Source organism: Selenomonas sp. oral taxon 892 str. F0426 (genome assembly GCF_000468035.1).
Classification (GTDB): domain Bacteria; phylum Bacillota; class Negativicutes; order Selenomonadales; family Selenomonadaceae; genus Centipeda.
Genome location: NZ_KI260540.1, coordinates 95494 through 137857 on the forward strand (window position 1 = coordinate 95494; position 42364 = coordinate 137857).

44 protein-coding genes and 1 riboswitch are annotated in these 42364 nt (G+C 57.8%); of the genes, 25 read left to right on the forward strand and 19 right to left on the reverse strand.

All coding sequences use genetic code 11. The features are described 5' to 3' along the window. Positions 1–26: 26 nt before the first annotated feature. The 9 genes from HMPREF1992_RS07360 to HMPREF1992_RS07400 form a co-directional block, all read right to left on the reverse strand. Positions 27–182, reverse strand: a complete 156-nt coding sequence (locus tag HMPREF1992_RS07360; RefSeq protein WP_021685252.1) for a hypothetical protein — start codon at positions 180–182, stop codon at positions 27–29. Between the two features lie 29 nt (positions 183–211). Then, positions 212–616, reverse strand: a complete 405-nt coding sequence (locus tag HMPREF1992_RS07365; protein ID WP_021685253.1) for a type II toxin-antitoxin system HicB family antitoxin — start codon at positions 614–616, stop codon at positions 212–214. Between the two features lie 11 nt (positions 617–627). Next, positions 628–852: a type II toxin-antitoxin system HicA family toxin gene (locus HMPREF1992_RS07370; protein WP_021685254.1), complete on the reverse strand. Its 225-nt coding sequence runs from the start codon at positions 850–852 to the stop codon at positions 628–630. 15 nt (positions 853–867) lie between these two features. Continuing rightward, on the reverse strand, positions 868–1356 hold the full coding sequence (gene thiW / locus HMPREF1992_RS07375; protein ID WP_021685255.1) for an energy coupling factor transporter S component ThiW: 489 nt from the start codon (positions 1354–1356) through the stop codon (positions 868–870). Further along, a complete protein-coding gene (gene thiD / locus HMPREF1992_RS07380; protein WP_021685256.1) occupies positions 1350–2156 on the reverse strand; it encodes a bifunctional hydroxymethylpyrimidine kinase/phosphomethylpyrimidine kinase in 807 nt (268 codons plus the stop codon). Before thiD ends, thiW begins: the two co-directional genes overlap by 7 nt. Positions 2157–2166: 10 nt before the next feature. Beyond that, on the reverse strand, positions 2167–2988 hold the full coding sequence (thiM, locus tag HMPREF1992_RS07385) for a hydroxyethylthiazole kinase (protein ID WP_021685257.1): 822 nt from the start codon (positions 2986–2988) through the stop codon (positions 2167–2169). 158 nt (positions 2989–3146) lie between these two features. Beyond that, positions 3147–4316, reverse strand: coding sequence for a putative hydroxymethylpyrimidine transporter CytX (gene cytX, locus HMPREF1992_RS07390; RefSeq protein ID WP_037359009.1), 1170 nt, complete (start codon positions 4314–4316; stop codon positions 3147–3149). A 45-nt stretch (positions 4317–4361) separates the two neighbouring features. Beyond that, positions 4362–4470, reverse strand: a riboswitch (TPP riboswitch). Between the two features lie 72 nt (positions 4471–4542). Beyond that, positions 4543–5493: a PRC-barrel domain-containing protein gene (locus HMPREF1992_RS07395; protein ID WP_021685259.1), complete on the reverse strand. Its 951-nt coding sequence runs from the start codon at positions 5491–5493 to the stop codon at positions 4543–4545. Then, the gene (locus HMPREF1992_RS07400; RefSeq protein WP_037359011.1) at positions 5490–6260 is read right to left on the reverse strand and encodes a conjugal transfer protein TraD; all 771 of its coding nucleotides are present in this window, start codon (positions 6258–6260) and stop codon (positions 5490–5492) included. The genes HMPREF1992_RS07395 and HMPREF1992_RS07400 overlap by 4 nt, the downstream gene beginning before the upstream one ends. Positions 6261–6504: 244 nt before the next feature. Here HMPREF1992_RS07400 and HMPREF1992_RS07405 point away from each other — a divergent pair, with 244 nt between their 5' ends. The 13 genes from HMPREF1992_RS07405 (at position 6505) to HMPREF1992_RS07470 (ending at position 19187) form a co-directional block, all read left to right on the forward strand. Continuing rightward, the gene (locus tag HMPREF1992_RS07405; protein ID WP_037359014.1) at positions 6505–6771 is read left to right on the forward strand and encodes an HPr family phosphocarrier protein; all 267 of its coding nucleotides are present in this window, start codon (positions 6505–6507) and stop codon (positions 6769–6771) included. Positions 6772–6849: 78 nt separating this feature from the next. Beyond that, a complete protein-coding gene (gene ptsP / locus HMPREF1992_RS07410; RefSeq protein WP_021685263.1) occupies positions 6850–8583 on the forward strand; it encodes a phosphoenolpyruvate--protein phosphotransferase in 1734 nt (577 codons plus the stop codon). A 132-nt stretch (positions 8584–8715) separates the two neighbouring features. Continuing rightward, complete coding sequence (locus HMPREF1992_RS07415; RefSeq protein WP_021685264.1) at positions 8716–8922, forward strand: ferredoxin; 207 nt, start codon at positions 8716–8718, stop codon at positions 8920–8922. Positions 8923–8997: 75 nt separating this feature from the next. Continuing rightward, entirely contained in the window at positions 8998–10071 is a 1074-nt protein-coding gene (locus HMPREF1992_RS07420) for an aldose epimerase family protein (RefSeq protein ID WP_037359017.1), read from the forward strand. A 163-nt stretch (positions 10072–10234) separates the two neighbouring features. Continuing rightward, positions 10235–11431, forward strand: coding sequence for an ADP-forming succinate--CoA ligase subunit beta (gene sucC, locus HMPREF1992_RS07425; RefSeq protein ID WP_021685266.1), 1197 nt, complete (start codon positions 10235–10237; stop codon positions 11429–11431). Positions 11432–11451: 20 nt separating this feature from the next. Then, on the forward strand, positions 11452–12357 hold the full coding sequence (sucD, locus tag HMPREF1992_RS07430) for a succinate--CoA ligase subunit alpha (RefSeq protein WP_021685267.1): 906 nt from the start codon (positions 11452–11454) through the stop codon (positions 12355–12357). Positions 12358–12530: 173 nt separating this feature from the next. Further along, complete coding sequence (locus HMPREF1992_RS10970; protein ID WP_051290505.1) at positions 12531–13862, forward strand: YgcG family protein; 1332 nt, start codon at positions 12531–12533, stop codon at positions 13860–13862. A gap of 127 nt (positions 13863–13989) precedes the next feature. Further along, the gene (locus tag HMPREF1992_RS07445) at positions 13990–14559 is read left to right on the forward strand and encodes a LemA family protein (RefSeq protein WP_021685269.1); all 570 of its coding nucleotides are present in this window, start codon (positions 13990–13992) and stop codon (positions 14557–14559) included. Between the two features lie 31 nt (positions 14560–14590). Continuing rightward, a complete protein-coding gene (locus HMPREF1992_RS07450; RefSeq protein WP_021685270.1) occupies positions 14591–15475 on the forward strand; it encodes a hypothetical protein in 885 nt (294 codons plus the stop codon). Positions 15476–15523: 48 nt separating this feature from the next. Then, positions 15524–16414, forward strand: a complete 891-nt coding sequence (locus tag HMPREF1992_RS07455) for a hypothetical protein (RefSeq protein ID WP_021685271.1) — start codon at positions 15524–15526, stop codon at positions 16412–16414. 26 nt (positions 16415–16440) lie between these two features. After that, positions 16441–17316, forward strand: coding sequence for a hypothetical protein (locus HMPREF1992_RS07460; protein WP_021685272.1), 876 nt, complete (start codon positions 16441–16443; stop codon positions 17314–17316). A 58-nt stretch (positions 17317–17374) separates the two neighbouring features. Next, positions 17375–18247 (forward strand): hypothetical protein, encoded by an 873-nt coding sequence (locus tag HMPREF1992_RS07465; protein WP_071782455.1) that lies wholly within the window; start codon positions 17375–17377, stop codon positions 18245–18247. A gap of 73 nt (positions 18248–18320) precedes the next feature. Continuing rightward, positions 18321–19187 carry a hypothetical protein gene (locus HMPREF1992_RS07470; RefSeq protein ID WP_021685274.1) on the forward strand — a complete coding sequence of 289 codons (867 nt, stop codon included), beginning with the start codon at positions 18321–18323 and terminating at the stop codon, positions 19185–19187. A 95-nt stretch (positions 19188–19282) separates the two neighbouring features. On the opposite strand, the gene HMPREF1992_RS07475 is transcribed toward HMPREF1992_RS07470, so the two are convergent. Together HMPREF1992_RS07475 and HMPREF1992_RS07480 are read right to left on the reverse strand one after the other, a co-directional pair. Next, a complete protein-coding gene (locus tag HMPREF1992_RS07475) occupies positions 19283–20548 on the reverse strand; it encodes a sensor domain-containing diguanylate cyclase (RefSeq protein WP_021685275.1) in 1266 nt (421 codons plus the stop codon). Positions 20549–20687: 139 nt separating this feature from the next. Beyond that, on the reverse strand, positions 20688–21518 hold the full coding sequence (locus tag HMPREF1992_RS07480) for a DUF6630 family protein (protein WP_021685276.1): 831 nt from the start codon (positions 21516–21518) through the stop codon (positions 20688–20690). 213 nt (positions 21519–21731) lie between these two features. Between HMPREF1992_RS07480 and HMPREF1992_RS07485 the strand changes: the two genes are divergently transcribed. Then, a complete protein-coding gene (locus HMPREF1992_RS07485; protein ID WP_037359025.1) occupies positions 21732–22619 on the forward strand; it encodes a fructose bisphosphate aldolase in 888 nt (295 codons plus the stop codon). 210 nt (positions 22620–22829) lie between these two features. Here the strand turns inward: HMPREF1992_RS07485 and HMPREF1992_RS07490 are convergent, their stop codons facing one another. From HMPREF1992_RS07490 to HMPREF1992_RS07500, 3 genes are all read right to left on the reverse strand, one after another. After that, positions 22830–23675, reverse strand: coding sequence for a molecular chaperone DnaJ (locus HMPREF1992_RS07490; RefSeq protein WP_021685279.1), 846 nt, complete (start codon positions 23673–23675; stop codon positions 22830–22832). Between the two features lie 4 nt (positions 23676–23679). After that, positions 23680–24060 (reverse strand): HIRAN domain-containing protein, encoded by a 381-nt coding sequence (locus HMPREF1992_RS07495; RefSeq protein WP_021685280.1) that lies wholly within the window; start codon positions 24058–24060, stop codon positions 23680–23682. Positions 24061–24266: 206 nt separating this feature from the next. Then, a complete protein-coding gene (locus HMPREF1992_RS07500) occupies positions 24267–24806 on the reverse strand; it encodes an O-acetyl-ADP-ribose deacetylase (RefSeq protein WP_021685281.1) in 540 nt (179 codons plus the stop codon). Positions 24807–24859: 53 nt separating this feature from the next. On the opposite strand from HMPREF1992_RS07500, the gene HMPREF1992_RS11920 reads away from it, so the two are divergent. Then, a complete protein-coding gene (locus HMPREF1992_RS11920) occupies positions 24860–24991 on the forward strand; it encodes a hypothetical protein (RefSeq protein ID WP_255346848.1) in 132 nt (43 codons plus the stop codon). Here HMPREF1992_RS11920 and HMPREF1992_RS07505 read toward each other — a convergent pair. From HMPREF1992_RS07505 to HMPREF1992_RS07515, 3 genes are all read right to left on the reverse strand, one after another. Next, complete coding sequence (locus HMPREF1992_RS07505) at positions 24977–25408, reverse strand: hypothetical protein (protein WP_021685282.1); 432 nt, start codon at positions 25406–25408, stop codon at positions 24977–24979. The genes HMPREF1992_RS11920 and HMPREF1992_RS07505 overlap by 15 nt on opposite strands. 15 nt (positions 25409–25423) lie before the next feature. After that, positions 25424–26935 (reverse strand): ABC transporter substrate-binding protein, encoded by a 1512-nt coding sequence (locus HMPREF1992_RS07510; protein WP_231366972.1) that lies wholly within the window; start codon positions 26933–26935, stop codon positions 25424–25426. A gap of 80 nt (positions 26936–27015) precedes the next feature. Beyond that, entirely contained in the window at positions 27016–27768 is a 753-nt protein-coding gene (locus tag HMPREF1992_RS07515; protein ID WP_021685284.1) for a hypothetical protein, read from the reverse strand. A gap of 244 nt (positions 27769–28012) precedes the next feature. Between HMPREF1992_RS07515 and HMPREF1992_RS07520 the strand changes: the two genes are divergently transcribed. After that, positions 28013–28558, forward strand: a complete 546-nt coding sequence (locus tag HMPREF1992_RS07520) for a hypothetical protein (protein WP_037359031.1) — start codon at positions 28013–28015, stop codon at positions 28556–28558. Positions 28559–28666: 108 nt separating this feature from the next. On the opposite strand, the gene HMPREF1992_RS07525 is transcribed toward HMPREF1992_RS07520, so the two are convergent. Continuing rightward, the gene (locus tag HMPREF1992_RS07525; protein ID WP_021685286.1) at positions 28667–29032 is read right to left on the reverse strand and encodes a hypothetical protein; all 366 of its coding nucleotides are present in this window, start codon (positions 29030–29032) and stop codon (positions 28667–28669) included. A 215-nt stretch (positions 29033–29247) separates the two neighbouring features. On the opposite strand from HMPREF1992_RS07525, the gene HMPREF1992_RS07530 reads away from it, so the two are divergent. Continuing rightward, positions 29248–30105: an RsiV family protein gene (locus tag HMPREF1992_RS07530; protein ID WP_021685287.1), complete on the forward strand. Its 858-nt coding sequence runs from the start codon at positions 29248–29250 to the stop codon at positions 30103–30105. A 65-nt stretch (positions 30106–30170) separates the two neighbouring features. Here the strand turns inward: HMPREF1992_RS07530 and HMPREF1992_RS07535 are convergent, their stop codons facing one another. After that, complete coding sequence (locus HMPREF1992_RS07535) at positions 30171–31349, reverse strand: hypothetical protein (RefSeq protein WP_231366973.1); 1179 nt, start codon at positions 31347–31349, stop codon at positions 30171–30173. A 220-nt stretch (positions 31350–31569) separates the two neighbouring features. On the opposite strand from HMPREF1992_RS07535, the gene HMPREF1992_RS07540 reads away from it, so the two are divergent. The 8 genes from HMPREF1992_RS07540 to HMPREF1992_RS10975 all read left to right on the forward strand — a co-directional run bounded on the left by HMPREF1992_RS07540 (position 31570) and on the right by HMPREF1992_RS10975 (position 42334). After that, positions 31570–34002, forward strand: coding sequence for a hypothetical protein (locus HMPREF1992_RS07540; RefSeq protein ID WP_037359034.1), 2433 nt, complete (start codon positions 31570–31572; stop codon positions 34000–34002). Next, the gene (locus tag HMPREF1992_RS07545) at positions 33990–35378 is read left to right on the forward strand and encodes an ATP-binding protein (protein WP_021685291.1); all 1389 of its coding nucleotides are present in this window, start codon (positions 33990–33992) and stop codon (positions 35376–35378) included. Before HMPREF1992_RS07540 ends, HMPREF1992_RS07545 begins: the two co-directional genes overlap by 13 nt. Then, positions 35375–35995 carry a response regulator transcription factor gene (locus HMPREF1992_RS07550; protein ID WP_021685292.1) on the forward strand — a complete coding sequence of 207 codons (621 nt, stop codon included), beginning with the start codon at positions 35375–35377 and terminating at the stop codon, positions 35993–35995. Before HMPREF1992_RS07545 ends, HMPREF1992_RS07550 begins: the two co-directional genes overlap by 4 nt. 174 nt (positions 35996–36169) lie before the next feature. Then, positions 36170–37600: an SPFH domain-containing protein gene (locus tag HMPREF1992_RS07555; RefSeq protein WP_021685293.1), complete on the forward strand. Its 1431-nt coding sequence runs from the start codon at positions 36170–36172 to the stop codon at positions 37598–37600. A 192-nt stretch (positions 37601–37792) separates the two neighbouring features. Then, complete coding sequence (locus HMPREF1992_RS07560) at positions 37793–38911, forward strand: hypothetical protein (RefSeq protein ID WP_021685294.1); 1119 nt, start codon at positions 37793–37795, stop codon at positions 38909–38911. Between the two features lie 12 nt (positions 38912–38923). After that, positions 38924–39742, forward strand: coding sequence for a YgcG family protein (locus HMPREF1992_RS07565; RefSeq protein WP_021685295.1), 819 nt, complete (start codon positions 38924–38926; stop codon positions 39740–39742). Between the two features lie 147 nt (positions 39743–39889). Continuing rightward, a complete protein-coding gene (locus HMPREF1992_RS07570) occupies positions 39890–41011 on the forward strand; it encodes a hypothetical protein (protein ID WP_021685296.1) in 1122 nt (373 codons plus the stop codon). 12 nt (positions 41012–41023) lie between these two features. Next, positions 41024–42334 (forward strand): TPM domain-containing protein, encoded by a 1311-nt coding sequence (locus HMPREF1992_RS10975; protein WP_021685297.1) that lies wholly within the window; start codon positions 41024–41026, stop codon positions 42332–42334. The last annotated feature ends 30 nt before the right edge of the window (positions 42335–42364 follow it).

Consider the following 42364-nt stretch of genomic DNA (forward strand, 5'->3'; position numbering starts at 1 on the left):
TCCGTCCCCTTGCGGGGTGCTGGTACTTAAATTCCTCGCCGTGCAATCCCTTGCGGAGTCTCGCCGAAAAGAGCAGTTTCCGGCGCGGATGAATTTTGAGCCGCACAAGTGCAGTCCATTTGTGCTAAAAAACGCTGTGCCCCTTGTGCTTGTTGGGGCGGCGCGAATTTCTCCTCGTTCATATTGCACAACAGGGTTCGCTTTAAGTCCATTAAGCTTCCATCCCGCATTCACGACGAATCGCGTTCTGCAGAAGCTGAGAGAAGTTAATGTTGTGCTCGCGTGCGAGCGTGTCCATCCAGGCGGGGATGGTGAGGGTCTTCTTGACCGAACGGTTGTCCGTACGGCGCAGGTACGCTTCCTCGTCCCATTCGATGAGTGTGGTGAAGTCGCGCCCATGCGTCTCAATGTCAGCAGGATCCGTCGCGGGCGGAAAGGGCTTCTTGTCCGCTTTGAGCGTATAGAGATAAAGCCCGAGTGCATCACTCGCCATATAGAGCGCTTCGCGCATGGTGTCCCCCTGTGTATAACAGCCCGGCAAATCGGGAAAAAAAACAGAATACCCTCCCGCCTCCGGTTCAGGATGAAAAACTGCAGCATATTGTTCCTGTAGCATCTTATTGCCTCCTACTTCAGACCTGCATCGCGCAGAATAGAATGCAGTATTCCCGGCTTCATATCTGTATTGTGCAAAGGAAGCACAATCGTCTGCATGATTTTATCATGTTTAAGAATGTGATGCGATCCATGTACTCTCTCAATATACCAGCCGTTTTTCTTGAGAATTTTCAGCAATTCCTTCGAGGTCGTGATGATCGCCTCCTCACATCGTGTGTATTCACATTTTAACACATATCAACACGTATATCAATCCCGCCGAATCTTGGGCAGCAGGAAGCCTAGGAGGACGTAGGCGAGAAGGCTGCCCACACCCGTGGAGAGGAGGAAGGGGACAATATAGACGGTGTAGTTCGCGGGGTTCAGCCCCATGAGGAAAGCCGCAACAGGGTAGGCGGCGAGTGCACCGAGAAGCCCTGTACCAAACGCCTCGGCAACGCAGGTAACCCCGATCCGACGCGTATAGTAGTAGACCATTCCACAGCAGAGTGCGCCAATCATGCTGCCCGGAAATGCCATGAGACTGCCAACGCCTGCAATATTACGCAGCAGACTCACGGAGAAGGCAACACCGACAGCCCAGAGAGGTCCGAGGAATACGGCGGCGAGGATGTTGACGAGATGCTGCATCGGTGCACAGCGGCTCCCCATCACAGGGAAGCTGAATATGCCTCCGAGGACAGCCGCCGCGACAAGGATGCCGGCGAGGGTAAGTTTGCGGGTGCGTGTGTCTAGCATATAAATTCGCTCCTCAGATCAAATCCATGTGCCAGGGGGCCGCTGCCTGCGCCGAGCTCAAGCCCAGCGGCGAGTGCACCTGAGATATATGCCTTCGCACGCTCGACCGCACGATCAAGTGTCATCCCGCGTGCAAGATTCGAGGCGATTGCACTCGAAAGCGTACAGCCCGTGCCGTGGGTGTTCTCAGTCGCAATGCGCCGCCCCTCGAACCAACGCGTGCCGGCACCATCGACGAGGAGATCGTTCGCGTCGTCGATGCTGTGTCCGCCCTTCATGAGCACCGCTGTGTGTGCACGTTCATAGATACGTGCCGCTGCCGCAATCATGCCCTTTCGGTCGGTGATTTCCGTATCCGCGAGCACCTCCGCCTCGGGGATGTTCGGTGTGATGATCGCCGCACGCGGCAGGAGCAGTGAGACGAGCGCCTCAACTGCATCCTCGCTGATGAGACGTGCGCCGCTGGTTGCGACCATGACGGGATCGACGACGATGTTCCGCGCATGGTATTCGTCCAGTTTCTCGGCGATCACGCGGATGAGTGCAGCATCCGCGACCATGCCGATCTTCACTGCATCGGGCGGGATGTCGGTAAAGACAGCATCGAGCTGTGCCGCAAGGAATGCGGGCGTGACGGCGAGGATGTCCGTGACGCCTGTGGTGTTCTGTGCGGTGAGGGCGGTGAGTGCGCTCATGCCGTAGACGCCGTGCGCGATCATGGTCTTGAGATCCGCCTGAATGCCCGCGCCGCCGCTCGAATCGCTGCCCGCGATGGTAAGTGCCGTATACATCTTCATCATGTATCCCTCCTCAGAGTTTTGTGATCTTCATATACTCTTTAAGATCATCCCCTGTTATACGATCAATCGCATCAATGATGCGCGTGCGGTATGCCGCATTTCCGTCATACTCGTTCATGTGCGCCCACGCAAGTTCACCCGCAATTCCCATCAAAGCAACGGTCTCAGCGGCTGCCGCGAGCAGATTGGACGACGCAGAGGCATGAGCCGCCGTAAGGAGTGCAGAAAGCTGACAGCCTGTGCCCGTGACTCGGCCCATTTCGGGGCGCCCATTTCGTATCGCATATACGGCCACGCCGTCCGTCACAAGGTCGATTGCCCCAGTGACGGCAATGATCGCCTCCGTGCGTGCCGCAAAGCCACGCAGGAAGTCCGCCGTTTCCGCAAGGTTCTCCTCCGTGATGGCATCCGCCGCATCTGCATCGACCCCCTGTGTTGTGCCGCTCCCGACCGCCAGTGTACGAATCTCGGAGATGTTGCCGCGCACAACGGTCGGATGCACCTCATCGAGGATGCGCAGAGCAGTCTCGGTGCGTAGCCTGCTCGCACCCGCGCCGACGGGGTCGAGTACGACGGGATGTCCCAGCGCCCGCGCACGCTTTCCCGCCGCGAGCATACTCGGGATGGTGCGCGCGTTCAGCGTGCCGATGTTGAGGCAGAGTCCCGCACAGAGTGCCGTGATCTCCTCTGCCTCGTCCGGGTCATCCGCCATGATCGGGCGCGCCCCGATGGCGAGGAGGACATTAGCAACATCATTCACGGTGACGTAGTTTGTAATGCAGTGGATAAGGGGTGCGGCGCAGCGCACCTTTTCGAGGATGGAGGTGTTCATCGGGAGTTCCTTTCTTACGCAATTTTCCCTATATCGTCCAAAGCGCCCCTTCCACCGCTCACGCGGTTCCCCTCCCCCGCTTCGGCGGGGGAGGCTTTGCGCTGCGGCATTTTAGCTTCCTTGTCACGGCGGGAGAGGCTTTGCGTTACGGCTTATTGTTACGGCTTTTTCCCCCACACATGATTCGCAGCAAACGCAAGCACGAGTGTGATTGCCATAGTCGGCAAGGTGCTCCCGACGGGAGTATCGAGCGTCATGAGACAGCGATAGCAGAGGAATCCAATAAACCAGACGACGAGGTTGATGACATGAACAGAGCGAGCAGCTGCATCCTCACGCAGGAGAAAATAGCTCGCAATCTGAACGGCAATCATGGGGGCAAACACCGAACCGATGATATAGAGGAAGCCCGTGATGTCATCCATAGGATAGAGGGCTGCCGCTGCTGCGCCGAACACGGTCACGCCAATACCAACTGTACGCCCCGATACGCTGCGCACAATGCTCTCACTTGAGACGCCCGCCGAATATGCATCAAGGTAGGTCGTCGTCACCGTGGAGAGGATGACGACACCAAGCCCTGCCGCACCAAGCCCCGCATGGAGCATGATCTGCGCGATGTCCGACTCTCCTGTAAGGATCGCCGCGCCCATGCCGATGAAGTACATCCAGCAGCTGACCAGCCCATAGACAACTGCGCTGACAGCGGCGGCAGCAGTCGGCTTCTCCGCCTCACGCGTATAGTCCGAGATGAGCGGCAGCCATGAGAGCGGCATAGCAATCGACAGCTCGAGCGCCATTGCAAAGCTCATCGCCTCTCCTGCGCCAGAGGGTGCTGCGCTGCTGCCCTGCATAATGACAGAGCAAAGAAGCACCGTGAGGAGGAAGAGGCCCATCATTGCAGCAGCATTCACGCGTTCGATGCGCAGGATTCCAATGCGGATCCAGACAATGATGAGCACACCGATGACCGCGCACCAGAGCCAGTGTCCCGCATGCATCGCAGTATTTGCCGCAAGCGCACCGTCATAGATCATGATGCTCGTCCATCCGATGAGCTGCAGGACGTTCAGTGCGGCAAACAGCAGCCCGCCCCGTGCACCGAACGCCATCTTAACCGTCTCCATCGAACTTCGCCGCGTGCGTGCCCCGATAAGTCCCGCAAGGAAGAGCAGGATACAGCCGATGGTATGCCCGACGATAATCGCAATGCCGCCATCTCGAAAACCAAGCGGTGCAAAGAATGTCCCCGTGAGTATCTCCGCAAGCGAGACCCCCGCACCGAACCATATCAGGGCATTTGCGGGTATGTTTGTGTGTTTTTTCATGTAAATTCTCTCCATACAAAAACGCGGCCATGCCAATGACATAACCGCGCTGTGCGTTCATATATCCCTACGTTGGCATTATCCAAATCAGGTTATGGGTCGGGACGCATTGCCCCCTCTCAGCCGACTGCTGTCAGCTCCCCGTATGAAGTTGTATAGGACTCGCCGATAAAATAAAGTCCGTCAAGATGACGCGGCTGAATTTATCAGCGAGTTCTATGATCTCTTACTGTGCGCTCATCGAAAGCTCGATGAACTTGTTGCCAAGCTTCGCCTTCTGCAGGACTTCCTCGGTGATGTCGGCACCTGCCTCAACGATGACAACGCCGTTGTCCATCTTGATCGTGCGCGTCGCCTTCTTGCCGAGCAGGAAGCGGCGGTGACGGTCCTCGTTCACGCGCTCCGCGTTCTTTTCCTCCGCAGGCTCTGCCGCAGGAGCGGGCTCCTCCGCCGGGGTCTCCTCTGCGGGAACCTCAGCCGGAGCCGCAGACTCATCCGCAACGGCGAGCTCCTCGATCGTCGGTTCCACCACGGATTCGGGCACTGCAGGGGCCTCCTCCGCCGGAGCAGGATCCTCTGCGGGGACCTCGGCCGGAGCAGCAGGCTCCTCGGGCGTTGGTTCTGCCACCGGCTCAGCCGCAGCAGGTTCTGCTGCAGGCTCAGTCACAGCGGGTGCCGCCGGTGCAGCCGCTGCATCAGATTTTTTTCCGGCATCGCCCTCCGGGCAGATGACCGTAACTTCCTTGCCAAAGATCGAGACCTGATCCGCCGTCACCTCAGACGTAGAGCCCTCCGGCGTCGTGATCTCACACTTTTCAATGCTGCCGTCTTCACCGATAAAGATCTCGGTGATATTGCCCTGGATGACACCCGAGCGTGTAATCGCCTTCGTGCCGATCACGCGGATATTGTCGTCGAGCAGGGTCTCGAAATCACCTGCCGCATCCAGCGTCAGGATGTTCTCGCTGTTGTTGATCGTAACGGCGTCCTCGCCGACCGCAATGACATTGTCGTAGGGGATGAGCTTGACCCCGCGGTACCAGTCCTCGTCCTCAATCGTGATTGCCGCCACGACGCGGTTCGGTGCATCGATGAGCAGTGTCTTGCTCATGCCGAGTTCGCGTCCCTCGGTTATGCTGATGACCGGAAGTCCCAGGATGTCAACGCTTTTTTTCATTTGTATTCCTCCATTTTACTAAAAATGTCAGATGTTGTCTGCGCATCCGCACGCCGATCCGCTTCCGCGAGCAGTTCTTTTGGAACCTCTCCAAAGGGGAGTGCAGGCGTACCCTGTGCTGCAAGCATATGAGAAACGGCAGCCAGGGCTTTCTGGGAGCGCCGAAACTCCTGTGCCATGGCGGCGTTCTTCGCAATGAGGGGGAGAGCCAGCGCCTGATCAAAGAGCGCCAGTGCCGCATCGTAGTTCCCCAAGCGTTTGTAAAGCGTGGAGAGTTCGATGATGAGATACGGCATATAGGAGTCGTTCGGATACCGTTCCAGCGCCCGCTGATATGCCGCAACCGCATGCAGAGGATCCTCCTCCGCCGCCTCGAACGCCATATCGAGCAGGTCGTCAAGATCATCCGGCAGGAGCTCCTCTGTCATGACGACCTGCTCCTCCGGCACATCCTCAGTCGGATGCAGTACTGGGATATCGGACGGCGGCACCTCCGCAGGTACCGCATCGACAGACGCTGCCGTATACATATCTGACGAATCGGCAGCCAGTGCGCTCTCCTGGAAGGATGGTTCGACAGGGGAGCGACGACGCGTTAGGAGATGGTTGTAGGCTGTCACAAGGAGTCCTGCACCGGCAATGAGCGCTACAAACTTGATATAGAGCGTCTGCGTGAGCGCTGGCCGCAGAAGGATGCTCCCCACGACGAGCCCGATGCTCATAAAAAGCGCAAGGACGATGGCGGAGATACGGATCTGCATCTGCAACACATCTCCTCCCTGCCCCAGGTCATCCATAACGACCATACTCATAAAGGTATTCTAAGAGATTTTCGACATAAATGCGAAAATTCCTGCTTGTTACAGGAAATATAAAAAAGTCTCTTTCTGCCCTTTTTTCATTTCTTTTTTTATAGTATAATGACGGTGACATTCATTCGCGTGCGCAGAGAAACCCGTGCGTGCGAGGGGGAATACAGGCTGATCAACTATTCGGATGGGAGAGGTTCACATGACGCAGGAAACAGTTATCATTGAGAACAAGACGGGCATCCACGCTCGTCCCGCATCGGTGTTCGTCCAGACGGCAACAAAGTTCAAGTCCAAGATCCAGATTGAGGCGAAAGGCAAGAAAGTTGATGCCAAGAGCATCCTCATGCTGATGAGCATGGGGCTTGTCAAGGGCACAGAACTCACCATCATTGCTGAGGGCGAGGATGAGGCCGCGGCCGTGAAGGAGCTGGCCGATCTCGTCAACTCGAAGTTCGGGGAAGAATAATCAAGAAAGTTGGAGAGCGCCCGAGGTTTTGCAGTGTACTGTTTGCCTCGCGGCGTTTTTTCATAGGGGGGTATAAATATGGCGGAAAACATTCGCGGAAAAGGGGTTATCTCCGGCATTGCCGTTGGTAAGGTCATGCTCGCAGGTCAGAACCTCGACGGCTATCTGTCGGCGTACCAGCCTGGCTCGATTGCCCAGGAGCAGAGTAAAGCGAAGGCGGCGATTGTTGCCGTCACCGAAGTTCTTCTCGCGACCATTGAACGTCTCAGGAAAGAGGCGCAGACCGAGCAGGCAGCAATCCTCGAGGCGCACCGTATGATGGTGCAGGATCCCATGATGGCAGACAACATCAGCTCCAAGATCGAGGCGACAGGCAGTGCCCCACGCGGCATCCTCGATGCGGCAGATGAGCAGGCACAGCTCTTTGAGCAGATGGAGGATGAGTACTTCGCTGCACGCGCGGTCGACCTGCGCGATGTTGGCAACCGTATCGCAAAATACGTCCTTGGCGTCAAGGAACCTGAGATTGGCGCGGGGCAGGTTATTCTCTGCGGAGAGGAGATCGAGCCGTCCGTTGTGGCAGGCATGCCCACCGAGCAGATCGCAGGCGTCATTCTCGGCTCCGGCAGCGCAACGAGCCACGTTGTCATCATCGCCAAGGCACGCGCCATCCCGACGGTGCTCGGCATCGGCGACAAGATCAACCTCATTCATGATGAGGACGAGATCATCCTCGACGGCAGCCGCGGCGATATTATCATCCGTCCAAGCGAGGAAGAACGCATCCTCTATCAGAGCAAGATCGAGGAGCAAAAAAAACTTGCGGCACACTACGCCGCACTCAAGGATCTGCCCGCCATGACGAAGGACGGCGTACGCATCGAGCTGACGGCGAACATCGGCACGCACATGGACGTGGACAATGCACTCACATATGGCGCGGAGGGAGTCGGTCTCTTCCGCTCCGAGTTTGTCTTTATGGGCTCCACCACGATCCCCACCGAGGAGGATCAGTTCAAGGCATACCGCCAGGCCGTTGAGAAATGCAACGGCAAGATCTGCGTCATCCGCACGATGGACATCGGCGGTGACAAGCCTCTCCCCTATCTCAACATCGCCCCGGAGGAGAACCCGTTCCTTGGCTACCGGGCCCTCCGCATCAGTCTCGATCGACACGATCTCTTCCTCCCTCAGATCAAGGCGATCCTGCGCGCAGGACTCTACGGCAAGGCTGCGATGATGGTGCCCATGATCATCAGCGTGAGCGAGATCCAGCGCGTACTGAAACTCGTCGAGCAAGCAAAGGTGGAGCTTGCCCACGAGGGCAAGGAGTACTCCGACGATGTGCAGATCGGCATCATGGTTGAGACGCCGGCAGCAGCCGTTGTCTCCCCTCTCCTCTCCCAGTATGTCGACTTCTTCAGCATCGGCACGAACGACCTCATCCAGTATACGCTCGCGGTCGACCGCGGCAACGCACAGATCGCGAACCTCTACAACCCATTCAACCCTGCCGTCCTGCGCCTCATCCAGCGCACGATCCAGAGCGCGCGCGAGCGCGGCATCTGGGCGGGCATGTGCGGCGAGATGGCGAGCGACCCGTATGCCGCCGTCATCCTGCTCGGCATGGGCATCACGGAGCTCTCCATGAGCGCACCGTCAATTCCGCGCGTCAAGGAGATGATCCGCTCTGTCACATCGACACAGGCAAAGGAACTCCTCGCCGATGTCATGAAGATGGAGCACGGTGTCGAGATCCGCGCCTACCTGCACAAGATGCTCGAGGGCTCAGACGCGAGCGCAGGAATCTGAGGAATCGCTGATTGTTGCAAAAGGCACAGACAAGAACGTCATTTTACGCCATACTGTAGGCGTGTGTTATATTTTGAGAGAATTTCCTGCTGCGCTCAGCACAGCAGGAAATTTTCGTTTTGGGAAACGCTTATGAACCTATCCATCGACCAAGCCGCATGCGTCTGCTGCGGCATGTGTGCAGAGCGCCTGCCCGCCGTCTTTCGCATCGACCATGCAGCACGGTCTGCTGTACTGATACGCCAGCCCATACCGACAGAGCAGGACGATGCCCTCGAGGCGGCGGAGGACTGCCCCACAGGTGCAATTATTTCTTCGTTTTTCATGGCAAATCCCTAAAGATATGATAAAATAAAAGGGATTTTTCGATTGTCATTTTCAATGGCGGCACAGCTGCTGCGGAGGGAATCTACAATGACAGAGCTGAAGAAGGAACTGTTCGGCACGATGCCGGGCGGTGACCGAATCGAACTCTATACGCTGACAAACGAGCGCGGCAGCTCCGTCGCCATCACCACCTACGGCGCGCGTCTTGTGAAGTTCGAACGACTCGTCGGGGGAAAACCGCTCGACATCGTGCTCGGCTATGAGACCGGCGAGGACTACGTCGCAGACACCGCCTCGATGGGCGCTGTCGTCGGACGGCACGCAAACCGCATCGCGGGCGGACGCGTCACGATCGCAGGGCGCCCCTATCAGCTCGAACTGAACACGGGTTCCAAGAAGCAAAACCACATCCACGGAGGCTCGAAGGGGCTGCACTACCATCTCTGGACGGCGGAAATCGTGGACGGCGGCGTGGAGTTCGCCGTCGTCAGCCCCGACGGCGAGGGCGGTTACCCCGGCAACTTCGCGGCAAAGGTTGCCTATCGCCTCACGGACGACGATGCACTCTCGATCTCCTACCGTGCCGTCAGCGACGCAGATACGATCTGCAACCTCACAAACCACACCTACTTCAACCTCGAGGGCGCGACTGCGCCAAGCGTACTCGACCACGAAGCACAGATCTACGCCGACGAGTTTACATGGGCGGATGCGGAGTCCCTGCCCGACGGACGCATTCTCCCGGTTGTCGGCACACCGATGGACTTCACGGCACCGCACAGGATCGGTGAGCGCATCGATGCGGACTACGACCAGCTGCAGATGGCAGGCGGCTACGACCACAATTGGGTCCTGCGCGGCGACTTCGCCCCCGAACCGTATTCCCACCTAAAGAAGGCGGCACGCGTCACATCGCAGAAAACGGGACTCGCACTCTCCTGCTACACAACGCAGGTCGGCATGCAGTTCTACACGGGCAACGCGCTTGCGAAAAAGCCTCTCATCGGCAAGGGCGGCATCCCCTTTCCGCGTCGCGGCGGCTTCTGCCTCGAGACACAGTTCTTCCCGAATGCGCCCGCCAACCCGACGTTTCTGCAGCCCAAGCTGCGCATGGGCGAGGTATGGGAGGCGGAGACCGTCTACAAGCTCGATGATGTATGAACACTTCATTAGGACCACGTCATATCTATAGAAATAACTTATAGCAATCCAAGTTTTTTCAATCACCCGTTTATACAAAATCGCTAGACATTTCTATGAAAGAAGGGTAAAATAGTATCTATAGATAAGTTCTGCTCACAAAAATTAAGGGGAGGATGACTAGATGAATATTCATGAGTACCAGGCCAAACAGCTTCTGCGTGAGTATGGCGTGAACGTACCGAACGGGCTGCCGGCACTCAGCGTCAGCGAGGCTGTCACCAGCGCAGAGAAACTGGACGTACCCGTTGTCGTCGTTAAGGCGCAGATCCATGCGGGCGGCCGCGGCAAAGCGGGCGGCGTCAAGATTGCCAAGACGCCTGTGGAGGTAGCTTCGTTCGCCCAGGAACTGCTCGGCAAGACCCTGGTCACCCATCAGACCGGCCCCGAGGGCAAGGTCATCGAACGCCTCCTCATCGAGGAAGCCTCAAAGATCAAAAAAGAATACTACCTCTCCTTCATCGTTGATCGTCAGACTGCAAACATCGTCATGATGGGTTCTGAGGAGGGCGGAGTCGATATTGAGAACGTGGCTGCAGAGACGCCGGAAAAGATTTTCATGGAGTACATCGATCCCGTGACCGGGCTTGCTGCATTCCAGGCAACACGCATGGCATACGCCATCAATATCCCAGAGCCGGCAATCCGCAGAGCGGTCACAATCATGCAAAAGCTATACAGCGCCTTTATTGCCAAGGACTGCTCGCAGATTGAGATCAACCCGCTCGTCCTCACCGAGGATGATAAGATGGTCGTGCTCGATGCAAAGATCAATTTTGACGACAGTGCCCTCTACCGTCACCCCGAGATCGCCGTTCTCCGCGACGAGAGCGAGGAGGATCCGAAGGAGCGCAAAGCAGCCGCCTCCGGCCTCAACTACGTCAACCTCGGCGGCGATGTCGCATGTATGGTCAACGGCGCGGGACTTGCTATGGCGACCGTCGATATGCTTAAGTTCTATGGCGGTGAGCCGGCGAACTTTCTCGATGTCGGTGGTGACTCTGAGCCTGAAAAGATCGCCAAGGCGTTCAAGATCATGCTTTCCGGAGGACAGGCAAAGGGCATCTTCGTCAACATCTTCGGCGGAATCAACCGCTGCGACAACATCGCGAAGGGCATTGTCGAGGCTGCGCACATCGTCTCCAAAGACGGCCATTCCCTCCCCGTCCCTGTCGTCGTACGCCTCGAAGGTTCAATGGTCGAAGAGGGACGCGAGATCCTCCGAAACACCCCCATTGCGAACGTATTCACCTGCCCCACAATGGAGAAAGGCGCCGAGCAGATCGTTCGGCTTGTCGCAGAAGCGCGGGAAAAGGAATAAAGGGAACGGGAGGTCAAGCAATGTCAGTTCTGATTGATAAAGATACCAAAGTCATCGTCCAGGGGATCACTGGTAAGGCGGCACAGTTCCACACGAAGCAAATGATCGCCTACGGCACGAAGATTGTCGCCGGCGTTACGCCCGGCAAAGCAGGTCAGACCATTGAAGGTGTGCCCGTATTCAATACAGTCGCAGACGCAGTCAAGGCAACGGGTGCAACCGTCTCCGTCATCTACGTCCCCGCGCGCTTTGCTGCAGACTCCATCATGGAGGCGGTAGATGCCAAGCTCAACCTCGTCGTCTGTATCACTGAGCACATCCCCGTGCTCGACATGGTCAAGGTGCGCCGCTACATGCGCGGTAAGAGCACGCGCCTGCTTGGGCCAAACTGCCCGGGCCTGCTCACCTCCATGCAGTCTAAGGTCGGCATCACGCCGGCGACCATCAGTAAGCCAGGTCATGTCGGTGTTATCTCTCGCTCCGGCACCCTCACCTACGAAGCAGCGTTCCAGCTCACGAATGCAGGCATTGGTCAGACAACAACTGTCGGAATCGGCGGTGATCCGGTCAAGGGGCTCGACTTCATTGATATTCTAAAGCTCTTCCGTGATGATCCGGACACCTACGCGGTCCTCATGATCGGTGAAATCGGCGGTCATGCAGAGGAAGACGCTGCAAAATGGATCCAGGAGAATATGCAGGACAAACCGGTCGCCGCATTTATCGCCGGCCGCCAGGCGCCTCCAGGCAAGCGCATGGGGCACGCTGGCGCGATCATTTCCGGTGGTAAGGGAATGGCCTCGGACAAGGTAAAGGCACTCAACAGAGCGGGCATTCCCGTTGCCGAGACTGTCGCGCATATCGGTGAGACTATGGTGAAACTCCTCAAAGATCGCGGCATCTACGAAAAATGTCACACCTGCTGAGGCACTTGATAACATAACGAAGTCCCCGCACAGCCGGGGACTTTTTTCGTGCTGATTTTATCTTCTAGGTCTTTTGAACCTGTCATTTATGACAGGTTCAAAAATTCTAAAAGTATGCTACAATGACATTAAGTATGTATGTAAGCGACCGCCATGAAAGGATGTGAATGATTATGAACGGTGCCAAAGAGGGGCGCGGATTCCTCGCACTCCTCCTTGTACTCATGCTCCTGCTCACCATCGGCAGCCCTGCGGCGGATGCCGCCCAAAGCCGGCTGCGCGGTACGACGACCGTCACGGCGAGCGATCTGCTCGCAAAGCCCGCGCAGCGCGCGTACATTGTTGACACGGCGGGTATGGTCTCGGCCGAGGATGCCGCGCAGATCGCGAAGATCGGAGCGGAGCTGCGCAGCAAAACAAAGGCGGAAGTCGTCGTCGTCACCGTACCGACGCTCGGCGACACGGACATCGAGTCGTACGCGAACGACCTCTTTCGCAGCTGGGGCATCGGCGACGCGCGGCTGAACAACGGTGTCCTCCTGCTCATCGCCAAGGATGACCGCGCATTCCGCATCGAGGTCGGCTACGGTCTCGAGGGCGCCATCACGGACGGCTACGCCGGCAGTGTCCTCGACGCGATGAAGGGAGAGTTCCGCAAGGAAAACTACTCTCCCGCGATCCTGCAGGCGTATATCACGCTCGCACAAAAGGCAGCTGCGGAGTACGGCGTTGGCCTCGAAAGCCTTGGTGCCGCCCTCGGGATCCCCGCGAAACCCACGCATTTGGGCAGCGTAGCAGACTTTGGCGAAATGCTGATGCCGGAGGATGCGACAGCGATTGAGCGGATGGGCGGCGATCTCACGAACGCGGCCGATGTACAGATGATTGTTGTCACCATGCCGACGCTCAAAGGCGTGGATGCAAGGCGGTTTGCGCAGCAGCTCTTTGCCGACTGGCAGCTGAAGGATGCGGCTCACGGGAACACAGCGCTGCTCTTTATCGCAAAGGAGGAGCGCGAGGTGTTCTTCCTATTCGGGTCTGCCCTGACCGAGATGGAGCAGGAGCACGACACGACCTACGCCGTCAACCGCATTCGCTCCGAGTTCCCCTTTGACAAGGACGATATTTCCGAGGAGGTCCGAAAGGGCTACGCCACAGTCGGCGCACGGCTGTGCGAGAAAGCGCATGTCGCCGTGCCGGACTCCGTCGACGAGGGCGGCAGTGAACCCTTCTACGTCTACATCTTCGGCTTCCTCATCTTCATCCCGCTCCTCCTGCTCCTCCTCTGGATTGTGGGGCAGGTATTCGGGCTTGCCTTCTTCTCGCTGGCCGCTCTGTTGAACCTCCTCAGCTCCGGAAAATACGGCAACATGGGCGGTGGATCGGGCAGTGGCAGATATGATGAGGATGACCGCCCAACCTATCGCAGCGGCGGTGGCTCCTCGGGCGGCGGCGGCTACGGCGGAGGCTCCTCGGGCGGCGGCGGTGCGTCAGGCAATTGGTAGTTGAAGGCTACTATGCTCAATCCCAAAGCCTCCCCTGCCAAAGCGGGGGAGGGGGACCGTGCGGCAGCACGGTGGAAGGGGCGCCTTGAGCGATCTAGGCTGCATTACACGAAAGGAAGTTTTTACGATGAACAACAAGGGCTTTATCTCCGTCGGGGTCGTCATTCTCGTCGTCATCCTCATCGCCCTCGGCGGCTTCTTCTCTCTCTATAACGGACTGAAGGAGGCAGAGATCCGCGTCGACGCCTCCTACGGACAGGTCGAGAACCAGATGCAGCGGCGCAGCGACCTCATCCCGAATCTCGTGAACACGGTCAAGGGCTATGACGTACACGAAAAAACCATCATCGAGGAGGTTGTAAATGCGCGTGCCAAACTTGCGGGTGCGCAGGGCGTGGAGCAGATGGACGCGGCGAACGCAGAGCTGACGGGTGCACTTGGCCGCCTCTTTGCCATCGCGGAGGCCTATCCCGATCTCAAGGCAAACACGCAGTATCTCGAGCTGATGCGTGAGCTGTCCGGCTCCGAGAACCGCATCGCCGTCGCACGCCGCGACTACAACGAGGCAGTGCGCGAGTACAACGTCCGCATCTCGACCTTCCCCGGCATGTTCCTCGCGGGCTTCATGGGCATGACGCAAAAGCCCCAATTCAAAGCAAAGGAGGGCGCGGACGCCGTCCCCGAGGTGAAGTTCTGATGTAATTTCGAACCGCGAAAGGGTGAGAACAATGCTCCATACCTACGCTGCAAAATGCGCATTTGCCGCTCTCACAGCCCTCTCCATCTGCACAAGCGCAGCATTCGCCGCGCCCACGGTCCCAGATGCAGAGGCACAGCTGGATGTAATCGCGCGCTCCCACGCCCTAAAGGCGGAGATTGACACAGTCCGCATCCGCAGCCGCGAAAATATGACTGCATATAAATTCTGCGCTGCCGTCACGGATCTTGACGGCGACGGGCGGCTCGAACTCCTCATCAGCCGCCGGACGCTCAGCTATGAGCCGCTCCTGCGTGCGGGAAACGAGATCTCAGAGGAGCAAAAAGAAGGTCTCACAGAGCTTGCGGAGATGTTTCCCCGCTATATCCACGGTGCGGCTTATGAGATCAACGCGGACGGCACACGTCTTGTGCCGCTTGACATCGTGGACAGCAGGACGTCTGCAGAGCTCCCCTATAAGGGCGGCGGCTTTCCCGACCTCATGAGCATCCATGTACGGCCGACAGGGACAAACGGCACTCCGGTCTATTTGGCATCTGCCGCGCGCCTGACCGGCGAGAGCAGCCTGGAAGACGGCCAAGAACGATACGGCATCGTGGGCGAGGGGTACACGATCCGTCTTGAGGACGGTGCGCTCATCGTTGCGCAGACGAGCATCACCAGTGGGACTGCCGGGGTCTACGGAGCATACGTCGAGCCGTACTATACATGGAGCCAGGACCTCGTCACAGGCCGCACATACGATCCGAGCAGCATCCCGCCTGAGAGCCTCCGCACCGACGACGGGCCCACGCTCGATCCCCTCTCATGGGAGTATCTTGAGCAAAATCCACACGAAGCGCTCACGTCCTCATGGTACAGCTGGACGCACGACGGAGCGGCGGTCAGAGGATGAGCGCACGAAAGGTCGTGCCGTAATGCTTTGCACGAAAGGAGGATCCCCATGAAACACTTCAAGAAAGGATTGCTCGCGGCAGCTGCACTCCTTGTTCTCAGTGCGGTTACCGCATCCGCCGCTGCTGCCCCCTATGCCTCATCCTCTACTGCAGCGCACATCAAGCATCCCGCCGATGCGAATACGCAGCTGAAGATCATCGCCGAGGCAGAGCCACTCTGGAAGGACGAATTCGTCGCTCGGTGGGACGAAGGGCAGACACCGCAGCCCCATCTGCTGAACTATGACTCCACCCAGACCCGCTTTGCCGTCACCGACCTCGACGGCAACGGACGCCTCGAACTGCTCTTCCGTCACGCCGCCATGCTGCCTGTTGCTGAGGGCATCACCCCATATCCCTTTCGCAGCATCCCCACAATGGTCGAGATGGCGATCTACGAAATCGGCACGGACGGTCGCCTTGCACGCCTCCCCGAGACGGAAAACGGCTACGGCGCCCCCGATCTGATCGGCCTCTGCGCACTCCATCAGATTAGCGCCGACAACACACGTCCGTACAACATCCGTACGCGAACCATCACAGCCGACGAGCACGGTCACTATCACTATACCGTCGCCTATCAGCAGGTTGCCATCGCGCGCGGCATCGTCACGTGCAAGCTGCTCGCAGAGGAAAACGGCTATTACAACGTCTATGACATCGACCGCATCGAGGAGGTTCCCATCTATGCCAGCATCTACGACGGCAACCCCTCGCATATCGAGATGCCTTATGCGGCCTTCCTGCAGACGGGCTTTTGTCAGGACTTTGACCGAATCTACACGCCGCCCAGTGCCGTACATTGGATGACCGGCGACGAACTCAACCGTGATCCGCGTGAGGCGCTTGCCGCTTCTTGGCAGGGTTTTGTCTACGGTGTCATCGACGGCAAGGGATAAAGATTTTTCACGAAAGGGGTACGGCAATGACATTCATTTCACTCAAAAAAACCATTCTCGCAGCACTTGCCGCGCTCTCGTTGACGGCATCTGCCGCCCCCGCTCCCGGCGCAGCCGCGCCAAGCCCGGAGGCACAGCTGCAGATGCTCGCGGAGGCAGAGCCGCTGTGGAAGGATGAGTTCGTCGCGCGCTGGGACGAGGGGCAGACACCGCAGCCCTATCTCATGCGCTTCAACCGCCGTCTGACGCACATCGCCGTCACCGACCTCGACCACAACGGCAGACTTGAGCTATTGTTTCGCCATGCGATGACGCTGATGGATATATCCGGCCCCCATGCGGCGGGTGTTGTGGATATCCCGATCGATATCAGCCTGTCCGCCTACGAGATCTCTGCGGACGGACGGCTCGAACGCCTCCGCGCAGAGAACGGCTACGATTGGCCCGATCTGATGAACCTCCAGCCCCTCAGTGAGATTGACGAGCATGGCACGCGCTGGCATCATGTCCGCACCGTGACCGTCTCCCGGGGCAGCTGCTTCACGGACAATGATCCTTCATACTCCTATACAGCGTCCTATCAGCGCGTCGCCCTCGACCATGGAACCCTGCGCTGCCAGCTGCTAGCCGTGGAAAAAGGCATCTATCGGGACGTGGACAGCCCCTCCACCTGCAGGAAAATACACGTCTCCGCCAGTGTCTTTGACGGTGATCCCGCTCATACGAATATGAGTGGACGGGATTTTCAGCAGACCGATCTGTATCAGACCTTTGACGAGGCACTCCTGCCGCCAAACTCCATCCGCTGGGTGAGCGGCGACGAGCTCAACCGCGATCCGCGTGAGGCGCTTGCCGCCTCTTGGCAGGGCTTCGCCTACGGCGTCATTGATGGCAGGGGATAAAGGAAGCACGGATCAATGCAGCAATTCCTAAACCATTTTCCACGAAAGGAGCATGACGATGAACTACAAGGCTCTCAAAACCGTGATCGGCGCAGCACTTGCCGCGTTCACCTTCACATCAGCCGCCGCTGCCGCTCCGGCACCGATTGACACGGAGGCACAGCTCGATGTGATGGCGGCATCGGGTGTGATACAGGAGGAAATCAATACCCTCTACCACACATGGGACGGCATCCTAAAGAGCGGTATGAGTAAGCGCAGCCACTATACCTTCTACGCCGCCGTCACCGACCTCGACCACAATGGGCGGCTCGAGCTTCTCATCAGCCGGCACTTCCTGAACAAGGATCCGCTCTACTATGCGGGGGACGGCATCTCGGAGGAGCAGAAAAAGGGACTCCAATACCTCTGCAACAACTATCCGAGCGAGGTCTACGGCGCGGCATACGAGATTAGCGCGGACGGATCGACGCTCGAGCCATACGCCATCAATAATGCGAACACGCAGTTCCCCGACCTCACACGCCTCCATATCAGAGGGAAAAAGAAGGACGGGGTCTACGTCTACGACGTCGATACGCAGCGGATGCCGCGCAACGAGAGCTGGACGAGCGCAACGGATCGCTACGGCATCGTGTGCGATGCCCAGATCGTCTGGGCAGAGGTCGACCTCGGCGTCGGAACGAGCGCCCATACAGAGGGGACTGCAGGCATCTACGGTGATCAGGTCGAGCCGTTCTACACCTCGATGCAGCTCCTTTATCTGAACAAGGATGTCGATCCCTACGGCAGCGAGGCCGAGGCGTTCCTGCGCAACCGTCTCGACAGCGGACGCCGCGTCAACTTCGTTGACTGGCAGGCACTCGACGCGAACGCGCGCACCGCCCTTGCATCCTCATGGTACGGCTGGTCCTATGACGATCAGGACTGACAGGATGCCTGCGCACAGCCTTTGCCGAAATGAGTCCCCCGAAGATCGGCGAAACCTACGGAGGTAATTCCCCATGAACATCAAATCATTTCTATCTGCCCTCCTGCCCGCACTTCTCCTCTCTGCCCCCCTCTGCGCGGCAGCGTCACCTGCGGGCACGGAGATCGTGCTGCACGATACCGTCGAGGAGACGACACAGCCAGCGCAGACTTTGCAGGAGGGCGAGGTGCGGGACTGGATGCGCTCGATCGCATCGCCCGTCCCATGGCTGACGGTGGAGGATCACATTCTGACGGTCTATGACGAGAGCGGCAGCAAGGTATTCTGCGGCGTTTATCCGTCGCTCGAACTCACGGATGACAGCGCATCCCCGCTTGCAAAAGCCCTCGACGACTGGAGTGTGGAACAGTCCATGGCTATTTGGCATAGCCATGTGCGCACATGCAGCGAGGAGGATCGCAGGATCGACGGGAGGCTCGTCACCTACTACACCGATACCGTACCAATTTCACAGTGGGGACGCGTCGATGATCGGGTGATCTCGTTCTTCATGGAGGGTTCTGCCTACACGGGCGGGCTGCATCCCTTCCCCCGTATCGAAGCGTATACGTTCGACCGCGTAAGCGGACGGCAGATCGCGCTCGATGAGATCGTCACGGATCGTACGCTGCTGATCGAGGCCATTGCGGCAGCGTTCCGCACGCAGTACTCTGACATCCTCCAGGATGACTTCCCACGCGGCATCATGGAGGCGCTCCTCATCCAGCATCCGGCAGAGCGAGGACTCACGAGCTTCTGTTGGTACATGGCATCGGACGGCAGCCTCACCATCTACTATCCGGCTTCCGTACTGACGTCCTACGCCGCCGGAGACTTCGCCCTCACGATCACGCGGGACGATGCACCGGGACTTTTTACGGGCGCGTATCTGATGGAATAAACTTCTGTCCAATATGAAGGGACTGTTGCACGAAGCTAGAAAACTTCATGCAACAGTCCCTTATCTTGTGTTGAGACTGTTCCAGCCCCATTTTTTTAGCGTATCATTTCATGTTCATCGCGGTGACTGATCACATAGCGGCCTCGTCCGGCCTCTTTCGCCTCATACAGCGCTTCGTCCGCTTTCTGCAGCAGCAGATCAAATGAGCCATGACCGATTTTCCCCTCGGCAATGCCTGCGCTGACCGATAAGGCAGCGAAGCGCTTATCCTCTTTGAAGGCTTCAAAGAAATCATCAATGAACGCCTGCATACGCTTGGGGATATCCTGGCTCACCACGCCATCCGTAAATATGATGAGAAATTCATCGCCGCCGAGACGAACATTCAGCGTATCGGGGAAATGTTTTTTGATTAAATCGGAGGCTCGTACAAGTGCCTCATCGCCTGCCAGATGACCGTATGTATCGTTCACCGACTTAAAATGATCCAAATCGAGACACGCTACAATCATTTCTTTCGTCTGCAGGTTGGACAAGAACTCATCTAACTGACGGCGGTTTGCAAGCCCTGTGAGCTGGTCGTGCAGCGCCATGTGAATGATATTCTGCTGATATTCGTATTCCTTCGTTACATCACGGGCAATACCTACCGTGCCGATGATCGTATCTCCGTCGAAAATCGGGGTTTTGTAGGTCTTGAGCTTACTCAGACTGCCGTCTGCCTTCATGACCTCCTCATCAAGCAGACAGGTTTTTCGGGCGGCTATGACATCGGCCTCAGTTTCAACGCAGACATAGTCGCTCGCTTCGTAGACTTCCTTCGGAATATTCCAGATATAGTAATGATCTCGTCCTCTTACATCTGTCTTTTTCTTAGCGACCGCCGTACAAAACGCATCATTGACATCCAGATGCATGCCGTGCATATCCTTGAACCAAATCAGATCTGGGAGCGTATTGATCGTCGCCTGCAGCCATGTTTCCTGCAGCCAAGCGTGCTTGCGCTCAGCGATATGCGTCAGGAGATTGGCGAAGTGAAACCGAGCCAGCTCCAGTCCATGATTCACCCAGATATCATCGACTGCGTCATAGTCCTCGTGCGTCAACTGATCCGGATTGTCCGCGCACAGAATCAGCAGGCTGTCGCGCACCGGCATACTTTTGCGAACCATGCTTGGTGTCAGGAAACACGCTTGATCCATGATAATGAGCAATTGCTCCTCATCAGCCAGTTCCTGAACCAGATCTTCTTCCTTCGTGATCGTATAGAAGCTGTGACTGAAACGCTCTTTAGGTGCTATTCCCTTCCAGAGATCAACCTTATCTTCGGCAATACCGATGAAGGCAATCTTTAGCTGCACATGATACAAGGCTATCTCTCCCTTACAAGTAAATGATACAAAACGCTTTCTATTTTTATATAATAAGATATTTATAAGAAAAAGAAAAGTAGTTTAGTAACATTTTCTACACAGACTTTACTGTGCCCCCTTGATCGTCTCACATCTTCTCCGCTGGTGCAATTCTATGCAGGAGTATGCGCGCATATTCTACAGTGCGCACAAAATCCGCCCGTGTCAAAACAAGCAGCACATAGCTGTCAGAGCCGATATCCATCGCCGCGAGAATATGATCGTCCCAGAGGGCATTCAGTACCGCGCTCCACTGCGGGATACTTTGCGTTTCCGCGAACATATCCTCGTCAACAGCAAGTCCCGTGCCTGCCGTCAGCGACTGCACAGCAGCAGTAAAATCCTCCCTCTCGCTCTTACCGTCGAGATCGATCGCCCTGCCCCGCTGCACCAGCACCTTATAAAGAGCGAACCAAGCCGCCGCGACGGCATCCTCATCGCTTCGCCGCAGTTTCTTGCGAAGCTGCCGTGCGCGCGCAGCATCCCCGAGGAGGATCTCCGCGAGTGCGCCGAATGCGTCTGCTGCCCTTTTCGGATCATCCGGCGGCAGCTCAATATACTCTCGTTCATCCGGAAGGACAGCTTTCTGCACAAAAGCTCTCATCGCCCGCACTGCATCATCATAGCTCAGATCGGCAATGCCATAGCGCTTCCCGTGGATCTCCATCGTCAAATCCACCCGATCGCGGCGCTTCCCGCCGACGGCTTTCATGGACGTACAGCCCTTGACCGGATGCGGCGGGCGAATCTCCACAAACATATTGTGCCCCTCGCGCATCGCCTTTAGGTAATTATCTATTCCGACAATATGAAATCCATCACAGTTGAACAGGCTGCTTCTCAGATGCCATCCTTCATACGTGTCGAATACTTTTTCTTGAATCAGATTGTATAGACGTGTACCAAATCCTTGTTTCATTGAAAGCCCTCGATACAAAACATTCCAATGTTTTTTTACACAATCACCTTACGATATTTCACGGCACAGGTCAAGCAAACACCTCTCAAATATCATTCATATTTTTTGTTAAATTCCATCAGTTTTATTGATTTTCTCTCTCACTTTCGCTATAATAAGGACAGAATCAATCGATGGTTTCACCTCTCTCTATTTCAACAGGAGGTATGTCCAATGAATCAGGAACAACTCAGACGCATGACGCATGACAAGGGCTTCATCGCGGCGCTCGACCAGAGCGGCGGCTCCACGCCAAAGGCGCTCAAGGCGTACGGCATCGACGAGAGTGCCTACAACGGCGACGAGGAGATGTTCACGCGCGTCCACGAGATGCGCACGCGCATCATCAAAAGCCCCTCCTTCGACAAACACGAGATCCTCGCGGCAATCCTCTTTGAGAACACCATGGATCGCCGGATCGACAGCCTCTTTACCGCAGATTTCCTCTGGAATCAGAAGGGCATCATCCCCATCCTGAAGGTCGACAAGGGGCTTGCGGAGGAGAAGGACGGCGTCCAGCTCATGAAGCCGATCCCCGATCTCGACAAACTGCTCGACCGCGCAAACGAGCGCCATATCTTTGGCACGAAGATGCGCTCCGTTATCAAGCAGGCGAATCCGGACGGCATCCGCGCCATCATCGACCAGCAATTCGAGGTCGGCATGCAGATCGTCCGCAAGGGACTCGTCCCCATCCTCGAACCCGAGGTTGACATCCACTGCCCCGACAAGGCAATGGCAGAGGAGATCATGCTAGGCTGCATGAAGGAACATCTGGCGAGACTGCCCGCAGACGCCAAGATCATGTTCAAGGTCACCATCCCGACCGTCGACAACCTCTATGCGGAGATTATGAAAGACCCGCACGTCATCCGCGTCGTTGCCCTCAGCGGCGGCTACACGATGGACGATGCAAACGAAAAACTCGCGCGCAACCACGGCCTCATCGCCAGCTTCTCCCGCGCCCTCGCGCAGGATCTGCGCGCCAGCCAGAGCGACGACGATTTCAACGTCGTCCTCAAGAAGGCCGTTGACGCCATCTATCGGGCATCCATTACCTGAGGACATTGATATTCCCCCTATATTCTCACGAACAATCCCCCGTCGCAGAGCTGCGGCGGGGGATTTGTTTGTATGCATTTTGCCAGATACAATGGACAGGTTATACAACCTACAACATTTTATCAGATATGGATGGTCTAAAAATATAGCAATAAGTAGTTTCTATACGACGAAAACAGACAGTCCGGACGCATAGCAAAGTCTATACGCTCAATGCAGCACTTCCGCCCGCCCCTGCATCATCATTGCGAGCTGCATTTCCAGCTCCTTGCACTCCGCCATATAGTGCGCGATCTGACGTTTTAGTTCATCTTTTCGCTCATCTATCGCCCGAGGGTTTTCGAGCAGGGCACGGTGTTTGAAGGGGTGTTCCTGCTCCAGTCGTTCGAGCGCAGCGCAGCATTTTCGGATGCGCTCCTCGGTTCGCTTCAGTGCTGCCCGCATCTCTTCGAGCATAGAGGTGCTGGCATCTTGCCCGTCTCCTGGGGCAGCGGCGTCGGCATCCGCATATTTTGACTCCACGATGGCGGCGAGGATTTCGAGCCGCGCGAGATCGCCGAGAGCATAGGCGTCCATCGCCCCCTGCCATAGCCGCTTCATCTCCGCCGACTGCTCCAGCTGGAGATCCGGATGCAGCTTCTTTGCGAGCTGCCGATAGAGATGCTTGAGCCGCTTCGCATCCACATCCGTCAGCTCCTCCGCCTTGAGAATCTTTGCTGCGCGCTCCCGCTCCGCCTCCATCTGCCGCAGCTTTTCTTCGTATTCGTGAAACTCCTGCACGATTTGCGCATCGATCGCCGCCGCATCCGGTTCTGCTCCACGGTTCATATATGCCCGCGCGAGGGCGATCCGACGGCGCAGCTCCGAACTCCGAACAAAGGCTGCATAGCACTGCTGTTCAAGCGCACCGAACGCCTCCGTATACCGCGCTTCCCAGTAGGGCTTTTGCTGCAAAACCTGATCATCATAGGCGCATAGGAGCGTGCTCAGCCGTTTGAGCGCCGCCCGCTGCGCCTCCTTTAGCCATGCATACTCCTCATGAACTACAGTTTCCATTCCCCTACTCCCGCAAAAACAAATCAAGCTCCATCACGAGATCATCCGCATCGACCTGCGTGATCTTCACATAGAGCAGTTTTCCTGCATCCATGAGCCGCGCAGGGATGTGGTTCATGCGGCGCGGCATATAGCCGAGCTTTTTTTGTGCCGCATCGACGACCTTGATCGCATAGGTATCGTGTTCGTTCTCCGGCTCGCGCAGAAGATTCAGCATATCCCCCGCCCGCATATCTTTAACGAGATCGCCCCACCCCTCCACATAGTATGCTCCCGCAATGGGGAAATGCGTGAGATAGATTTCCTGGGCGAACGGCGCGGGCGGGAGTGTGTCACCGCCCCAAGCACCGACCAGCGCACTCGGCATTCCCTTCGTCAGCTGCATCGGATTCGCCTCCTATACATCCCCTACAAGATCTCAAAGAACACCTTCAAATCTCATTCTACTACAAAAATGGGCAAATGGAAGCAGCTAACAGAACAGGATCGTATAAAATAGTATTCAGCATATTTTCCAACTTGCAGAGATGTCAGCTGTGACCACATTAAATTCATTCGCATCCGCTCGTCTCATTTCGCCCTGCATATTTTTTACCGGAGCATCCTCTGTACGTTCTGATAGACCGCATCATCCTGCGCACTGAAGCTCACGATGGTCACGCGCATGTCTGCATCCGGATGCGCGTCAAGCCACTCCCAAATTGTCATGAGTGCGATCTCTGCCGCCGCCTCCTTCGGGTAGCCGTAGACACCGGTCGAGATGGCAGGAAACGCGATGGTATGCAGCCCGTGTGCCCGTGCGAGTTCAAGAGAGTTCCAATAGCAGGAGCGCAGGAATTCCGCATCGGATGCAGTGCCGTTGTAGACGGGACCGACCGTATGAATCACATAACGCGCAGGCAGACGATATCCCTTTGTAATCTTTGCTGCACCCGTCTCACAGCCGCCAAGTGTACGGCACTCCGCGAGGAGTTCTCTGCCCGCCGCCCGATGAATCGCTCCGTCAACGCCACCGCCGCCAAGGAGGCTCCGATTCGCCGCGTTTACGATGGCATCTACGGCGAGCGTCGTAATATCACCCACGACATAGACCATCTCATTCTTCGATGCGTTCGGTTCCAATATCATCATTCCTCTCAATCACTCGTATTTTCTCGATATAAAAAGTATAACACAAGAGTTCCGTGGACGAACGAGCAGGTCTTTTGGGTGTCGGCGCGGAGGATGGAGAAGCGGCGCGGCAGGTGCGCATCGCGGCGAACCGACAGAGAGGACCGCACAACAGCCTCCCCTTCTTTTTCTCAGCCGTTCTGTGACCAGTCCCTTTGGAGAGGTTCGCCGTCGTTCACACGGATGAAAATTTCCTGCCCGCTGTCATCTCGGTGCTCAAACTCGATCGACCAGTCCTGGATTTCTCCGTCCGTCGCTGTCCGCAGGACGTGCAGCCCCATGCCGGGGCCGTCGGCGAGGGCATTGTAGGAGACGACCTCCTGCCCGTTGATGGCGTTGCCGAGAACCTCCAGGCATTTTGTGCCGTCCTCATTGTACCACTCGCCCTGCATCCACGCCATCTGTACGGCGATCTCATCCGCACTCTGAACGCGTTCCGCCGGCATCAATGCTTCCTGCTGCACATCTTGCTCCGGCTGCCGCATCTCTGCATCGGCAGCCGTCACGACGCCGTGCACCGAGAGTGCAAACAGCGCCCCCATGAGCACACATAGCTTTTTCATGATGAACCTCCTATCCTAGTCCACCGTCCACTCGTTGACGTTCCAAAAGATCCCGCTGCCGCGATGGCCGAGCAGCATATCCTCGGTAATGCCGTGAATGCGCGTGTTTGTCACATAGATGGAGTCGACATAGCAGAGGAAGGTATACGGCGGATCCTTTGCCAGCTCCTCCTGAAAGAGTCCGTACAGGCGCATCCGCTCGGCTGGATCGCTCGTCTGCCGTGCCGCCGTGAGACAGGCATCCACGCGCGGGTTCGCATAGCGCCCCTCGTTGGCAACTTGCTGCGTTCCGAACACCTTGTATGTGTGTGCATCTGCGTCGAGCGGATTGCCCCAGCCGATGAGATACGCCATCTGCCCGTCCCAGTCCACCTGCGCCGGCTGCTCAACGGTGCAGTGAATGCCGGCCGCATTCAGCTGCTCTGATGCTGCCGTCACGATTTCAAACCGTCCGAATCGGTCATTTTGCACGGACAGGACGAATCCGACTTCCTCTCCGCCGCGCTCGTAGTATCCATGCGCCCCCATCGTGCAGCCTGCCGCCTCGAGCAGCGCCCGTGCCTGTGCGGGGTTGTAGTCATAGTGCTCGATGTTCGGGTTGTTGTAGCGATTCCTCTGCAAGGGGCCATACGCCGGAATGCCCTGTCCGAACAGAACATCGCGGACGATCGCCTCTCGGTTGACGGCATAGGAGATCGCAGGAATGAGGTCACGGTTCCGCTGCCAGTAGGGATGTTTGAAGTTATATAGGATGGCGCGGTAATCCGTCGTCTTCATATCATAGCAGCGAAAGCCGCTCTTGCCGGCAAAGGCATCGGCATTTTTCGGTGTGAGCCGCGCCATGTCGATCTTCCCGTCCGCAAGCCCTGCCGCCTCATCGTCGTCATTCGCCGTCACGCGAAAGATGACGTGCTCGATCTTCGGCGCGCCCCGGTAATAGTGCTCGTTCCGTACAAGGACAATTTCCTTGCCCGCCGCCCAGCTCTCGATTCTGTAGGGGCCCGTCCCGATCGGATGACGGAAGAATCCTGTCTGGGCAAGATCCTTGCCCGCCAAGAGATGTGCCGGCAGAAGGGGCTGCGTCATATAGTCGAGGAACGCCTCGTTATGCGCGGCAAGACGGATGCGCACAGTGTGCTCGTCCACCGCCGTGATCTCGCTCACATCCTCGAAGTACGGGCGCTGCAGGGACCTATTGTTTGGGTCGAGGATCGCCTCGATGGTGAACTTCACATCGTCCGCGCAAAGAGGCTCCCCATCGTGCCACGTCACGTCCGCGCGGAGGTGAAAGGTATAGGTGTGCGTCGCCGTATCATACACCCACGACTCCGCGAGTGCGGGAACCGTCGCTCCTGTGCCGTCGCGGCGCATGAGTCCGTCAAAGAGCAGCGGGTCGATCTCCCCGTACTCATCGCGCAGCGGATTGATCCATTCATAGTCGTGCGAGCCGCAGACAATCTGCGACCCGGTCACCTCCGCAGACCGCTTCTCCCCGCAGCCGGAAATGAGCACAAGAAATACCGCCATGATGCATAGCAGCGACTTCTTCATCCACATCATCCTCTGATCGAAAGTATTTTGTCCTGCGTTTCTGCAAATAATTTTTGTCACGTATCGTAAAGCGTGAACGTGACAAAGCTGCGGTTTTTGCCAAAATGAAGGGTCTGCCCATGCCCGATGTATGCGGGTGCGATGGAACTCTCTGTCTGCTCCTGCGGCGTACGGCTCAGACCGTAGGCACGGGCGAATTCCTCGAGGGCGCTGTCCACGGCAAGCCCCGAGCGGTCAAAGCGCAGCGGGCTGCCCGGCAGGAGAACGATGGTTGTCACCATGCCGGACTGCTCATAGACCAGAGCCTTCTGCGCGGGGTAATAGGAACCGTAGGGATAGGTGCGTCCTCCTGCCGCGAGGGGTGCCTCCTTCGTCAGCTTGACCTCCGTGCCAAAACGCTGCGTCACATCACGCATGCGCATGCCGGGCGCAATGCCGCCGACCGTCTCATAGTAGGTCGGGGTTTCGCGCAGGAGTCCCTCGCCGCCGGCAACCGTGATGAAATACTGGCCGTCCCCGAAGCTCGTCCATCCGATCTGCAGGCTGCGCGGTCCCGCTGCCTCCATGATCCGAAAGACACCCACACCACGTGCTGCGCTGCCCGCGAAGGAGCCAACCTCGATGACAGGACATCCGTTGATCCTGCCGTCCCCAATCGTCGCAGCCACCCTGCCGTCCGTGTCATACCACGTCCCCGCGAACCGATCGAGCTGGGGCACATCGAGCGTCCCGCCATCCTGTGCTGCCGCTGCGCCCTGCCCCGCAAGCAGGATAAGCGCGCATAGGGCAAGCAAAAGCAATCGTTTCATCGTGCACCTCCTGTTGCTGCAAGTCTTTCGTGGACTAAATTTATCAGTATTCCCTTTATTATAACCGAACGACAGCGGAAAGCATACTGTCATAGATGACAGGTCGGGCAAAAACCTCAAAAATTTCCAAAAACCTGTCATTTGTGACAGGTCACAAACGATTCTTTTTATGCTAAGATAAAATCAATAAGTATAGAAGCAGCTCTGCCGCATGGATCTGTATGAAACGAAGGGAGTGTCTTCCATGAAGATCAAATCATTGCTCTGCGCCGCTATCCTCGCGCTCATTCTTCTCCCCGCCGCCCTGTGCGCGGCAGAAATCACGGATGAGGATATGGCACTCGGCGGCATCCGTATCGGCGATACGCGTGCCGAGGTCGAGGCGCTCTACGGCAAAGGCAATCGCGTCGCGGACGGGGTGGATGTGTGGAACGGCGAGGATGTCGGCATGCACGTCATCGATTACGGCGCGTCGCTCAGCGTGACGTACCGCAGCTCGGACATGGGCTGGCACGTCATCAGCGTGCATCTTGGCGTGAACGATGTAAATGAGTACAACACGGAGCCGTCCGATGAGGCACGGAGCTTCGAGACGCCGCGCGGCATCCATCTGGACAGCACGCGAGAGGATCTCGATGCGGCTTACGGCTATCTGCCAAAGCCGAAGTGCAGCAACAATGCGCCGCCCGTCTGCGGCTATTTCTACGATGGGGAAACGGCACAGCTCGCATTTTACATCTGTGCCGAGCACAGCCCCGGCATCCGCTCCATCTGGCTGCACGAGAAGTAATTCCCCAAAAAAGCATAAGAAAATGGCTGCTGTGATGAAGGATTTCCCTTCGCACAGCAGCCGTTTTTGTGTGCCTAGCAGGAGTTCATAGCGCTTTCAGTACGCCGCTCACATCTTCTCCCACGCAGTAAACTCGTGGGCACGTGCTCCTCCACCGATATCCACACCGTTGTGGTAGTAGTCGTAGTAGCCGTATTCCTCAAGGTAGTCACGCACGGCAATGTTCCCCGTATAGACCGTATGCCTGCCGCTCGGCAGCGCACTCTTGAACTCGCTGACCGCCGACGACGGCGAGCTCGGCTCGAACATCTTGATCGAACTGCCATCCTTGAGGAAGATTGCGAACTTGCCCGACTTCACATAGTTCTGGAAATCGCTCTGGCTGATCGTTCCGCTCCACATCGCAAACGTCATGGAGGACATCGCCAGCATCAGTGTGAATACCAGTGCCATTACCTTTGCTGCCCGTTTCATCGTACATCATCTCCTTTACAGATCAACAACGGGTTGCCTGAGACAAATGAACCTGCGCAGTTCACTTGTCTTATTATAAAACAAAACGATATGACAGCGTACTGTAGCAAATGACAGGTTTTGCAAAAAAATTTCAAAAACCTGTCATTTGTGACAGGTCACACGGAGCTTTTTCTATGCTAAGATAAATGCAATATGAACGGAGGTAATGTCCTATGAACATCAAATCATTTCTATCCGCCCTCCTCCCCGCTCTCCTCCTCTGCGCGCCGCTCTCGGCAGCAGAAGGCATGCCGGGGGATCATGCGGAGCAGTACACACAGCCGCCGCAGTCCCTCGCAGATGTGCAGGACAGAGCGGCGCGGGACTGGTCACGCTCCGTGGAGTCCCCCGTCCCATGGCTCACGGTCGAGGATAGTATCGTGACGATCTACGACCAGAACGACGTCAAGGTCTACCGCGCCGTCTACCCCCAGGTTCAGCTCGTGGATGATGACAGCTCACCGCTTGCAAAAGCATTCGACGCGTGGAATGCGGAGATCGGCATGGGTGCATGGCACAGCCCCATCCGCACGTACAGTGAGGAAGCGCGTGCAGAGGCAGGGAAACTCCCCTTCTATTACAGCGACATCACGCCGATTTCGCGGTGGGGGCGCGTCGATGACCAGATGATTTCATTCTTTATGGAGGGTTCCTCCTATGCGGGCGGTGCACATCCCATCTCCCATGTCGATGCATATACCTTTGATCGGAAAACGGGACGGCAGATCCAGCTCGACGAGATCGTCACGAACCGCACGCTGCTCATCGCAGCCATCGAGGCAGCATTCCTAACGCAGTATCCCGCAGCAGTGGAGCAGAATTTCCCGCACGGTGTCATGGAAACACTTCTCATGCAGCATCCGTCAGAGAAGGGGCTCACGGGCTTCATCTGGTATATGGCGGCGGACGGCAGCCTTGTCATCTACTATCCGGAGTCCGTCCTCGCCTCCTACGCAGCGGGCGCCTTCACCCTCACCATCACGCGGCAGGATGCACCGCGCCTCTTTACGGCAGCGTATCCAATGAACTGACATCGTCGTACAAAAAACAGGTCTTCGAAGTGAGATTTTGCTTCAAAGACCTGTTTTGTTGTTTTTCAAAAGTACGCCGTCAAACTCATTCCGAGAACTTTCTGCCGTGCGCCGTTATAGGTATGTCCAGTGAAAAGGGGCGTCCCAGGACGGGCGGGGCGCAGATCGAATCCCTCGACGGCAAGAGCAACACCGCGTGCGAGCACGATGTCGGCACGCGCACCCCAGCCGCGAAAGCCCGCACGCCCGAAGAAGGTTGGATCGCCATCCATCGTGTGATGGAGATACGTTGCGCGCGGCTGATGATAGTACGCGATCCACGCACCGTAGTCGCCCGCATTCTCCACATTGGGAGATGGACGCAGGCGCAGCCTCGCCACATAGCCGCGCCCGTCATCGTCATAACGGTCGAGGTCAGTGCGCGCGCGCCCGTGCAGATACTCGAACTCGAAGCTGCGGTGACGGTCAAAGCGATAGCCTGCGAAGAGTTCGAGGACACGCTGATGATCGATTCCGTTATGTACGGCGAGCGGATTGCTCCGTGCCTCCGCCATCGTAACGGCAGGGGATTCCGTGCGCAGATCGTAGCCGAACACGCCGCCCATCCACTTTGTCCAGTTCCGTTCGTAGCCGAGGATGACGCCGCGCCTCCGCTGGCTGCCCGTCGGTGCAACGGTGCGCCCATAGAAGATGGAGGTCATGCCGACGTTCTTGTCGCCGTACCGCCAGCGCACGCCCTCAACGCGCTTGTCGAATACGTTTCCCTCAATCGGCGTGAAGATGAATCGGCCGGCGCGGATTCTCGCCCCGTGCCCATTTTCGTGCTCGACGTAGAGACGCGAAAGGTAGAGATGGCGATCGTTCTTGTGCGCGCCGGCGATCGTGTCCTTGTCATAGCGCATATCCTCGAGCATACCGCTCACGCTCCATGCGCGGTTCAGATGGATGGTCGGAGCAATGCGGAAGCGACGTGTGGAGAGGAATACATCGCTCTTTTGGCGTACAGACGGCAGCTCCATGCGTGCCTTGCCGTAGAGCCAGCGGTAGTCTCCCCAGACCTCGAAACGCGGTGCTTTTTTATCTGCAGCAATAGGAGCAGCAGAGGCTGCCGTCACCGGCGCATCGTCAGCTGCCCCAGACTCTGCGGCAGTTCTCTCCTCAGCGACAGAGGGTGCCTCTGACGCTGCACAGGAAACGGGTGCACACAAAAGAGCAAGGGGCATGAGTCCATAAATGCGTCGCACAAAAATCCTCCCATCCGATCCACATCTTCACAGCCCATTCACGCATAAATCAAACTTGTTTCATTTTATCATAAAAGAAATCAATCCGGTAGAAGAAAAACATATTTGCATTCTTAAATTCTTCTAAAACTTCTGTAATGAGGACTTTTTTCTCAAGGAATCTCTTACATTTCCATCGAACTAATACAGAATTCATATATGGATATTGGGAGGGGCGACGATGAAGAGATGGCGTACGGCACGGCTCCTCACCTGCGCCATGATCGCGCTTCTGTGTCTCATCTGCCGTGCCAACGATGCCGCAGCGCTCACGCTCGCCTATGACCGCAACTACGGCACAGCATATATGAACATCCTGCGCAATGCGTGCGAAGAGCCGATGGAGACGCGGGGATATACGCGCAGCCGGCTCGAACTGTTTCAGACGCGGCTTGTGGACGCGATCGAGGTCTATGATTTCGAGGCGGAGCGCTATCGGCGCGGAACCACAGAGGATCTTTACTGGTATCCGCATTTCACGGCAAAGATCGTGCTCGCCGTGCGTGAGGATGCGCTCGTATCCGTAACGCGCTGGACCGATCTGCGGGAGGGGGTCACCATCGTCCTGCCCGACAACTCGCCCGAACGCGAGATTTTTTTCCTGACCCTCGCGCAGCGTATGGGGCCCGACCCCGAGGAAGCCTTTGCCCTGCTCGCACGGATGAAGGCGGCGGGACGCCTCCGCTTCTATCCTGTGCATCAGGGCGTTCGGAGCATCTTTGCCGGCGCGGATGCGCGTGATGTCTATGTGCTCTTTGCCCATGAGGCGGATCGCCTCATTCGGCGCGGCGCGCGTCTGCAGATTATCGAGCCCGCCGATGGGACGCTCTCGTTTACAAAGGGGCTGCTCTCGCGAACGCCCATCACATTCTCTGACACGCTGCCCGAGCGTCTGGCTGCGGCAGGCTATCCGCCCGTCTCCGCAGACACTGTGCCTGCCCGTGCACTGCCGCCCGATTTCCTGCACAGTCTCCGTGCCGTAAGCACTCGCTACCATGCGGAGATTCAGGATCGCCCCTTCCTTGCACCGTCGGAACCGCACAAGCGTTTTATCATTCTCATCTGTGCCCTCATCGTGACGGTCTTCTGGGGTTCCTCGATTCATCATCGCGTACTGCACTACGGCACACGGCGCGCCGTCCTTCTCCTCATCTCCATGCTCATTCTCTGGGAGCTGGACCGCTCGGCAAAGATTCTCACACCCGCACATGCCGATGCACTGGAGCGCATGCTTTGGTACCTCTACTACGTGTTCCGCGGCGGACTCTCGGTCGCGCTCCTGTGGATCGCATGGGCTTCGGATGAGGACGTGCTTGAACGCACGATGCCGCCGTGGCTGAAGACTGTCTTCGGCGTCAATCTCTTCCTTGCCGTGCTCATCCTCTGCAACGATCTGCATCATCAATTTTTCTACTTCACATGGAGCACAGAGACGATGGAGTGGTCGGATCATCTGGCGTGGGGCGCATATGCCTACTGGACGCTCTGGTTCATCGAGATCCTCGCAGCTCTCCTGCTCCTCCTCGAAAAGGCAAAGCGCCAGCAGGTGCTGCGCCCAGCAATGGCACTTCCCTTTGTTCTCCTCATACTCTTTATTGTGTACTCCATCGCCTGTCAATATGTTGAGTGGGTGCAGTGGCCGGAGCTTACCGTCGTGACGGCACTCTTTTTCCTGCTCCTCATCGAAACCTGTCTGCTCACGGGACTCATGCCGTCGAACCGCTTCCATCAGGCATTCTTCACCCACGCACGCCTTGCGATGCAGCTCGTAGACGCGACGGGGCGGACGGTCTTTTCCTCTGCAGCACTGCCGCGGGCAGCGGAGCGTGATCTCCGCAAGTCCCGCATGGATCTGGACGGCGGGGCGCTCCTCTGGCAGGAGGATCTCTCCCTCCTCCACGAACGGCAGCGACAGCTTGCGCTCACACGCGATGCACTGCGCCGCTCTCATGAGCTCCTGCGTGAGGAACACTCCATCCGCAAGCATCTGCTCCACCTCACGCTCAGAAAACAGCTCTCGGATGAACTCGAGGCAATCTTGGCAGCGAAGCGTCCGCTCCTGCGCGAGTACCGCGAGCAGCTGATGGCAGCAGAAGAGGAAGCCGAGGTCACTCGCATCATCCGCCGCCTGAACCTCCTCTCCTCCTATCTCAAGAAACGCTGTGTGCTCTTTCTCAAGGGGCAGGAAGACGGATACATCCGCACGGACGAGCTGTCGATGGCCGTCTCAGAGGTCTGTACCTACCTGCGCCCGCTCGGGCTGCGCGTTGGTGTGGAGTGGAGTCTCCCGCCCTCTGTGCGCACGGGAACGGTGCTCGCCCTCTTCGACTTCTTCGCAGAGTTCCTTGCGCGCGCTGCCCGCGAGGGAATGCCAGAGGTGTTTTGCCGCTTTGCGGATGACAGCGCATTCTTCCTGCTGGAGGCCGCGGATTGGATCGCACCGTGGACAACGCACTGGGGGGAGCAGCATGATTTGTCCATCACGCGCAGTGACCGCGGCTACGCGCTCTCCCTGACGGTGTGCCCTGCAGATAGGAAGGTGCAGGAGCAGAGCGGCGATGCACCGGCTCCCGCAAATACACAGACGGAGGAGGCACCGCCATGGAGCGTCTGACATCGCACAGCTACGAGGCGATTCTCGTCCTCGTCCTCCTCGCATGCTTCGTCCTCATCGCCGAAACGGCCGCACTCTTTTGGAGTGCCGTCCGCCTCGACCGCCATCGCATCCGCCGCAGTCTGCCGGAGATAGCGGCGCTTGCCGTCACTCTCTACATCACAATCCTCCTCGGCGGCGGATGGAAGCTCTTCCTGAACGGACTGCCGCCATATGACTGGATGGCACAGGAGCGCACCCTCGCAGGTGCTGCAGCCATCTGCGCAGGACTCTTCTCCATGCGGCGAACGCCTCGGCGCGGAGGACTGCTCGCTGCGGCGGGGATCCTCTCCCTGCCGCTCTTCGACATCTTCCTGCCCATCTCAGCCCTTTTCGTTCTTGGACTGCTCACGGGGCGTGTTCTGCTCCTCGTCCGGCACGTCCATGCGCGCCGCGCATACGAAGTGACCGTCGCCTCCATCCGCGAGGGACTCGACCTCCTGCCCGACGGACTGCTCTTTGCCCGCGCCGATCACACCGCCGTGCTTGTCAACATCACGATGCTGCATTTCATGGAGCGCCTCTTCGGGCGCCAGTACCGAAACGCAGAGGTGTTCTGGCAGGAGCTGATGGCATTTGATGTTCCCGCCTCAGCAGAAAAGGAACTGCGTGAGGATGCCGCCCTCTTTCGCTTTGCTGCGGGCGATGTGTGGCTCGTACAGCGCGTGCGGCTGCCCGAGGATCTGGATGGCTGGCAGCTGACCGCCTCCTGCGTCACGGAGCTGGACAACGTGACGCGGGAACTCGAGGCGAAAAATAAGGCTCTGGGTGCCACGATCAGCGCGCAAAAGGAACTGCTGACGCGCCTCGAAGAGACCGAGCGGCATCGCACGCTGCAGGAGATCACCTCGCGTGTACACGATGTGCTCGGTCAGCGCATCAGTATGCTCCAGCAGCTCCTCGCAAGTCCCGCTCCGAAGGACGCACTCGACACCATCGTGCGCATTGACAGCCTCCTCGAGGCGGTGCCGCTCACGCAGGAGGCGCACCCTGCCACCCTGCTCGCCGATATGACAGATACCTACACGCGTCTCGGCATCCGTCTCATCCGTACGGGTGAGCTGCCGCGCAATCTGCGCCGCGCACGCGCCTTTGCTGCCATCATCCGGGAGGCACTCAGCAATGCGGTGTGCCACGGACGCGCGAACGAGATCCACATCACCCTCACCGAGCGCCGTCTGCGCATCCGCGACAACGGCATTGGCTGCCGAACACTGCATCCCGGCGGCGGACTCACGGGCATGATACGCCGCGTGAACGACCTCGGCGGTCGCCTGCTTATCACACCTTCACCGCATTTTGAACTGGACGCACAGATAGGGGAGAAACAAGGATGATTAAAATTCTTCTCGTGGACGATCAAAAGATCCTGCTCGAGGGTCTCGAGCAGATCCTCGCGCCGCTCGAGGACATCGAGGTCATCGGCGCCTGCACTCTCTCGGAGCTCGCAGAGGAGGCATGCGCACGCCTCGCCCCTGATCTCGTACTCATGGACATCTGTATGGAGGGACGCACGAGCGGCATTCAGATCTGCGAGCGTCTCAAAATGCGCTTTCCGCAGCTGCGCATTGTCCTCATGACGGGAATGCAGGAAGTCGCCTTTCTTGAGTGGGCGAAGAATGCAGGGGCGGACAGCTTCATCTACAAGGAATCCTCAGGCGAGGCATTTGCCGACTGCATCCGCGCCACGATGCGCGGCAAGCAGATCTACCCCGACGTACAGGGCACGTATACCTTCGGCGGCACGAACATCCCGCTGACCGACCGTGAGTTTGCCATTCTGCAGCGCATCTGCCACAACAAGACGTACGAGGAAATCGCCCTCGAGTTTGGAATCACAAAACGCACCGTCCACTTCCACGTCGGCAATATGCTCGCCAAGACGGGCTACAAGAGCGTCGTCGGGCTTGCCGTCGAGGCGACCGAGCGCGGATATGCCGGAGGAGCGATATAAATCGAACCTCTGCCTCATCGAAACGGAGGAATCTTTTTATGTCTTATATACCATGTTTTTTCAAAATTTTTTCAAAACCTGTCATTTATGACAGTACACTTTTTTCCTAAGTATGTTAAACTATAGGAGAACTTTCAGAACACTCGCGTTTTAGCCGGAACAGGAGGAAGAATCATGGGTCTCATTCAAGCAGCCGTTGGCTCTGTCGGCGGCGTTCTCGCCGATCAGTGGAAAGAATACTTCTACTGCGACAGCCTTGATAAGGACGCTCTCGTCGCCAAGGGTCAGAAACGAGTCAGCGGCCGCAGCTCGAACACGAGCGCGACGGATAATATCATCTCGAATGGCTCCGTCATCACCGTCAACGATGGTCAGTGCATGATCATCGTCGAGCAGGGCCAAGTCGTCGAGATTTGTGCCGAGCCGGGTGCATTCACCTATGACAGCTCCACCGAGCCAACCGTCTTCGGCGGCAATCTCGCGAGCGACCTCGTCTCCGTCCTCAAGAACATGGGCAAGCGTTTCACGTTCGGTGGGGACGCGCCGAAGGATCAGCGCATCTACTATTTCAACACAAAAGAAATCATGGGCAACAAATACGGGACGGCGCAGTCCATCCAGTTTGAGACCATAATCGGCACATACACACTGAACGTCAACATCCGCTGCTTTGGTGAGTACAGCTACCGCATCACAAACCCGATTCTCTTCTACACGAACGTCTGCGGCAACGTCGAGGGTGTCTACGAGCGCAGCGAGATTGATTCCCAGCTCAAGAGCGAACTGCTCACCGCCCTGCAGCCCACATTCGGGCGCATCGCGGCGAAGGGCATCCGCTACACCCAGCTCATCAACTACACGAAGGATATCCGCAACGAGCTCTCCGAGGAGCTGTCCGAGGACTGGGGCAAGAAACGCGGCATCGAGATCGTCTCGTTCGGTGTGTCGAGCGTCAAGGCGGACGAAGAGGACGAAAAGCGCATCAAGGAGATCCAGGACAGCGCGATCATGAGCGACCCGAACCTCCGTGCAGGTCGTCTCGCGAGCGCGACGGCGGATGCCATGCGCACCGCCGCCGGCAACGAGGCGGGCATGGGCGGCGCGTTCGGCTTCATGGGGATGGGCATGGCAGGCAACGCAGGTGCCAGTGCGATGGGCGCATTCGGGCCACAGGGCGGCATGCCTCCGCAGGGCAATCCGCTCGCAGGCGGTGCAGCGGTCGGCGGCATGGCGGCAGCACCCGCAGCGGCCGCAGGGTGGTCATGCTCCTGCGGACAGTCCGGCAATACGGGTAAGTTCTGTGCGGACTGTGGAAAACCGCAGCCCGCTCCTGTGAATACGTGGAACTGTCCTTGCGGGCACACGGGCAACACGGGGAAATTCTGCGCCGAGTGCGGCAAGCCTCAGCCGTCCGCCGAAGGATGGTCCTGCTCCTGCGGCACAACGAATCAAGGCAAGTTCTGTGCGAACTGCGGCAAGCCGAAACCGGCCGGCGCCCCCCTCTATGCGTGTGACAAGTGCGGTTGGAAGCCCGACGATCCCGCACATCCGCCGAAGTTCTGCCCGCAGTGCGGCGACGTCTTCGACGAGAACGACAAGCAGTAAAGGAATCGCTGATAAAATGAAGTCCGTCAGATTGGCGTAGATTTTTTCGTCCGAACAAGGAGACAAACCGGACGATAGCCGGGCTATGTGGAGGATCGCGGGCACAGTGCGGGCAAAAAAGATACGTCAAGATGGCGTGGCTGAATTTATCAGTGCTTCCTAAATCTTCCTTTTAGAAGAGAGGTGACTGATATGGCAGATACAAGCGTCAGCTACAAATGCCCCAACTGCGGTGCCCCCCTCTCCTTTCTGCCCGGTCACGACCATGTGACCTGTGAGTACTGCAACACAGAGCTCGACGTAGCAACCGTTGAATCGCTGTTTCAGAAAGCACAGGAAAAGGCTGTCCTCGCCACTGAGGCAAAGGAATCAAAGTGGAAAACCGACGGCGCAGGCAGCGAATGGGATGCCGCCGAAGCAGAAGCTATGAAGATCCAGACCTGCTCCTCCTGCGGTGCAGAACTCGTCTCCGACGGCAACACCATGGCAACCGAATGCGCCTACTGCGGCAGCCCGAACATGATCCCCAGCCAGTTCGGCGGCATGCTCCGCCCCGACTTCGTCATCCCGTTCAAGAAGACGAAGCAGGACGCCATCGCCGCACTCAAGGAGTTCTACAGCGAGGGCTTCAGGAAATACATCCTCCCAAGCGCGTTCACATCCGAGAACCGCATCAAGGAAATCCAGTCCATGTACGTCCCCTTCTGGCTGTTCGACTCGAAAGTGCGCGCGAGCGCAACCTTCCGTGCGGAGAACGACAGCGTACGCGAGACCTCCGATGAGATCATCACCGAGACCAGTCACTACAGCTGCGAGCGCGGCGGCTCCATGGCGTTTGAGCGCATCCCCGTCGACGGCAGCGAGCGCATGGATGATCAATATATGGAAAGCATCGAACCGTTCGACTACAAGGAGCTCGTCCCCTTCTCCGCCGCCTACTTTACGGGGCACATCGCGGACAAATACGACGTGGATGCCGAGGCGAGCGTCCCGCGCGCCGACAAGCGCGTGAGCGAGAGCGCGATCGGCGTTCTTGAGAGCACAGTCAAGGGCTATGACCGCTGCTCCCTCGACGGCGAGGCAAGCGTCGTCAAGGAGAACGGCACCGTCAGCTACGCGATGGCGCCCGTCTGGATCCTCACAACGAAGTATGGTGAGAAGGCTTACACCTTTATGATGAACGGACAGACCGGCAAGGTCGTCGGCTCCGTCCCCATCGACCGGACGAAGGTACTGCTCTACTCCATCATTCCTGGCATCGTCAGTATCCCCATTTTCTACTACCTCGCGAAATTCGTTCTGTCGGACTAAGGAGGTGCAGCGATGTTTACAAAAAACAAAAAGCGCCTCAGTGCACTCCTTGCATTCCTCCTGCTCCTCTGCTTTACCTCCATCGCTCTCGCCGTGCCGAAACAGGCACCGCCGCCGAAAGCACAGACACAGGAGCAGGGAATCGGCGCGGATCGCGTCATCGACGAGGCGGACATCCTCACAGACAGCGAGGAAAAGGAACTTGATGCGAAAATTGCCACAATCGAACAGTCGCACAAGGTACGCATCCTAATCGGTACGATGAAGACTACGGACGGCACGCCGCTCGGCAAGATCGCGAACAACGTTGTCGACCAGATCCCCGGCGAGAGCGGCACCATCGTCCTTCTCCTCTCGATGAAGGAGCGCGACTGGTACATCTCCACCGACACGCAGATGCGTGCGCGCATCACCGACGGCAAGGGCGTGGACTACCTTGCGGGCGAATTTCTCCCCGATCTGAAGGAGAACAAATACGACGCTGCATTCACCACATTTGCGGCGACCACGGACGAGATGCTGACCTACTACGAGAAGGAAGGCGAGCCGTACGATCCAGCGAATGCATTCAACCTCATGGCACTCGGAATTGCTCTCGCGTGTGCGCTGATTCTCGGAGCAGTGATCTACTATCAGCTCCTGGCGACTGCGAGCAACGTCACCTTTGCAGCGGAGGCGGATGCCTACCTGAACCACGACAGCTTCCAGCTCATGCGCAGCGAGGACGATTTCCTCTATACCACCGTCACGCGCCGAGACAAACCAAAGAAGGAATCCTCCAGCAGCTCCAGTCGCGACAGCAGCCATGGCGGCGGCGGCGGGAAGTTCTGATGTACGCCCCAGTCTCCCCTGCCGCAGCGAGGGCTGATGCCCTCCCCCCAGCCTCCCCTGCAGCAGCGGAGGAGAGGGACCGCTTGCGGTGGTGGGGGCGCCTTGAACGAATGGGCAAACATTACATAAGCAAAGCGAGGTAACACCATGCCCGACACAAGCGTCAGCTACAAATGTCCCAAATGCGGTGCTCCCCTCACCTTCCTCCCGGGGCACAACCATGTGACCTGCGAGTTCTGCGACGCCAAGATCAGCATTGCAGAGATGGATGCCCTCTATGCACAGAAAGAGGAGCAGGCGGCACAGGCGGCAGAGAACGCGGAGGAAAAAGAAGCGCAGTGGAACACTGAGAATGCAGGCAGCACATGGGACGGCGCCGAGACGGCGAACATGATGATCCAGACCTGCTCCTCCTGCGGTGCGGAGCTCGTCTCCGACGGCAACACCATGGCGACCCAGTGCGCCTACTGCGGCAGCCCGAACATGATCCCGCGCCGCTTCGACGGCATGCTGCGCCCCGACTATGTCATTCCATTCAAGAAGACGAAGGAGGACGCCATCGCCGCGCTCAAGGAGTTCTACCAGGGGAAAAAACTGCTCCCGAAGGCGTTCCGCGACGAGAACCGCATCAAGGAGATCCAGTCCATGTACGTCCCCTTCTGGCTCTTTGACGCGCAGGTAAGCGCCAGCATGGACTTCAGCGCGGAAACGAGGAGTCGGCGTGAGACGGCGGACGAGATCATCATCGAGACCAGCCACTATCGCTGCGAGCGCAGCGGCGAGATGACGTTCCGCGGCATCCCCGTCGACGCGAGCAAACGCATGGACGACAAGTACATGGACAGCATCGAGCCGTTCGACTACAGCGAGCTCCGCCCCTTCTCCGCTGCGTATTTCACGGGACACCTCGCCGACAAGTTCGATGTCGATGTCAAGGAATCCCTGCCGCGCGCCGACACGCGCCTCACGGCGAGCGTCATCCACGCGCTGAGCAAAACCGTCAGCGGCTATACCAGCACCGCTCCGAGCGGCAGCTCGAAGATCCGAAAGCAGTCGGGCGATGTCTGCTACGCCATGATGCCCGTCTGGATCCTCACCACGAACTATCAGGGAAAGCCCTACACCTTCATGATGAACGGACAGACTGGCAAATTCGTCGGTGCGGATCTGCCCAAGGACACATTCAAGGAGTACGTCTACCCGCTCATCCCGTCCGCACTCGTCTTCGCCGTCCTCTTCTGGCTCGGCTGGCTCATGTTTGATCTGTAGGAGGTGCGGCACATGATGAACAAAACAACCAACGGACGCAGTGCGCTCCTCGCCCTGCTCCTTCTCTGTCTCGGCCTTTTCATTCTCACCGTACCAAAGGCGGCAGATGCGGCGGGCATCGGAAACGCACGCGTCATCGACGAGATGAACCTCCTCTCCGAGGCTGACGTACAAAAGCTCGACGCACAGCTCGCAGCAGTGGAGCGGACACATCACATCCGCATCCTCGCCGCAATCGCCGGCGATTGGAAGGATAAGCCGCTGAAGCCGCTCGCGGAGAACATCATCAAGACCATCGCCCCCGGCGGTGAGCATGGCGCAGTCCTGCTCCTCCTCTCGCCCGAAAACAACACCTACTACGTCGCCACCGATGCAAAGCTCAGGACACGCATCACCGACGAGGGCATTGAGCACCTCACGGAGAAATTCCTGCCCGCCTTCGAGAGCAAGAAATACGCCGATATGTTCACGGCATTTGGTCAAGTCGCGGGCGAAATGCTCACCTACTACGAGAAGGAAGGCAAGCCCTTCACCACGGGTGGCGCACTCAGTGCCGTTGCACGCGCAGTCGCGGCCGGGGGGACACAGACAGGGGATGCGGGACTGGGTGCTGTGCGCGTGATCGACGAGTCCGACCTCATCACCGATGCCGAGGAGCAGGCACTCGACGCGAAGCTCGCCGCCTACGAACAGGCGCACGGCATCCGCATCCTCGTCGGCACGGTCAAGAACACGCACAAACAGGTGCTCGGCAAGGTCGCCAATGCCGTTGTCGACCGCATCGCGGACGGCGGTGCAAACGGCACCATCGTCCTCCTTCTCGCGCCGAAGGAGCGCGACTTCTACATCTCCACCGACAACAAGATGCGCACGCGCATCACCGACGACAAGGGCATCGAACACCTCGCCGGGCAGTTCGTCCCCTCCCTGAAGGAGAACAAATACGCCGAGGGATTCACCGCATTTGCAGCGGCCGTGGATGAGATGGTAGCCTACTACGAAAAGGAAGGAAAGCCCTTCAACCCCGATGCCTTCCTGCTGACCATCGTCGCCCTCGTCGGTGCCCTCATCGCTGCCGCCCTCGTTTACTGGTTCGTCCTTGCCAATCTCTCGGACAGCATGCTCAGTGTCCGAAGCGCCCACGAGGCAGACGACTACGTCGAGCGCGGCAGCTTCCGCCTCACACACCGCGCGGACGTCTTCCTCCGCACCACAGAGTCCCGTGAGACGAAGCACAAGGAGACATCATCATCCTCCTCGGGTTCCTACATCTCCACCTCCAGCCGCGACGAGAGCCATGGCGGCGGTGGCGGGAAGTACTAGGGAAGCACTGATAAATTCAGCCGCGCCATC

Bases quoted from the DNA above. Each gene is read 5' to 3' on its own strand.
- HMPREF1992_RS07360 (WP_021685252.1), bottom strand. From the start codon at position 182: ATGAACGAGGAGAAATTCGCGCCGCCCCAACAAGCACAAGGGGCACAG.
- HMPREF1992_RS07365 (WP_021685253.1), bottom strand. From the start codon at position 616: ATGCTACAGGAACAATATGCTGCAGTTTTTCATCCTGAACCGGAGGCG.
- thiW (WP_021685255.1), bottom strand. From the start codon at position 1,356: ATGCTAGACACACGCACCCGCAAACTTACCCTCGCCGGCATCCTTGTC.
- thiD (WP_021685256.1), bottom strand. From the start codon at position 2,156: ATGATGAAGATGTATACGGCACTTACCATCGCGGGCAGCGATTCGAGC.
- thiM (WP_021685257.1), bottom strand. From the start codon at position 2,988: ATGAACACCTCCATCCTCGAAAAGGTGCGCTGCGCCGCACCCCTTATC.
- cytX (WP_037359009.1), bottom strand. From the start codon at position 4,316: ATGAAAAAACACACAAACATACCCGCAAATGCCCTGATATGGTTCGGT.
- HMPREF1992_RS07395 (WP_021685259.1), bottom strand. From the start codon at position 5,493: ATGAAAAAAAGCGTTGACATCCTGGGACTTCCGGTCATCAGCATAACC.
- HMPREF1992_RS07405 (WP_037359014.1), top strand. From the start codon at position 6,505: ATGACGCAGGAAACAGTTATCATTGAGAACAAGACGGGCATCCACGCT.
- ptsP (WP_021685263.1), top strand. From the start codon at position 6,850: ATGGCGGAAAACATTCGCGGAAAAGGGGTTATCTCCGGCATTGCCGTT.
- HMPREF1992_RS07415 (WP_021685264.1), top strand. From the start codon at position 8,716: ATGAACCTATCCATCGACCAAGCCGCATGCGTCTGCTGCGGCATGTGT.
- HMPREF1992_RS07420 (WP_037359017.1), top strand. From the start codon at position 8,998: ATGACAGAGCTGAAGAAGGAACTGTTCGGCACGATGCCGGGCGGTGAC.
- sucC (WP_021685266.1), top strand. From the start codon at position 10,235: ATGAATATTCATGAGTACCAGGCCAAACAGCTTCTGCGTGAGTATGGC.
- sucD (WP_021685267.1), top strand. From the start codon at position 11,452: ATGTCAGTTCTGATTGATAAAGATACCAAAGTCATCGTCCAGGGGATC.
- HMPREF1992_RS10970 (WP_051290505.1), top strand. From the start codon at position 12,531: ATGAACGGTGCCAAAGAGGGGCGCGGATTCCTCGCACTCCTCCTTGTA.
- HMPREF1992_RS07445 (WP_021685269.1), top strand. From the start codon at position 13,990: ATGAACAACAAGGGCTTTATCTCCGTCGGGGTCGTCATTCTCGTCGTC.
- HMPREF1992_RS07450 (WP_021685270.1), top strand. From the start codon at position 14,591: ATGCTCCATACCTACGCTGCAAAATGCGCATTTGCCGCTCTCACAGCC.
- HMPREF1992_RS07455 (WP_021685271.1), top strand. From the start codon at position 15,524: ATGAAACACTTCAAGAAAGGATTGCTCGCGGCAGCTGCACTCCTTGTT.
- HMPREF1992_RS07460 (WP_021685272.1), top strand. From the start codon at position 16,441: ATGACATTCATTTCACTCAAAAAAACCATTCTCGCAGCACTTGCCGCG.
- HMPREF1992_RS07465 (WP_071782455.1), top strand. From the start codon at position 17,375: ATGAACTACAAGGCTCTCAAAACCGTGATCGGCGCAGCACTTGCCGCG.
- HMPREF1992_RS07470 (WP_021685274.1), top strand. From the start codon at position 18,321: ATGAACATCAAATCATTTCTATCTGCCCTCCTGCCCGCACTTCTCCTC.
- HMPREF1992_RS07480 (WP_021685276.1), bottom strand. From the start codon at position 21,518: ATGAAACAAGGATTTGGTACACGTCTATACAATCTGATTCAAGAAAAA.
- HMPREF1992_RS07485 (WP_037359025.1), top strand. From the start codon at position 21,732: ATGAATCAGGAACAACTCAGACGCATGACGCATGACAAGGGCTTCATC.
- HMPREF1992_RS07490 (WP_021685279.1), bottom strand. From the start codon at position 23,675: ATGGAAACTGTAGTTCATGAGGAGTATGCATGGCTAAAGGAGGCGCAG.
- HMPREF1992_RS07495 (WP_021685280.1), bottom strand. From the start codon at position 24,060: ATGCAGCTGACGAAGGGAATGCCGAGTGCGCTGGTCGGTGCTTGGGGC.
- HMPREF1992_RS07500 (WP_021685281.1), bottom strand. From the start codon at position 24,806: ATGATGATATTGGAACCGAACGCATCGAAGAATGAGATGGTCTATGTC.
- HMPREF1992_RS07505 (WP_021685282.1), bottom strand. From the start codon at position 25,408: ATGAAAAAGCTATGTGTGCTCATGGGGGCGCTGTTTGCACTCTCGGTG.
- HMPREF1992_RS07510 (WP_231366972.1), bottom strand. From the start codon at position 26,935: ATGGCGGTATTTCTTGTGCTCATTTCCGGCTGCGGGGAGAAGCGGTCT.
- HMPREF1992_RS07515 (WP_021685284.1), bottom strand. From the start codon at position 27,768: ATGAAACGATTGCTTTTGCTTGCCCTATGCGCGCTTATCCTGCTTGCG.
- HMPREF1992_RS07520 (WP_037359031.1), top strand. From the start codon at position 28,013: ATGAAGATCAAATCATTGCTCTGCGCCGCTATCCTCGCGCTCATTCTT.
- HMPREF1992_RS07525 (WP_021685286.1), bottom strand. From the start codon at position 29,032: ATGAAACGGGCAGCAAAGGTAATGGCACTGGTATTCACACTGATGCTG.
- HMPREF1992_RS07530 (WP_021685287.1), top strand. From the start codon at position 29,248: ATGAACATCAAATCATTTCTATCCGCCCTCCTCCCCGCTCTCCTCCTC.
- HMPREF1992_RS07540 (WP_037359034.1), top strand. From the start codon at position 31,570: ATGAAGAGATGGCGTACGGCACGGCTCCTCACCTGCGCCATGATCGCG.
- HMPREF1992_RS07545 (WP_021685291.1), top strand. From the start codon at position 33,990: ATGGAGCGTCTGACATCGCACAGCTACGAGGCGATTCTCGTCCTCGTC.
- HMPREF1992_RS07550 (WP_021685292.1), top strand. From the start codon at position 35,375: ATGATTAAAATTCTTCTCGTGGACGATCAAAAGATCCTGCTCGAGGGT.
- HMPREF1992_RS07555 (WP_021685293.1), top strand. From the start codon at position 36,170: ATGGGTCTCATTCAAGCAGCCGTTGGCTCTGTCGGCGGCGTTCTCGCC.
- HMPREF1992_RS07560 (WP_021685294.1), top strand. From the start codon at position 37,793: ATGGCAGATACAAGCGTCAGCTACAAATGCCCCAACTGCGGTGCCCCC.
- HMPREF1992_RS07565 (WP_021685295.1), top strand. From the start codon at position 38,924: ATGTTTACAAAAAACAAAAAGCGCCTCAGTGCACTCCTTGCATTCCTC.
- HMPREF1992_RS07570 (WP_021685296.1), top strand. From the start codon at position 39,890: ATGCCCGACACAAGCGTCAGCTACAAATGTCCCAAATGCGGTGCTCCC.
- HMPREF1992_RS10975 (WP_021685297.1), top strand. From the start codon at position 41,024: ATGATGAACAAAACAACCAACGGACGCAGTGCGCTCCTCGCCCTGCTC.